General features: G+C 70.0%; 33 protein-coding genes, 1 tRNA gene, 1 other RNA gene and 1 pseudogene (1 of these 36 cut by a window edge). 8 read left to right on the top strand and 28 right to left on the bottom strand.

What is annotated here, in order from left to right:
- Positions 1-1521, bottom strand: a pseudogene (locus tag JUB10_RS05045) (hypothetical protein); the annotation flags it as partial.
- A gap of 556 nt (positions 1522-2077) precedes the next feature.
- Here JUB10_RS05045 and JUB10_RS05040 point away from each other — a divergent pair.
- Entirely contained in the window at positions 2078-2527 is a 450-nt protein-coding gene (locus JUB10_RS05040; RefSeq protein ID WP_207454587.1) for a VanZ family protein, read from the top strand.
- 1 nt (position 2528) lies between these two features.
- Here JUB10_RS05040 and JUB10_RS05035 read toward each other — a convergent pair whose 3' ends face one another.
- The 3 genes from JUB10_RS05035 to JUB10_RS05025 form a co-directional block, all read right to left on the bottom strand.
- Entirely contained in the window at positions 2529-4049 is a 1521-nt protein-coding gene (locus tag JUB10_RS05035) for a sugar transferase (protein WP_207454586.1), read from the bottom strand.
- A gap of 86 nt (positions 4050-4135) precedes the next feature.
- Positions 4136-5605, bottom strand: coding sequence for a malate:quinone oxidoreductase (locus tag JUB10_RS05030; RefSeq protein ID WP_207454585.1), 1470 nt, complete (start codon positions 5603-5605; stop codon positions 4136-4138).
- Positions 5606-5628: 23 nt separating this feature from the next.
- Complete coding sequence (locus tag JUB10_RS05025; protein ID WP_207454584.1) at positions 5629-6678, bottom strand: aspartate-semialdehyde dehydrogenase; 1050 nt, start codon at positions 6676-6678, stop codon at positions 5629-5631.
- A 105-nt stretch (positions 6679-6783) separates the two neighbouring features.
- Between JUB10_RS05025 and JUB10_RS05020 the strand changes: the two genes are divergently transcribed.
- Positions 6784-8085: a UDP-glucose dehydrogenase family protein gene (locus JUB10_RS05020; protein WP_207454583.1), complete on the top strand. Its 1302-nt coding sequence runs from the start codon at positions 6784-6786 to the stop codon at positions 8083-8085.
- 336 nt (positions 8086-8421) lie between these two features.
- Here the strand turns inward: JUB10_RS05020 and JUB10_RS05015 are convergent, their stop codons facing one another.
- The 7 genes from JUB10_RS05015 to JUB10_RS04985 all read right to left on the bottom strand — a co-directional run bounded on the left by JUB10_RS05015 (position 8422) and on the right by JUB10_RS04985 (position 17713).
- Positions 8422-9687, bottom strand: a complete 1266-nt coding sequence (locus tag JUB10_RS05015) for an aspartate kinase (protein WP_207454582.1) — start codon at positions 9685-9687, stop codon at positions 8422-8424.
- A 364-nt stretch (positions 9688-10051) separates the two neighbouring features.
- Complete coding sequence (locus JUB10_RS05010; RefSeq protein WP_207454581.1) at positions 10052-11620, bottom strand: hypothetical protein; 1569 nt, start codon at positions 11618-11620, stop codon at positions 10052-10054.
- A 115-nt stretch (positions 11621-11735) separates the two neighbouring features.
- Entirely contained in the window at positions 11736-12833 is a 1098-nt protein-coding gene (locus tag JUB10_RS05005; protein ID WP_207454580.1) for a hypothetical protein, read from the bottom strand.
- A gap of 178 nt (positions 12834-13011) precedes the next feature.
- Positions 13012-13725, bottom strand: coding sequence for an SGNH/GDSL hydrolase family protein (locus tag JUB10_RS05000; RefSeq protein WP_207454579.1), 714 nt, complete (start codon positions 13723-13725; stop codon positions 13012-13014).
- 122 nt (positions 13726-13847) lie between these two features.
- A complete protein-coding gene (locus JUB10_RS04995) occupies positions 13848-14597 on the bottom strand; it encodes an SGNH/GDSL hydrolase family protein (protein ID WP_207454578.1) in 750 nt (249 codons plus the stop codon).
- An 11-nt stretch (positions 14598-14608) separates the two neighbouring features.
- Positions 14609-15208, bottom strand: coding sequence for a recombination mediator RecR (gene recR / locus JUB10_RS04990; protein ID WP_207454577.1), 600 nt, complete (start codon positions 15206-15208; stop codon positions 14609-14611).
- A 3-nt stretch (positions 15209-15211) separates the two neighbouring features.
- On the bottom strand, positions 15212-17713 hold the full coding sequence (locus JUB10_RS04985) for a DNA polymerase III subunit gamma and tau (RefSeq protein ID WP_207454576.1): 2502 nt from the start codon (positions 17711-17713) through the stop codon (positions 15212-15214).
- A 144-nt stretch (positions 17714-17857) separates the two neighbouring features.
- On the opposite strand from JUB10_RS04985, the gene JUB10_RS04980 reads away from it, so the two are divergent.
- Entirely contained in the window at positions 17858-18058 is a 201-nt protein-coding gene (locus tag JUB10_RS04980) for a hypothetical protein (protein ID WP_207454575.1), read from the top strand.
- A 152-nt stretch (positions 18059-18210) separates the two neighbouring features.
- On the opposite strand, the gene JUB10_RS04975 is transcribed toward JUB10_RS04980, so the two are convergent.
- From JUB10_RS04975 to JUB10_RS04960, 4 genes are all read right to left on the bottom strand, one after another.
- Entirely contained in the window at positions 18211-19410 is a 1200-nt protein-coding gene (locus JUB10_RS04975; protein ID WP_207454574.1) for an acetate/propionate family kinase, read from the bottom strand.
- The gene (gene pta / locus JUB10_RS04970) at positions 19407-21497 is read right to left on the bottom strand and encodes a phosphate acetyltransferase (protein WP_207454573.1); all 2091 of its coding nucleotides are present in this window, start codon (positions 21495-21497) and stop codon (positions 19407-19409) included. Before pta ends, JUB10_RS04975 begins: the two co-directional genes overlap by 4 nt.
- A gap of 175 nt (positions 21498-21672) precedes the next feature.
- Positions 21673-21769, bottom strand: an RNA gene (gene ffs / locus JUB10_RS04965) — signal recognition particle sRNA small type.
- A 2-nt stretch (positions 21770-21771) separates the two neighbouring features.
- Complete coding sequence (locus JUB10_RS04960; RefSeq protein WP_207454913.1) at positions 21772-22140, bottom strand: MerR family transcriptional regulator; 369 nt, start codon at positions 22138-22140, stop codon at positions 21772-21774.
- Between the two features lie 124 nt (positions 22141-22264).
- Between JUB10_RS04960 and JUB10_RS04955 the strand changes: the two genes are divergently transcribed.
- Together JUB10_RS04955 and JUB10_RS04950 are read left to right on the top strand one after the other, a co-directional pair.
- A complete protein-coding gene (locus JUB10_RS04955; RefSeq protein WP_207454572.1) occupies positions 22265-23743 on the top strand; it encodes a SulP family inorganic anion transporter in 1479 nt (492 codons plus the stop codon).
- Between the two features lie 147 nt (positions 23744-23890).
- Positions 23891-23975: transfer RNA gene (locus JUB10_RS04950), tRNA-Ser, on the top strand.
- A gap of 188 nt (positions 23976-24163) precedes the next feature.
- On the opposite strand, the gene JUB10_RS04945 is transcribed toward JUB10_RS04950, so the two are convergent.
- A complete protein-coding gene (locus tag JUB10_RS04945; RefSeq protein ID WP_207454571.1) occupies positions 24164-24328 on the bottom strand; it encodes a hypothetical protein in 165 nt (54 codons plus the stop codon).
- A gap of 50 nt (positions 24329-24378) precedes the next feature.
- Here JUB10_RS04945 and nagA point away from each other — a divergent pair, with 50 nt between their 5' ends.
- On the top strand, positions 24379-25506 hold the full coding sequence (gene nagA / locus JUB10_RS04940) for an N-acetylglucosamine-6-phosphate deacetylase (RefSeq protein WP_307859099.1): 1128 nt from the start codon (positions 24379-24381) through the stop codon (positions 25504-25506).
- A gap of 121 nt (positions 25507-25627) precedes the next feature.
- Here the strand turns inward: nagA and JUB10_RS04935 are convergent, their stop codons facing one another.
- The 8 genes from JUB10_RS04935 to JUB10_RS04900 form a co-directional block, all read right to left on the bottom strand.
- Positions 25628-26230 carry a nitroreductase family protein gene (locus tag JUB10_RS04935; protein WP_307859098.1) on the bottom strand — a complete coding sequence of 201 codons (603 nt, stop codon included), beginning with the start codon at positions 26228-26230 and terminating at the stop codon, positions 25628-25630.
- Positions 26231-26245: 15 nt separating this feature from the next.
- Positions 26246-27541: a saccharopine dehydrogenase C-terminal domain-containing protein gene (locus tag JUB10_RS04930; RefSeq protein ID WP_207454570.1), complete on the bottom strand. Its 1296-nt coding sequence runs from the start codon at positions 27539-27541 to the stop codon at positions 26246-26248.
- 101 nt (positions 27542-27642) lie between these two features.
- Complete coding sequence (locus JUB10_RS04925; RefSeq protein ID WP_207454569.1) at positions 27643-28323, bottom strand: phosphatase PAP2 family protein; 681 nt, start codon at positions 28321-28323, stop codon at positions 27643-27645.
- A 52-nt stretch (positions 28324-28375) separates the two neighbouring features.
- Positions 28376-29605: a multidrug effflux MFS transporter gene (locus JUB10_RS04920; protein ID WP_207454568.1), complete on the bottom strand. Its 1230-nt coding sequence runs from the start codon at positions 29603-29605 to the stop codon at positions 28376-28378.
- A gap of 158 nt (positions 29606-29763) precedes the next feature.
- The gene (locus tag JUB10_RS04915) at positions 29764-31197 is read right to left on the bottom strand and encodes a GH1 family beta-glucosidase (protein ID WP_207454567.1); all 1434 of its coding nucleotides are present in this window, start codon (positions 31195-31197) and stop codon (positions 29764-29766) included.
- Between the two features lie 52 nt (positions 31198-31249).
- The gene (locus JUB10_RS04910) at positions 31250-32218 is read right to left on the bottom strand and encodes an acetylxylan esterase (RefSeq protein WP_207454566.1); all 969 of its coding nucleotides are present in this window, start codon (positions 32216-32218) and stop codon (positions 31250-31252) included.
- Positions 32218-33621, bottom strand: coding sequence for a GH1 family beta-glucosidase (locus JUB10_RS04905; RefSeq protein ID WP_207454565.1), 1404 nt, complete (start codon positions 33619-33621; stop codon positions 32218-32220). Before JUB10_RS04905 ends, JUB10_RS04910 begins: the two co-directional genes overlap by 1 nt.
- 149 nt (positions 33622-33770) lie before the next feature.
- Positions 33771-34988 carry an ROK family protein gene (locus tag JUB10_RS04900; RefSeq protein WP_207454910.1) on the bottom strand — a complete coding sequence of 406 codons (1218 nt, stop codon included), beginning with the start codon at positions 34986-34988 and terminating at the stop codon, positions 33771-33773.
- A gap of 145 nt (positions 34989-35133) precedes the next feature.
- On the opposite strand from JUB10_RS04900, the gene xylA reads away from it, so the two are divergent.
- Together xylA and JUB10_RS04890 are read left to right on the top strand one after the other, a co-directional pair.
- Positions 35134-36327 (top strand): xylose isomerase, encoded by a 1194-nt coding sequence (xylA, locus tag JUB10_RS04895; protein ID WP_207454564.1) that lies wholly within the window; start codon positions 35134-35136, stop codon positions 36325-36327.
- A gap of 2 nt (positions 36328-36329) precedes the next feature.
- A complete protein-coding gene (locus JUB10_RS04890; protein WP_207454563.1) occupies positions 36330-37736 on the top strand; it encodes an FGGY family carbohydrate kinase in 1407 nt (468 codons plus the stop codon).
- Positions 37737-38273: 537 nt separating this feature from the next.
- Here the strand turns inward: JUB10_RS04890 and JUB10_RS04885 are convergent.
- The 4 genes from JUB10_RS04885 to JUB10_RS04870 all read right to left on the bottom strand — a co-directional run.
- Positions 38274-38927, bottom strand: a complete 654-nt coding sequence (locus tag JUB10_RS04885) for a hypothetical protein (protein ID WP_242682160.1) — start codon at positions 38925-38927, stop codon at positions 38274-38276.
- Positions 38928-38929: 2 nt separating this feature from the next.
- A complete protein-coding gene (locus tag JUB10_RS04880) occupies positions 38930-39856 on the bottom strand; it encodes a carbohydrate ABC transporter permease (RefSeq protein WP_207454562.1) in 927 nt (308 codons plus the stop codon).
- Positions 39853-40758 carry a carbohydrate ABC transporter permease gene (locus JUB10_RS04875; protein WP_207454908.1) on the bottom strand — a complete coding sequence of 302 codons (906 nt, stop codon included), beginning with the start codon at positions 40756-40758 and terminating at the stop codon, positions 39853-39855. Before JUB10_RS04875 ends, JUB10_RS04880 begins: the two co-directional genes overlap by 4 nt.
- A 157-nt stretch (positions 40759-40915) precedes the next feature.
- Positions 40916-42128, bottom strand: partial view of an ABC transporter substrate-binding protein gene (locus tag JUB10_RS04870; RefSeq protein WP_207454561.1) — the 3' portion only. It continues 98 nt past the right edge of the window; the window shows 1213 of its 1311 coding nt (coding positions 99-1311); its start codon lies beyond the right edge, outside the window — the gene reads right to left on this strand; the stop codon is at positions 40916-40918.

The raw sequence follows: 42128 nt of genomic DNA, 5'->3' as shown, positions 1-42128 counted from the left end.
CTCCACCGGAGCCGGACCCCACGCCCCCGGCACCACCGTCAACGTGCTCCCCACAGTCCCCGACCCCGACACCGACGGAACCGGAACCGACGACAACACCTGCTTGGCCACCACCACCGGCGCACTCGCCTTGGTCGCGGACTCGTACCCGGCCTTCGACCCGGTCACCTCCACCGTGACCGACGTACCAGCATCAGCGGCCACCAACTTGTAAGACGAACCCGTCGCCCCCTCGATCACCGCACCGTTGCGCTTCCACTGATACGCCAACTCCACCGGAGCCGGACCCCACGCCCCCGGCACCACCGTCAACGTGCTCCCCACAGTCCCCGACCCCGACACCGACGGAACCGGAACCGAGGACAGCGCCGGCGGACCGTAGGTCAGGTTGACGACGGCTAGCGTCCGGAAACCGCTGCCCCGATTACCTAGGACGTCGTCCACCGGGTACAGCGTCACTCTCCACTCGCCCGCCGCAGACCCCTGTGGGATTTCGACAGTCCGCTCCCACACTCCTGCCCGCGAGCTCCCTTCCACCAGCGACAGGCGCCCAAACCCGTGCGACTGACCAGACTGATGACTCATCGTCACGGTCGGAGCCACCACACCCGACGCATCCGACACCGCGACCCGCACCGTCACCAGCACCGGACCAGCACTGATATCCCCCCCAAGCGGCGTTACCGACGTCTCCCCAACCACAGGAGCAGCCGTGTCGGAAGCAAGGCCAGTGAGGTTGACGCCGGCTAGCGTCCGGAAACCGCTGCCCCGATTACCTAGGACGTCGTCCACCGGGTACAGCGTCACTCTCCACTCGCCCGCCGCAGACCCCTGTGGGATTTCGACAGTCCGCTCCCACACTCCTGCCCGCGAGCTCCCTTCCACCAGCGACAGGCGCCCAAACCCGTGCGACTGACCAGACTGATGACTCATCGTCACGGTCGGAGCCACCACACCCGACGCATCCGACACCGCGACCCGCACCGTCACCAGCACCGGACCAGCACTGATATCCCCCTCAAGCGGCGTTACCGACGTCTCCCCAACCACAGGAGCAGCCGTGTCGGAAGCAAGGCCAGTGAGGTTGACGACGGCTAGCGTCCGGAAACCGCTGCCCCGATTACCTAGGACGTCGTCCACCGGGTACAGCGTCACTTTCCACTCGCCCGCCGCAGACCCCTGTGGGATTTCGACATTCCGCTCCCACACTCCTGCCCGCGAGCTCCCTTCCACCAGCGACAGGCGCCCAAACCCGTGCGACTGACCAGACTGATGACTCATCGTCACGGTCGGAGCCACCACACCCGACGCATCCGACACCGCGACCCGCACCGTCACCAGCACCGGACCAGCACTGATATCCCCCTCAAGCGGCGTTACCGACGTCTCCCCAACCACAGGAGCAGCCGTGTCGCTTGTTTGCCCTGCCGCCTGAGCGCCTATCGGCAGAAGCAAGATCAGAGACGCGGCGAGCGACATAACACCGAGGACAGCACGCAAAATGGATTCCTCCGACTGCATCAGAATAGAATGCGCCAGACGGAGCAATCGTGCGTGATCATATAGGCATCCACGAGGTGCGACGAACGCAGCAGCTGCTCCGGGAGATTTGGATCCAGGGACCCGCGAAATCTGTCAGCGGTCCGGCCGTTCATCCTCAAGCAGGTCTTCGGCAGGGGAAGGCTCACACGCAAGCGCCGATCCCGGCAACTACAACCGGCGCGTGTTTCGTCGCCAGCCGTGCATCCCGCCGAAATGTCCGCTGCAAACTCTTCGTCATGCTGGTCGTCAATGAGAACGCAACCCGTCTCGAGACACCTGCACCTCGCTGCTAACGCCCTCTACGACGTCAGCTCACGAGACTCCTCTGGCAGTAGATCAAGGAGGGAGATCACCGAGACCCGCTAGCCGCCGGGATCTGCCCCGGGAGCTTGTGGCGAGCCGTACTCGTCGCCACTCCGCCGAAATTCGTTCTGTCGTCGCTCGGCACGGCGGCCAGAACCAGGTAGCTCAGGTGAGAGGAGGGGGGCCGCGGCGACCAGCGGGGAACTCTCGGTCCGTCCGGAAGAATGGCGAGATGCTTCGCCGCGCAGTGCTGACCGGCCTGGTGGCGTATTGCCTCCTGGTGGTCGTCGTGCTGCTCTGGCCGACTCCCGTCGACGCGCCCCTCGCCGGGCCCCTGGACCGGGTCATCGCGGCGCTGCAGCGGCGGGGGCTCGGCTGGGTGACGTACGAGCGCATCGAGTTCGCGGCGAACGTCGCGCTCTTCGCCCCGATCGGGCTCCTGGGCGGGATGCTGGTGCCACGGCGCGCGTTCGTCCTGCCGATCCTGCTCGCCGCCGCGACCAGCGCGCTGTTCGAGTTCACGCAGGGGGCGCTGCTCGCCGACCGGACGGCGTCCGCGCTCGACGTAGCCGCGAACACGATTGGCGCGACCATCGGCGTACTGACCGCAATGCTGCCCGTGCTGCGTCGGCGGCCGCGTCACCCGAAGTGGAGGCGACAGCAACTGGACGGCTACCGCTGACTCAGTACGCGCCTTCGTGTCGAACGACCGCGCGAACCGTGCGCCACAGGATGATCAGATCGGTGGCGAGAGACCAGTTCTCGACGTAGTAGAGATCTAGGCGAACACTGTCGTCCCACGACAGGTTCGAGCGACCACTCACCTGCCACAAACCGGTCAGCCCTGGCTTGACGAAGAACTTCCGGTGCACGCGCTCGTCGTATTGCTCGACCTCGCGCTCGAGCGGTGGGCGGGGACCGACCAGCGACATCTCACCCTTCAGCACATTGAGCAACTGAGGGAGCTCATCCAGGCTGAATCGACGGAGAGTCCGGCCGACGCGAGTGACGCGCGGATCGTCCACCATCTTGAACAGCACCTCGTTGACGCGCTCTTCGGCGTGATGCTCGAGGTCCACGAGCTTCTCCTCGGCATTCACCACCATCGACCGGAACTTGTACATGTGGAACGGCACACCCTTGTAGCCGACGCGCTCCTGCCGGAAGAAGACAGGTCCGCCGTCCGTCCGCACCAAGAGGGCGAGTACCAGAAACACAGGAGCGAGGATCACGAGGGCCGCCGCGCTGACCACCAGATCGACGGAGCGCTTGATCAGACGCCGTGAGTTGGTGAAGTGAGGGGTCTCCACGTTCAGCAGAGGCAGGCCAGCCACCGGGTGCACGCTGATGCGAGGTCCGCCGATGTCGATGAGGCTTGGCGCGACCAGAAGGTTATGCGCGGTGGGGTCGAGTGCCCAACTGATGTCCCGCACCGCGTCGAGCGCCAGCTCGTCGCTGCTCGTCACGATCACCGTCCGGGCACCGGTCTGACGCAGCGCGCGCAGCACGACGTGCGGAGTGCCGAGCACGGGGAGTCCCTTCTCCGCAAGGGCGGCGGAGTGATGACCATCGGGCGTCAACAACCCCACCACGTCGTACGCGGAGGCTGGGTTGCGGCGCAACTCCTCGGCGAGCCGCTCGGCGCTGTGGCGGCTGCCGATCAGGATCGTTCGCTCCTCCAGCTTCCCGATGCTTCTCTGCCAGATCAGCCACTGGCGCCACAGCCACCGTGACGCGAGCAGCAGCAGCAGTCCGGTGGGGAAGGCGACCAGGAGGTAGGCGCGTGCCAGCTCCGCTTGCAGGAACAGGGAGACGATCGCCGCCAGAGCGAGCAGGAGGAGGGTCGCGTCGATGACGCGTTTGTACTCCGCAGACCCGGAACCGACGATCGAGCGATCGCGGCTGCCATACGCCCACAGCAGTCCCGCCCACACGACGAACAAGAGCGCGGACACCACGCCGTATTCGACGTTGAGAGCCGAGTGACGGGCCGTCAGCGCTCCGCCGGCCAGACCGAAACGGGCGAGCTGCGCGACGGACACTGCCACTGCGAGCGACAGAAGATCGGTCAGCAGCAGTCGGCGGCCGTACGCTCGCGCCCACGAGGGGGAGGGGCCCGTGTCGGCGACTGCCGCCTTCGTCTCTTGACGTCCTTGGATGAAGACCGGCCCGGTGATTGGGGCGCTAACTACTCGCTCAGGCATTAGACGTGAATGCTAACCAAAAGCGGCGACATGATGCGCACGCATCGTCGACGTGAACGGAACGTCACGCGGGCGTTACTCGCCGTTCACACGAGGGCGAGGGCGTCGGCGGTGCTGTTGACGGTTCGTGAGGCGAGTGCTCTGTCATCACTGAGATGCTTACCCCGGCTTGGGATCATGCGAACGAGCGCAGGCTCCCACCGCGACATCCGCTCCGGGAAACACCGCTGCAGCACGTCGAGCATGATCGGCACGGCTGTCGAGGCGCCGGGCGAGGCCCCGAGTAGACCGGCGATGGAGCCATCCTCGGCCGCGACGACCTCGGTGCCGAACTGCAGGACGCCGCCCTTCTCAGGATGCCGCTTGATCACCTGCACGCGCTGACCCGCCGTGATGAAGTACCAGTCCTTCGGATCGGCCTCGGGGAAGAACTCCTGCAGCGCCTCGAACTTCTTGCGCTTGCTCGCGGTCAGCTGCGCGATCAGGTACTTGACGAGATCGAAGTTGTCGCGGGCGACGGCGAGCATGGGCCAGAGATTGTGCGGACGAACGGAGAAGGGCAGGTCGAAGATCGAGCCCTTCTTGAGGAACTTCGGACTGAAGCCGGCGTACGGGCCGAACATCAGGCTCGCCTTGCCGTCGACGACGCGGGTGTCGAGGTGTGGCACGGACATGGGCGGGGAGCCGACGGCGGCCTTGCCGTAGACCTTCGCCAGGTGCCGCGCGACCACGTCCGGGTTGTCGGTGCGGAGGAACTGTCCGCTCACCGGGAAGCCGCCGAAGCCGCGGATCTCCTTGATGCCGGACTTCTGGAGGAGGCTCAAAGCGCCACCTCCGGCCCCGACGAACACGAAGCGTGCCTGGATCGTGGAGGGGGTGAGACCCACTTCGTTGTTGACGGAGAGACGCCAGGTGCCGTCCTTCATCTTCTTGATGTTGCGGACGGCGTGATTCTTGTTGATGCCGACGCCATTAGCCTTCAAATAGGCGAACAACTCGCGGGTGAGTGCGCCGAAGTCGACGTCCGTGCCGGCTGTGGTGCGCGTCGCCGCGATCGGCTGGCTCTTCTTGCGGCCGGGAATCATGACGGGCGCCCAGGAGCGGATGACGCGGGCGTCCTCGCTGTACTCCATGCCCGCGAACAGCGGGTGGTCCTTGAGCGCCTCGTACCGCTTCCGCAGATACTCGACGTTCTTCTCGCCCCACACGAAGCTCATGTGCGGGGTCGGGTTGATGAACGACTGAGGCTCGGGCAGGACACCCTCGGACACGAGGAACGACCAGAACTGGCGCGAGATCTGGAACTGCTCGTTGACCTTGACGGCGCTCGTGATGTCGATCGAACCGTCGGGCTTCTCGGGCGTGTAGTTGAGTTCGCACAGAGCAGCGTGGCCGGTGCCCGCGTTGTTCCACGGGTTCGAGCTCTCCTGACCCAGTTCACCGAGCCGTTCGTAGACCTCGATGCGCCAATCGGGCTCGAGCTGCTTGAGAAGCGCGCCGAGCGTGGCGCTCATGATGCCACCGCCGATCAGCGCGACGTCGATCGGAGGATTCACGCCCCGATTCTACCCGCGCCGAATCAGGCGGGCTGCGTCAGAGAGGCCGCCGCGAGCTCCGCGATCTGCACGGCGTTGAGCGCCGCGCCCTTGCGGAGATTGTCGTTGCTGATGAACAGAGCGAGGCCACGTCCTCCCGGCACTCCCTCATCCTGCCGGATGCGACCGACGAAGCTCGGGTCGGCGCCCGCAGCCTCGAGCGGGGTCGGCACTTCAGACAGCGCCACGCCCCTGGCATCCGACAGCAGCTCCGTCGCCCGCTCGGGCGTGATCGGCCGTTCGAACTCCGCGTTCACTGAGAGTGAGTGTCCGGTGAAAACCGGAACCCGAACGCAAGTGCCACTGACCAGCAGTTCGGGGAGGTCGAGGATCTTGCGGCTCTCGTTGCGGAGCTTCTTCTCCTCGTCGGTCTCGTTGAGGCCGTCGTCGACGAGATTGCCGGCGAACGGGATCACGTCGAACGCGATGGGGGCCACGTACTTCTGCGGCTCGGGGAAATCGACGGCGCGCCCGTCGTGCACGAGTCCGAGCACGTCCTGGTCGGCGGTCGCCTGAATCTGACCGAGCAACTCCTCGGCACCGGCGAGCCCGGAGCCGGACACCGCTTGATAGGTGCTCACGATCAGTCGCTGGAGGCCCGCCTCTTCGTGCAGCACCTTCAGCACCGGCATCGCGGCCATCGTGGTGCAGTTGGGGTTGGCGATGATGCCCTTGCGGGCATCCTTCATCGCGTCGGGGTTGACCTCGCTGACCACCAGCGGAACGTCGGGGTCCATGCGCCAGGCACTCGAGTTGTCGATGACGAGCACGCCCGCCTCGGCGAAGCGCGGCGCGTGAGCGCGTGAACCGGTCGCACCGGCTGAGAACAGAGCCATGTCGAGCCCTGACGGATCAGCCGTGGCTACATCCTCGACGACGATCTCTTCGCCGCGGAAGGCCAGGGTGGTCCCGGCGCTGCGAGCGGTCGCGAAGAAGCGGATCTGCCCGACGGGGAACTCGCGCTCCTCGAGCAGGCGCCGCATGACGGCACCGACCTGTCCGGTCGCACCGACGACACCGACGTTGACAGCCATGAAAACCCTCCTCGCGTCCCCGCACAGGATAGCCGTGCCGTGAAGAGGGGTGTTCGTCGCACCGTCTCGCGTTCTATACGCTTGCACGCGGTTAGAGGAGCGACATTGCGAATTTCCGTCATCGGGTGCGGCTATCTAGGTGCCGTCCACGCGGCTTCCATGGCGAAGCTGGGGCACGAAGTCGTCGGCATCGACGTCGACGAAACGAAGATCGAATTGCTGGCGGCAGGCCGTCCCCCCTTCTTCGAGCCCGGGCTTCCCGAGCTCCTGACCGAGGCGGGGGCAACCGGCCGGCTGCGCTTTTCGACCGACGCGGGCGAGGCCGCCGGCGCGAAGGTGCACTTCATCGCTGTGGGGACTCCTCAAAAGCCTGGAAGTTATGCCGCCGACCTCACTTACGTCGACGCAGCCGTCGACGGTCTGCTTCCTCACCTTCGTCCGGGTGATCTGGTCGTCGGCAAGTCGACGGTGCCCGTCGGCACGGCGGCGCGGCTCGCGGAGCGCATCGAGGCAGCGGGCGCGCGCCTGGCGTGGAACCCCGAGTTCCTCCGAGAGGGCTTCGCGATCATGGACACCCTGACGCCCGATCGCTTCGTGTACGGAGTCACCGACGGCGACGAAACGGCAGCGCCGCTGCTCGACGAGGTCTACGCGGAAGCCCTGAGCGCGGGGACACCCCGGATCGTGACCGACCTTGCGACGGCGGAATTGGTGAAGGTCGCGGCGAACGCATTCCTTGCCACCAAGATCTCGTTCATCAACGCCATGGCAGAGGTGGCCGAGGTGACCGGCGCCGACGTGACTCAGTTGGCCGACGCCATCGGGCACGACGCTCGGATCGGGCGCCGATTCCTCAACTCGGGCCTCGGGTTCGGCGGCGGATGCCTCCCGAAGGACATCCGGGGCTTCATGGCGAGGGCCGAAGAACTAGGTGTGGATCAGGCACTCAAGTTCCTCAGCGACGTGGACTCCATCAATCTTCGGCGGCGGGCCCGGATGGTCGATCTGGCGGTCGAGGTGCTGGACGGGAACGTGGAGGGGAAGCGCATTGCCGTGCTCGGTCTCGCGTTCAAGCCGGACTCCGACGATGTCCGAGAGTCGCCGGCGCTCGACGTCGCCGCGCGCCTTTCGGAGCTGGGAGCTGACGTCGTCGCCACCGACCCGGAGGCGATCGAGACGTCGCGTAAGAAGCACCCGGAGTTGGTCTACGTCCAGGACACCGAGGAAGCGCTGCGCGGCGCAGACGCAGTCGTCGTTCTGACGGAATGGAAGCAGTACAGGCAGCTCGATCCGAGTCACGTGAAGACCCTGGTTTCGGGCGCCCATGTTCTGGACGGGCGCAACTGTCTGGACCGGGAAGCGTGGCGAGCGGCGGGTTGGCATTACCGCGCCCTCGGCCGTCCCTGATCACGTACGCTCAGCCCGGAGCAGCAACCGACGCGGGTAGCTCACGCGCGCTTTCCAAGCGGACCGCAGTTGTCACCGTGAAGGCCGAACGCCGGGGGCACTACGCGGACCGCCTGCCTGATGCGTCATAGCGAGTGGCGACGCGGGCGAAGCTCCTTGGTCGATCACCTCGTCGGCAGGTGGCGTCGCGGAAGGGGCGACGGTTTCGCCAGCGGGGATTTCGCTTGCAATGGCTGGAGCGCGTCGAGCGCCACCACACGAAGTGCCGCTTCGTAATGCGGGAACGGGCGGGTGCTCGCCGACAGAACTCCGGCGGCTTGTCGCGTTGACCGCGCTCTAGCGCCCGGTTCCCGCGTAGACCTTCGCCTCGTCCTCGCCGTCGAGGTCGAACGCGCGGTGCACGACGCGAACAGCCTCATTGACAGTGTCGGCGCGGGTCACGACCGAGATACGGATCTCGCTCGTCGAGATCATCTCGATGTTGATGCCAGCCTCGCTGAGCGCGCGGAACAGGCGGGCAGACACGCCCGCGTTCGTCCGCATGCCGGCGCCGACTACCGCGAGCTTCCCGATCTGGTCGTCGTGCTGCAGCGAGTCGAACTTCACGCTCGCCTTCTCGGCGTTGAGCGCCGTCATCGCGGTCTGCGCCTCGGACTTCGGCAGGGTGAAGGAGATGTCGGTCTTGCCGGTCGCCGCGGCGGACACGTTCTGCACGATCATGTCGATGTTGGCGCCGGTCTTCGCGACGATCGTGAAGATCTCTGCCGCCTTCCCCGGAACGTCGGGAACGCCGACGACGGTGATCTTCGCCTCGCTGAGGTCCGCGGCGACGCCGGAGATGATGGGCTCTTCCACGTTCTGCTCCTCGTTGGAGGTCACGACGTACGTGCCCTCGCTGTTATTGAACGACGACCGCACGTGCAGGGTCACCCCGTGCCGGCGGGCGTACTCGACCGCGCGGATGTACAGCACCTTCGCACCGGCCGCCGCGAGCTCGAGCATCTCCTCGCTCGAGATGCGGTCGATCTTGCGGGCCTTGGGCACGACGCGGGGGTCGGCCGTGAAAACGCCGTCGACGTCGGTGTAGATCTCGCAGATGTCGGCGCCGAGAGCCGCGGCGAGCGCGACGGCGGTCGTATCCGAGCCGCCTCGGCCAAGAGTGGTGATGTCGCCGGTGCCGCGGTTGAAGCCCTGGAAGCCGGCGACGATTGCGATGGCACCGGCGTCGAGCGCGTCGCGCACGCGCCCCGGGGTCACGTCGACGATGCGAGCGCTGCCGTACTGGGCGTCCGTGATGAGGCCGGCCTGGCTGCCGGTGTACGACCGGGCCTCCATGCCGAGGCTGCGGATGGCCATCGCGAGCAGCGCCATCGAGATTCGCTCACCCGCGGTGAGCAGCATGTCGAGCTCGCGCCCGGCGGGGATGGGAACGATCTCCTTGGCGAGATCGAGCAGCTCGTCCGTGGTGTCACCCATCGCGGAGACCACGACGACGACCTCGTGACCCGCCTTGCGGGTCTCGACGACCCGCTTGGCGACGCGCTTGATGCTCTCGGCGTCGGCAACCGATGAGCCGCCGAACTTCTGCACGATCAGGCTCACGCACGACTCCTGCTGGTACACGGGGATGGAGGCCCCCTGAGGGCCCCGTCAAGTGTAGACCGCGAGGCGGATGCCTCCGCGACCCGTCTCCTTGTATTACGGATGCCGCTGCGGCATCCGTTCCCATGGCACCTCTCCCGGCCTCGGGCGCTGAGTCTCGATACGCCGCTGCGCGGCTACTCGGCCGCCGGTCGCCGGGCAGGCCGACGGCCCGGAGCGCCCCCCATGGTCGCTCCGGGCTCATCGGGGTCTCGCGCCTGGCGGTGCGGAGCCGACCCGAACGGCTCCGCGCCTCAGCTGATGCTGCGAGACACCGGGTGGAGCGGAACCGACCCGAACGGCTCCGCTCCCCCGCCGTGTTCCCCTACTCGATGCGCACTCCGCGGCGGCGAAGCGCCAGCCCGAGTGCGAGCAGGAGACCTGCGAAGACCGCCCAGCCGGTGGCATCCGTGCCGGTGTAGGCGAGACGCTCACCTCCGGTGGTGCCGCGGCCGGTCCAGTCGTCGTCCGAGCCGAGCGCCGCCACGGTGCCGGCAGCGACCGTGGTGTCGGTGCCGTCGGTGTGGTTGCCGTCCGTGCCAGGGGCCGTGCCCGAGTCGGTACCGGGGTCAGTGCCCGGGTCGGTACCGGGAACGGTGCCGGGGTTCGTACCAGGGTCAGTTCCGGGATCGGTGCCCGGGTCAGTACCAGGATCCGTGCCGGGGTCAGTGCCAGGATCCGTACCCGGGTCAGTACCGGGGTCAGTGCCGGGGTCAGTGCCGGGGTCAGTGCCGGGGCCGTTGTCACCGTCGGTGCAGCTGCCACCGATCACGAGGCAGATGTCGCCGTCCACGATCGGGCCGTTCCCGTCGCCGTCGCCGATACCGAGGTCGATGTCACCGTCGAGAATCGGGGTCTCGGCGTCGCCGCCGACACCGAGGTCGATGTCACCGTCGATGATTCCACCGCCGGTGTTGCCGCCGGTCTCGGTAGTGCACTCGCCCAGGATCTCGAGGCAGACGTCACCGTCGACGAGCGAGCCGTCGCCGCCGACCCCGAGGTCGACCTCGCCATCCAAGATCGGGGTCTCGCCCGCGCCGCCGCCGCCGATACCGAGGTCGACGTCACCGTCGAGGATGCCGTCGCCGGCACCACCCGTCGTGCCATCGCCGCAGGTGCCGAGCAGCACGAGGCAGACGTCACCGTCAACGAGCGAGCCGTCGCGGCCGATCACAGCGTCGACGTCGGTGTCGACCACGGGAGTGGCGCCGCCACCGACCACGACGTCGATCACGCCGTCGACGAGGCCGCCATCGGTGCCCGTCCCCGCGCCCTGACAGGTCGCGCCGATCACCAGGCAGACGTCCGCGTCCACGAGCGGAGCGTCCTCGCCTCCGACACCGAGGTCGAGCTCGGTGTCGAGCAGCGGGTCACCGACCACACCGTCGACCTGGCCGGAGTCGCCCTCGCCGCCGATCGTCACGTCGGCGTCCGCGTCGACCAGCGGAGCATCGCTCGCGCCGCCGACCGTGACATCGAGATCCGCGACGGTGTCGTCCAGCGCGCTGCCCTCGCCGAGCAGGTCGTCGACGACGACGTCGGCGTCGACCTCGGCGAGCGTGTCCTCGCCACCGACGGTGACGTTCTCGTCGACGACGGTGTCGTCGACGAGCTGGCCGTCACCCAGCAGGTCGTCCACGAACACGTCGGCCTCGACATCCGCGAGCGTGTCGTCGCCGCCCACGGTGACGTCCACGTCGGCGACGACGTCGGCTGCCTCCCCGGCACCTCCGAGGTCGAGCACCGCGTCGGCGGTGACGTCGACCGTGTCGTCGACCGAGACGACGGCTTCCACGACGGCACCGGCGTCTCCGAGGAGATCCAGCCCGTCTCCCTCGGCGGCACTCGCCGCCGTGGTTCCGAGGAACATCAGTCCCCCGGTCGCAAGGGTCACGAAAAGACCCCGCGTGAAGAATCTGTTCACAGTCCTACTCCTGATCGTTCGAGTCGTCCCACCGCCGGACGGCGGTGGTCAGCGCATGCCGCGTGGGAACGCGGCCGCGCCGGACTCAGTCAGGAGTGGCGACGGATTCGAAAGTAGGAACGGTCGGCAGCTCGTCGTCCGCGAGGACGGGGCTGAAGTCGATGAGCAGCCGCAGCGAGGCCCAGGCGCCGGTCACGGCCACAGGAGCACCGGATGCCGCGGTCGAGCCCGCCGAGGCATCCGTGACGTCGCCGCCGGCGACACCGTCGGAGGCGAATCCGGCGGGCGCTTGCACCGCCCGGTCCGAAAGCGTCGCGACCGAGTGCTGCGCCGACGAGCTCAGCGGAACGGCGATGGCGGTTGCGATGCGGAAGGGTGCCGCAGAGCCCAGCGGCGCCTGCGCGGGTGCCGGAACGGCGAGCATCGGAGCTGCCACGTCGAGTCCCGTCGCCGGGCTGGAACCGGGGCGGGTGACCGCGTTCGTTCCGTCGCGGCCGGGAACGACGGCGCCCGGCAGGGGCTCGCCGTCGGGGCCGTCGACGATCACGCCCGGCTGGTCGCCGATCGTGCCGGGCACGTCAACGACGCCGCCCGGCAGGTCGATGACCCTGCCCGGCAGTTCCACGACCTCGCCGGGCAGCTCGGCCACGACGTCGCCGGTCTCGTCGAGCACGCCGTCGAGCACCCCGCCGAGATCGGCGGGCAGCTCGGCCACCGGATCGGTGAGCCGGTCGAGCGGCAGGACGTCGTCGAGCAGGTCGGAGGTGCCGTCCGTCACGCCGATGACGAGGTCGCCGGTGCCGTCGACGGTGCGGTCCACGACGTCCGCGACAGGCTTCACGACCTCGCGGACGACGGGCTTCGCAACGGGCTCGACGACCTCGGTGACGACCGGCCTGGCCACGGGCTGGACTACCTCGGTGACGACGGGCTTCGTCACCGCCTGAACTGGCGCGGTCACTGCCTGCGCGGGCTTCGTCACGTTCTCGACGACCGGCTTCACCGGCTCGACGACAGGGGCCACGACCGCGTCGACGGCTCCGCGGGTCTCCTCAGCCGTGTCCTCAAGCGTGTCGGTGACGTCCCCCAGCAGTCCCGACCGGGGCTCGGTGGCGGATGCCGGCGAGGCGGAGAGCACGAGGGACAGCGCGACCCAGAAAAGGCCGATCACGAGCGCGATCAACGCGACTCGTACCACTGCGCACGTGCTGCGGGATGCAGCGTCCCCCATGCGCCTCACCTCCCCCCGAAGGCATTGCGTCCGTTTCGAGCATTGCACGGGGTACAAGTTTTTGTCTAGGCGCACCCTTCAATCGATGTTGGCCCCCGTTCGGGGGACACTCGGTCACGAACGCGGTGGGTCAGTGCTCCTCCGCGATCGCCTCGGCGATCAACGGACCCAACTGCTCGGCGATCCGCGCGTGTCCGGTGTTGTTGGGATGGATGCCGTCGTTCAGCACGTAGCGCCCGACCTCGGGCACCTGGAACAGGGGCCGCGTGTCGATGAAATGCAGCTCGTGCTGCACGGCGAGGGCATGAAGCATGTCGGTCTGCTCCTGCATCACGTCAGCGAGTTCACGTCCGTCCGGGCGGTTGCCGTGGACGTACTTCGGCTGCAGGAACCCGCTCAACAGGATGATCTGCGTTTCGGGTAGCTCGGATCGAAGCGTGGCGATCATGCCCGCCGCCGCCGCCTGCAGCCGGCTCTGCGAATACCAGACGTCGTTGGTGCCTCCGGCGAGTACGACGACGTCGGGGCGCGCTGCCACGATGGCAGGGATCCTGCTGGCAAAGATATCGGTCTCCCCCACCGCGACGTAGCCGGTGCCTCCCGAGCTGAACTGCTGGAACTCCCAGCCGTACTGGGCGCAGACCCGCGCCGGCCAGATTCGGTCGTAGTCGATGAAGCCGAAGCCCTCGGTGATGCTGTCGCCGACGAACGCGACGGAGAGCGACCGCTCGGGCACGGTCCGTGCGACCGGCGCCGGGGACGACACCGGCTGAGCGGTGACCGAGGCCGCCATCGGCATCTCCGTCGAGCATCCCGCGATCAGCAGCGCAGCGACGAGTGGCATCGCCACGCGTGCTGAACGGGCTCGCATCGGGCTCCGGTCGGGTCGATCGTCGGGCGCCGGGTGCCCGCGGTACGCGTCAGCGTATTGGACCCGTGGTGGCCGAACCTGAACCGGCGCTCCGGCTACTGCTCGACCGCGATCGCCTCCGCCAATAGCGGCCCGAGGTACTCGGCGATGAGCTCGTGGCCGGCGTTGTTCGGGTGCACCCCGTCGGGCAGGATCAGGCCCGAGGTGTCGCGCCCCTCGAACAGCGGGCGGGTGTCGATGAAGCGGATGTCGCGCTCTTCCGCTAGCTGCTCCAGCATTGACGTCTGCTCGTCGACCACGTCGGCGATGGGCCTGCCGTCGGGCAGGGAACCCTCGATGAGCGCGGGCTGGAAGAAGGCGCTCATCAGCACTATCTGCGCGTCGGGCAGGCCCTCGCGCAGCGTGTCGAGCACGTCGGCGGCGGCCGTCTTTACCTGCTCCTGCGGGTAGAACACGTCGTTCGTCCCGCCCGCGATCACTACGACGTCGGGCTCCGCCTCGAGGATCGCCGGCACCCGCGAGGCGAAGTCGTTGGACTCGTTGACGGCGACGTAGCCGGTGCCCGCGACGCTGAACTGCTCGAACTGGAAGCCGTACTCGCGGCTGACGATGAGCGGCCAGATGTTGCCGTAGTCGATGTCACCGAAGCCCGACGTGATGCTGTCACCGAGGAAGGCGACGGCGATCGTCTGCTCGCTGCCCGGCGAGGCATCCGTCGTCGGCGCGGGCGATCCCGCGGGCGGCACGGTGGCGGTGCCGTCGTCGGGGAGGTCCGTGGTGCAGGAGGTCAGCGACATCAGGGCTAGGGCGGGGATCAGCAGGGCGGCGGCGAGTCGGGTTCTCATCGGGCTCCGGGTCAGGCTTCGACGACCCGGCGCCCTTCGAACGCCCGGCCGAGGGTCACCTCGTCAGCGTATTCCAGGTCGCCGCCGACCGGCAGGCCGCTCGCGAGCCGCGTGACGCGCACGCCGAGCGTGGAGAGCAGCCGTGTCAGGTAGGTCGCGGTCGCCTCGCCCTCGAGGTTGGGGTCGGTCGCGATGATGACCTCGGTCACCGAGGCATCCGCGAGTCGCGTCATCAGCTGACGGATGCGGAGGTCGTCGGGGCCGACGCCGTCGATCGGGCTGATCGCTCCGCCGAGCACGTGGTACAGCCCGCGGAACTCGCGGGTGCGCTCGATGGCGACGACGTCCTTCGCCTCCTCGACGACGCAGATCGTCGTGTGGTTGCGGCGCGGATCGCGGCAGATCGCACAGGTCTCCTCCTGCGCGACGTTGCCGCAGATCTCGCAGAACCGCACCTTGTCGCGCACCTCGAGCAGCACCTCGGCGAGACGCTTCACGTCGAAGCTCTCGGTCTGCAGGATGTGGAACGCGATGCGCTGGGCGGACTTCGGTCCGATGCCGGGCAGCCGACCGAGTTCGTCGATCAGCTCCTGAATGATGCCTTCGTACATGCCTTACTCGGCCGCCGGCGAGGGTACGACCGACGGGGTCAGCCGCTGCTCCTCGATGAAGTTCGCGCTGAGGATCTCGCGCACGACGGCTTCGCCGTAACGGTTGCGTTCCATGGCGGGGCGGGCCGGACGTTCCTGGGGCGGTGCGGTGCGCTCGGCGGCCGCCGCCCTGCTCTCGACGGCGGGGGCGGATGCCTGCGGGCGCGCCGCGACCGGGGGCGCGGCGACCGTCGTCGGCGCCGCGAACTCGGGGGCGGCCGGCACGGGCTCGTCCGCTCCCGGGATCGCGACGACCGCCCAGTCGTCGTCGGTCGGCGGGGCGTCGTCGTCGGTCGGCGGCGGGACGTCGTCGACCGGGCGGCTCTGCGTGCGCTGCTGAGGTCCTCGGGTGCCGGAGCGGGAGCCGTGCGAGGTACCGGGTCGCGATGCGCCGGCGTCGCCGGCTACGCGACCGCCGGAGGAGGCGGCGTCACCGGATGCGCGACCGCCGGACGAGGCCGGAGCGGCCGGAGCGCGGTCCGCGGCGGGCGCTGCCGCGCGCTCGGGCGCTGCAGGCCGATCCACCGCGGGGCGGGTCTGAGCAGGAGCGCCCTGCTGCGGAGCGCGCGCGCCGGGGCCGTCTGCGCGGGCGATGAAGCGCACGCGCAGTCCGAGCACCTCGATGATCGCGCGGCGGACGTACTCGCTGACGCTCTCGCCTGCGCCCTGGGGCTTCTTGAACTCCTCGACGTCGCGGTCGCTCGGGAACGTCAGCGTGAGGACGTCTTCCTTGAGGTCGCGGACGGTCGCAGTGACGGCGACGAGCCACGCCGTGCGCCTGGCGCGCTCGATCGACTCGAGCACCTGCGGCCACGAGTCCTTCATCTGCTGCAGCGTGACGGGCGCGCCGGCCGGAACGTCGCCCACGCGAAGGTCGGTCGGCCGCGCCTGCGGGGTCGCCTGCACCTCGGGGGCGACGCCCTGGTCGGTGCGGTGCGCGCCGCTCGGGGCGGGCTCGGTCTCCGGCTCGGGGATCGGGTCGCGTCCGGGCGGCGTCGGGTTCGGCTCGGCCGGGGTCGGCATCGGCTGCGGGGCCGGGATCGGGTCCGGCGCCGGGAAGGGCGAAGGCTCGCTCGGGCCCGGGTACGACGGCTCCGGAGCGCCGGGGATGCCGGGTTCGGACGGGGCCGTCGGGAAGGGGGCGGTGGCGGCGGGGCGGCTGGTCGCGGGGGTGCCGGGCCTCGATACGCCGGCGTCGCCGGCTGCTCGACCGCCGGAGGGGGCGTCGCCGGCCACTCGACCGCCGGGCGCGGAGGTCGCACCACCCAGCGAAGCAGCCCCCGACGGAGCGCCGCCGACACCCTCGACGCCGACGCGGCGCTCGAGGCGCTCGACGCGGGCGAGGGCACCGCGCTCGGTCTCGTCGCTAGCGGGCACGAGCATGCGCGCGACCATGAGCTCGAGGTGCAGGCGGGGGCTCGTGGCGCCGGTCATCTCGGTGAGCGCGGTGTTGGCGACATCCGCCGCCCTGCTGAGCTCGGCCGAGCCGAAGTTCGCCGCCTGCGTCTGCATGCGGTCGAGCTCGTCCTGCGGGATGCCGCGGAGCACGGATGCCGCGCTCGAGCCGGTCGCGGCCACGATGATGAGGTCGCGCAGCCGCTCGAGGAGGTCCTCGACGAAGCGGCGCGGGTCCTGTCCAGTCTGGATGACGCGGTCGACCGCGCCGAAGACACCGGCGGCGTCGCGGGAGCCGAGCGCGTCGACGACCTCGTCGAGCAGGGCGCCGTGCGTGTAGCCGAGCAGGGCGACGGCCCGCTCGTACGAGACGGTGGTGCCCTCCGACCCGGCGATGAGCTGGTCGAGCAGGGAGAGGGTGTCGCGCACCGAGCCCCCGCCCGCGCGGACGACGAGCGGCAGCACGCCGGCGTCGACGGTGATGCCCTCGGAGTCGCAGAGCTCCTGCGTGTACGCCAGCATCTGCGCCGGCGGCACGAGGCGGAACGGGTAGTGATGGGTGCGGGAGCGGATCGTGCCGATGACCTTCTCGGGCTCGGTCGTCGCGAAGATGAACTTCACGTGCTCCGGCGGCTCCTCGACGATCTTCAGCAGCGCGTTGAACCCCTGCGGCGTGACCATGTGGGCCTCGTCGAGGATGAAGATCTTGTAGCGGTCGCGGGCCGGCGCGAACACCGCGCGCTCGCGCAGGTCGCGGGCGTCGTCGACACCGTTGTGGCTCGCGGCGTCGATCTCGACGACGTCGAGCGAGCCGCCGCCGGCGCGGGAGAGCTCCACGCAGCTCGGGCACGTGCCGCACGGGGTGTCGGTGGGGCCCTCCGCGCAGTTGAGGCAGCGCGCGAGGATGCGCGCGGACGTCGTCTTGCCGCACCCGCGCGGCCCGCTGAAGAGATAGGCGTGGTTCACCCGGTCGGACTTCAGCGCCGTGCGCAGCGGGTCCGTGACCTGGGACTGACCGATGAGCTCGGAGAACGTCTCCGGACGGTATCGGCGATAGAGGGCGGTGACCACGCAGCAAGGATAAGCGCCGGGGGCGACATCGGCTCGGGTTGCGGGAAACCCGTGCATACGGGCTCCGCGCGTCCGCTGCCACCCCGCTCTTTGGGGGTCTTCGGCTCCCGGATGACGGGGGCGCGCCGCCCTAGCATCGCGATCGTGACCACCACGGTGCAGCCCCGCAAGCTCCCCGCGCTCCTCGCCCCCGGCCTGTCGCTGGGCTTCTCGGCGGGCGCCGTCGCAGGCTGGGCCGCGGGAAACCCGGCGCTCGGCATCACCCTCGGGCTCTGCCTCGGCAGCTCCGCGGGCATGATGGCCGACCGGCTGTTCTGGCGGGTCGTGGAGCGCCGCAAGCGCTGACCGTTCGACTTACGGGAGGGGCGGATGCCGCGAGGCATCCGCCCCTCAGTCGTTCCAAGGGCTACAGCACGCGCTGCTCGCGCCGCCGCCCGACCAGGGGTTCGAGCTCGGCGAGCTCCTCTTCGGTGGCCCGGCGAGAGGCCGGCGCAGACTCAGGACGCGGTGACGCCGACCACCTGACGCGCGATCTCGAGCTCCTCGTTCGTGGGGATGACGAGCACGGAGACGGGCGAGCCGTCCGGGGAGATCGCGCGCGGCTGCTTGGCCGCGAGCTCGTTGCGGTCGTTGTCGACGTGGATGCCGAGGAACTCGAGCCCCGCGAGCGTGCGACGCCGCAGCAGGGCGTTGTTCTCGCCGACGCCCGCGGTGAAGACGAGCGCGTCGAGGCCGCCGAGGTGTGCGACATAGGAGCCGATGTAGCCGCGCAGCCGGTGGCGATAGACGTCGAGGGCGGCCTCGGCCACCTCGTCGCCGCGCGACGCGGCATCCTGCACGTCGCGCATGTCGCCCTTGCCGGTGAGCCCGAGCAGGCCGCTGCGCCGGTTGAGCAGGGTGTCGAGCTCGTCGAAGTCCATGCCGGCGACGCGGTGCAGGTGGAACAGCACGGCGGGGTCGACGTCGCCGGAGCGGGTGCCCATGACGAGGCCCTCGAGCGGCGTGAGCCCCATCGACGTATCGATCGACTGGCCGCCCCTGATGGCGGTGGCGGATGCCCCGTTGCCGAGGTGCAGCACGATGATGCGCAGCTCCTCGAGCGGCCGCTCGAGGAACGCCGCGGCCTGCTCCGACACATACTTGTGACTCGTACCGTGGAAGCCGTAGCGGCGCACCGAGTACTGCTCGGCGAGCTTCGCGTCGATCGCGTACGTGTACGCCCGCGGCGGCAGGGTCTGGTGGAACGCGGTGTCGAAGACGGCGACGTGCGGCGCGTCGGGGAAGGCGGTGCGCGCCGCGCGGATGCCCTCGAGGTTCGCCGGGTTGTGCAGCGGCGCGAGCGCCGAGAGCTCCTCGATGCGGTCTTCCACGGAGGCGTCGACGATCGTGGCATCCGAAAAGACGGAGCCGCCGTGCACGACGCGATGGCCGACGCCGACCGGCGGGTGCTCGGCGAGCGACGGGCCCTGCTCGGCGAACGCGTCGAGCATCACCCGGAACCCGGTCGTGTGGTCGGGCACCGCGACGCCGTCGCGGGAGCGGGTCTCCCCCGTCACCGCGTTGGTGTGCTTCGCGGCGCCGCGCTCCTCGCCGATGCGCTCGACGAGCCCGGATGCCAGCACCGTCTCGGTCTCGACCTCGATCAGCTGGTACTTGAAGGAGCTCGACCCGGAGTTGACGACGAGGACCGCGCTCACGCGGTGGGTCCCTGCGCCTGGATCGCGGTGATGGCCACGGTGTTCACGATGTCGCGCACGAGCGCCCCTCTCGAGAGGTCGTTGATCGGCTTGTTGAGGCCCTGCAGCACCGGCCCGATCGCGACGGCGCCGGCGGAACGCTGCACCGCCTTGTACGTGTTGTTTCCGGTGTTGAGGTCGGGGAAGACGAACACCGTGGCGCGGCCCGCGACCTGGGAGTCGGGCATCTTGGTGCGCGCGACCGCGGCATCCGCGGCGGCGTCGTACTGGATCGGCCCCTCGACGAGCAGCTGCGGCTGCCGCTCCCGCACGAGCGCGGTGGCGGCGCGCACCTTCTCGACCTCGGCGCCCGAGCCGGACTCGCCGGTCGAGTACGACAGCATCGCCACGCGGGGGTCGATGCCGAACTGCCCCGCGGTGCCCGCGGAGGAGATCGCGATGTCGGCGAGCTGGGCGCTGTCGGGGTCGGGCACGACGGCGCAGTCGCCGTAGACGAGCACCCGGTCGGCGAGCGCCATGAAGAAGACGCTCGACACGACGCTCACGCCGGGCTTGGTCTTGATGACCTCGAAGCCCGGGCGGATGGTGTGCGCGGTCGTGTGAGCGGCGCCCGAGACCATTCCGTCGGCGAGGCCGAGGTGCACCATCATCGTGCCGAAGTACGAGACATCCGTCACGACGTCGCGGGCGAAGTCGACGGTGACACCCTTGTGGGCGCGGAGGCGGGCGTACTCGACGGCGAAGCGCTCGCGCAGCTCGGGATCGAACGGGCTCAGCACCTGGGCGCCGGAGATGTCGATGCCGAGCCCGGTCGCGCGGGCGCGGATCTCGGTCTCGTCGCCGAGGATCACGAGGTCGGCGACCTGACGGCTGAGCAGGGTCGACGCGGCGCGGAGGATGCGGTCGTCGCTGCCTTCGGGCAGCACGATGCGCTTGCGGTCGGCCCGGGCGCGCTCGAGCAGCTCGTACTCGAACATCAGCGGCGTGACGACGGTCGAGGTGCCGGCGCCGACGGCCTCGACGAGGGCGCGGCGGTCGACGTGCTTCTCGAACAGAGCGAGCGCCGTGTCGAGCTTGCGCTGCGAGTCGGCGGCGAGCCGTCCGCGGGTCTGGGTGATCTTCGTAGCCGTCTGGTAGGTGCCGAGGTCGGTCGAGATGATCGGCACGTCGGCGCCGAGACCCTCGATCAGGCGCGAGATCGTGGGCGAGAGCTCGAAGCCGCCGTTGAGCACGATGCCCGCGACGGTCGGGAACGTGCCCGACGAATTCGCCAGCAGCACCGCGACGAGCACCTCGCTGCGGTCGCCCGGGATGACGACGACGGCGCCCTCGGTGAGCCGGACGAGCACGTTCTCCATGCTCATGGCCGAGACGACGACGCCGAGCGCCTCGCGCTGCAGCAGCTCCTCGTCGCCCTTCACGAGGTGGCCGTCGGTGGCCTGCATGATCGCGCGCATCGTCGGCGCGACGAGGTACGGGTCCTCGGGCACGGCCCAGACGGGGAGCCCGCCCACCGCCTGCGTGGTCGCGGCGACGATCTCGTCGAGGTGCTCCGGGTCGGCGCGGTTGACCACCACGGCGAGCGCCTGCGCGTGCTCGTTCGCGAGCTCGGGGAACGACAGCTCGGCGATCTGCCGCATCTCGTCGGCGGTGCGCCCGCCGGTCTCGTCGACCTTGCGTCCCGTCAGCACGAGCAGCACGGGGGCGGCGAGGTTCGCGGCGATGCGCGCGTTGTAGGAGAGCTCGGTGGGGCTGCCGACGTCGGTGTAGTCGCTGCCCACGATGACGACCGTGTCGACCTTGCGCTCGACGGCCTTGAACCGTTCGACGATGCGGCTGAGCGCGGCATCCGGGTCGTCGTGCACGTCTTCGTAGCTGACGCCGACGGCCTCGTCGTAGTCGAGGTCGACCGCCGGATGCTGCAGCAGCAGCTCGAGCACGTAGTCGCGCTCCTGGGTCGACCGGGCGATCGGGCGGAAGACGCCGATGCGCGGCACGTCGCGGCTCAGGGTGTCGAGCACGCCGAGTGCGATCGAGGACTTGCCCGAGTGCCCCTCGGCGGACGTGATGTAGACGCTCGTAGCCATCGCAGCCAGCCTATTGAGCGGCGGCTGGATGCCAGCGGGGCATTTTCGGAGAGACGGGAACCCCTCTCCCGGGCCCGGCCCGCATCTGCCGGCGCAGCAACTGTCGATTCCGCGGACGCAGGTCAGCAGTTACTGCACATTCACGTCGGGCACGAGGCATCCGGGGCAGGGCAAAAGAAAAGACCCCTCACGCACCCGCCAGAGCCCGGTTACCCTTGCTGCGTTTCCGCCCTGGGGGAGTTGGCCTGGATGGCGCCACGTGAGGAGCCGCTGATCAGTGTAATGGCTCGTCGAGGCGGCTTCTGAGCAGAGCTAGGAACTCGTCCGCCATCTCGAGCTGCCGCTGGAGCTTCGCCCGGCGTTCGACGGTCTGGTCGATGAAGTGCTCGATCGCCGCGGCATCCGCGCCGGTGTCGATCACGCGAAGTAGGTCGGCCATCTCCTCGAGCGAGAAGCCGAGGGGCTTCATGCGCCGGATGAGCATGAGCCGGTCGAAGTCGTCCTCGGTGTAGAGACGGAACCCGCCCTCGGTGCGGCCCGCCGGCTTCAGCAGACCGACCTCGTCGTAGTGCCGGATGCTGCGGAGCGACAACTCGGTGCGCTCGGCGAGTTCACCGATGTGCATGAGCCCGGCCTGCGGCATCCGTCTCTCCTTCATCTCTACCCTTACGTCAGGGTAGAGTTGGACCACCCCCCTCATTCTCTCGCGCGATGACGCGCGCCCGATTCCCTCGGGCGCCGACGGCGCCCCTCATCCAGGAGGCGTCGTGCCCACCACCACTTCCCCGACCGTCGCGTCGGCGCTGCGCTCGCCGCGCATCCTCACCCGCGAGGTGCTCGCCGGGCTCGTCGTCGCGCTCGCGCTGATCCCTGAAGCGATCTCGTTCTCGATCATCGCCGGGGTCGACCCGCGCGTCGGGCTCTTCTCCTCCTTCGTCATGGCGGTGACGATCGCCGTGCTCGGCGGGCGCCCCGCGATGATCAGCGCCGCGACCGGCGCGGTCGCGCTCGTCATCGCCCCCGTCGCGCGCGAGTACGGGATGGACTACTTCCTCGCGACCGTGATCCTCGCCGGGGTGTTCCAGCTCGCGCTCGGTGCGCTCGGCGTCGCGCGGCTCATGCGCTTCATCCCGCGCAGTGTCATGGTCGGCTTCGTCAACTCGCTCGCGATCCTGATCTTCCTCGCCCAGTTGCCGCACCTCTTCGGGGTGCCGTGGGCGGTGTATCCGCTCGTCGCCGTCGGGCTCGTCGTGCTCGTCGCGCTCCCCCGGCTGACGAAGGTCGTTCCGGCTCCGCTCGTCACCATCGTGCTGCTGACCGCGGCCGTGCTCGTCGCCGGCATCGCAGTGCCGAACGTCGGCGACCAGGGCGAGCTGCCCCGCACGCTCCCGGAGTTCTTCCTGCCGTCGGTGCCGCTGACCCTCGAGACGTTCTCGATCATCGCGCCGTACGCCCTCGCGATGGCGCTCGTCGGACTGCTCGAGTCGCTGATGACCGCAAAGCTCGTCGACGACATCACCGACACCGGCTCGAACAAGACGCGGGAGTCGCTCGGCCAGGGCACCGCGAACGTGCTGTCGGGGCTCTTCGGCGGCATGGGCGGCTGCGCGATGATCGGCCAGACGATGATCAACGTGAAGGCGTCCGGCGCGCGAACGCGCATCTCGACCTTCCTCGCGGGCGTGTTCCTGCTGATCCTCGTCGTCGCGCTCGGCGACGTCGTGGCCCTGATCCCGATGGCGGCGCTCGTCGCGGTCATGGTCATGGTGTCGGTCGCGACCTTCGACTGGCACAGCATCCGTCCGTCGACTCTGAAGCGGATGCCGCTCGGCGAGACCCTCGTCATGCTCGCGACGGTCGCCGTGGTCGTCGCGACCCACAACCTGGCGATCGGCGTGCTCGTCGGCGTCGTCGCCGCGATGGTGGTGTTCGCGCGTCGCGTCGCGCACTTCACGCGCGTGACCCGCGTCGTCGACGGCGACACGGCCCGCTACTTCGTCGACGGGGAGCTCTTCTTCGCCTCGAGCAACGACCTGACCCACCAGTTCTCGTACACCGAGGACCCCGACCGGGTCGAGATCGACCTCTCCCGCTCGCACGTCTGGGACGCCTCGACCGTCGCCGCCCTCGACGCGATCACGACCAAGTACGAGCGGCTCGGCAAGAGCGTCACCGTGACGGGGATGAACGACGCGAGCAGCAGTTTCCACGGGCGGCTGGCGGGGCAGCTCGGCGGCGGCGAGTGAGCCGTATCGGAGGAGAATCGGGCGTTTCCGGTCGACAAGCGACCGGAACGGTCGGAATCTCCTCCGTTGGGCACCGCCGTTGCTCGCGGCGACCGGCGCGGTCGGCAGCACGCCTGACAGACGGTAGGCTGTAGGTCGCTCCAACCAGGAGGATTCGCCTAGTGGCCTATGGCGCACGCTTGGAAAGCGTGTTGGGTGAAAGCCCTCGGGGGTTCGAATCCCCCATCCTCCGCAGTTAGTACTGATGGCGCGCAGGGCGAAAGCGCTGTGCCGTCATCGGGGGTTCGAATCCCCCAACCTCCGCAGTTAGCACTGATGGCGCGCAGGGTGAAAGCGCTGTGCCGTCATCCGGGGTGCGAATCCCCCATCCTCCGCAGTTAGAGAGACGTACTCGTCTCTTGTCTCACCAGTGCAGCCACCCTAGCGGCCGGCTGCGCGCGGCTTCCGCTTGAGCCAGCCCCAGATCGCGGTCACTGCGAACAGCACGAGAGCGATCGTCGCGAGCCACAGCAGCCCCTCGATAAGGAAGCCCACGATCGTGAGCACGAGCCAGACGACGAGCAGGGCGACGATGAGACGGAGCATGCCTCCACGCTAGGCGCCCCTCCTGCACGCCCACCGGTAGCGTTCACCGCGTGAGCACGCTCTTCCACGGCGCCCGCAAGCTCGACGCCGACGGCATCGTCGACGACTTCTGGATGCTCGTCGACCGCGGCACGATCACCGCCACGGGCAGCGGCGACGAGCGGCCGGATGCCTCCGAGCGCGTCGACCTCGCCGGCGACACCCTGACCCCGGGCTTCGTCGACCTGCACGGGCACGGCGGGGCCGGCGCCTCCGTCGACGACGGGACGGACGCGATCCGCGCGGGACTCGCCGTCCACCGCTCGCACGGCACCACCCGCAGCGTGATCAGCCTCGTGACGAACCCGCTCCCCGACCTCGAGCGCTCGCTGGCCGCCGTCGCGGAGTTCGCCGCCGAGGACCCCCTCGTGCTCGGCTCGCACCTCGAGGGCCCCTGGCTCGCGCCCGCCAGGAAGGGCGCCCACTCCCCCGAGCATCTGGTGCCGCCGACGACGGGTGCCGCGGAGGCGCTGCTCGCGGCCGCCCGCGGCACCCTCCGCCAGGTGACCGTCGCGCCGGAGCTGCCCGGCGCGCTCGACGTCATCCGGCTGCTCGTCGACGCGGGCGTCGCCGTCGCGGTCGGGCACACCGAGGCCGACGCCGCGACCGCCCGCTCCGCCTTCGACGCCGGCGCCACCCTGCTGACGCACGCGTACAACGCCATGCCGGGCATCCATCACCGAGCACCGGGTCCCGTGGTCGCCGCCCTGCGCGACGAGCGCGTGACCCTCGAGCTCGTGCTCGACGGCATCCACGTCGACCCGGAGCTCGCCGCCGTCACCCTCGCCGCGGCGCCGGGTCGCGTCGCGCTCATCACGGACGCAATGGCCGCCGCGGGCGCCCACGACGGGCGGTACCGGCTCGGCTCGGCCGACGTCGTGGTCGACAGCGGCCGCGCGACGATCGCCGGCACCGACACCATCGCCGGATCGACGCTGACGCAGGACGCGGCGCTCCGCCTCGCGCTCGCGTCGGGCATCGACCCGGTCGCGGCGGTGACCGCGCTCACGCTCACCCCGGCCCGCGCGCTGGGCGAGAAGCTCGGGCTGCTCGCCGTCGACTACCCCGCGGATGCCGTGCGGCTCGACACCGACTGGACGGTGCGGGCGGTGTGGGGCGCGGGCGAGCGCCTCGCCTGACCAACTGCGCGGGCGCCCCCCTATCGCCGCCGCCCGAGCGCCTCGGTGGACCGGACGAGAACGGCGACCCCCGAGCAGATCCGCTCGGGAGTCGCCGCGAAGATCGGGACTCAGCCGCCCGTCAGGCCGCCGACTCCTCGGCGCGCGCGTCGACGCCGAGCAGCAGCTCCTCGACGGGGCGACGGGTGCGGGCCGCGAGCTCGCGCGAGAGGAACGGCTCCGCGAGTCCGTCCGCCGTGGCGCGGCGGCCGATCGCGAGCACGACGAGCGGGGTGACGGCGGCGGGGGCGTCGAGCAGGTCGGCGAGCGCGTCGCGGTCGAAGCCGCCCATCTGGTGCACGGCGAGACCCTCGTACTCGGCCTGCACGCTCAGGTGCGCGGCCGCCTGCCCGGTGTCGTAGGTCGCCCAGGGGCGCGGCGAGCCGTCGGGCCCCGCGGTCTCGGCAGCGACGACGACGAGCGCCGACGCGGCATCCGCCCACGCCCGGTTGCCCGCGGCGAGGGTCTCGACGATCGCGTCGAACTCCGCGCTGCCGCGAAGGGTGAGGGCGAACCGCCACGGCTGCGAGTTGTTGGCGCTCGGCGACCAGCGGGCAGCCTCGAGCAGCGGCAGCAGCTCACGCTCGGTCAGCGGGTACTGGCGGTCGAAGGAACGCGGGCTCCAGCGCTCGGCGAGCAGCGGGTGGAGCGGAACGGAGGTGGCGGCGGTCTTCGCGTGATTCACGCGCAGATCAACGGCTCAAACCCGAGCGGTATTCCTCTTCGGCGTGCGCTCCTCGAGTCCGAACGGCTGACCGTAGCCGCCGTCGGCGACGGGGCGGGCCATGAGCTCGAGGAACACGTCGGCCGGGAACGCCTCGGGGCCGAGCACGCCCGTGCCCGCCCACTGCCCGGTCGCGAGCAGCTCGAGGGCGACGACCGGGTTGAGCGCGGTCTGCCACACGACGCACTGGGCCTCGTACTCGGCCATCGTCCACTCGTTGTCGCTCACGTGGTAGAGGTACACCTCGCGCGGCTCGCCGTCCTTGCCGGTGCCGGTGACCCAGACGCCGGCGCAGGTCTTGCCCGTCATCCGCGGTCCGATCGTAGCGGGGTCGGGCAGCGCCGCCGCCACGACGTCGCGCGGCGCGACCTCGACCGGGCCGTTCGCGCTGCGTACCCGGATCGGCGTCGTCGAGTCGAGGTGCAACTGGTGCAGCGTCTTCAGCACGCCGATGAACTCGGCGCCGAGCCCGTACTTGAACGTGACCCGCTTCGCGTCGAGGAAGCGGGGCATGAGCAGCACCTCCTCGTGCTCGACGTTGACGCACTCGACGGGGCCGATGCCCTCGGGGAAGTCGAACACCTCCGGCTCGCTGAACGGCTCGGTCGTGAACCAGCCTCGGCCCTTCTCCCACACGACGGGCGGGTTGAGGCACTCCTCGATCGTGGTCCAGATGCTGAAAGACGGCGCGAAGATCTCGTTGCCCTCCTCGTCGCGCACGACGAGATTTGCGCCGTCACGGGTGCCGAGCTCGTCGATCTCGCTGAACAGATGGTCGGCCGCGTACCGCGCGAAGACGTCGCTCAGCCCGGGCTCGACGCCCATGCCGACAAGGGCGAGCCGGCCCTGCGCCTTCCACTCCGCGGCCGCGGCGAACTGCTCGTCGCCGAGCTTCAGCCCGGGCTCCTCGTACGGCCGCTCGGGGTGCGGGGTGGACAGACTCATCGCCATGTCGAGGTAGTCGGCGCCCGCCGCGAGCGCGCCGGCGAAGATCGTCTGCACGAACTTGGGCTCGACCGCGTTCATGACGTGCGTCGCACTGAACTCGCGGGCGACGGATGCCACCGCGTCGGCGTCCGACGCGTCGATCCGAGCGGTCGCGAACCGGGCGGCCACCTCCTCGCCGTGCCGCTCACGGACCCAGTCGAGGGTGCGCACCGCCCGCGTCTCGTCGTAGTCGCTGATCACGAGGAGTTCGAAGAAGTCGCGGCGGGCGGCGATCTTGGCGATCGCGTCACCCACGCCGCCGGCACCGACGAGGAGGATTCGCATGAGCCCGACTGTAGCGACCGTGGCATCCGCTGCGCTACTGATTCCGCAGCGTTGACGGCCCTTCTGCTACTGCTTCGATTGCGGAATGAGCAGAACTCGGGTCATTCCGTCGCCGGACGGAAGCCGTAGCCTCGCCTCGCCCTGTTCTCCTTCAGCAGCCGGTGCGCGAACGGCGCCCACACGATGAGCGCGACGCAGACGCCGACGAGTGCACCGCCGATCGTGTCGCTCAGCCAGTGGGCGCCGAGGTAGGTGCGGCTCAGCGCCATGGCGACCGTGTAGAGGGCGCCGGCGATCCACACCCAGGCGCGGGCGAAGACGATGCCGAGCACGACGGCGGTCGTCGCCGCGTTCGCGGTGTGCCCGGAGGGGAACGAGCCGAAGTCGCTCGTCACGAGGATGTCGTCGGGGCGGGCGCGACCGAACGTGTGCTTGAGCACCTGCACGAGCGCGGCGCTCGAGGCGACCGAGATCAGGAAGTACAGCGCGGCCGTCCTGCGGCGGAGCGCCACCAGCAACGCGATGATCGCGATCGGAAGCACGAAGACCCCGAACCATCCGGCGCCGAGGAAGTCCATGAGGCGCGAGGGCACCTCCCAGGCGGGGTTGCGGTGCTCGACGATCTCCTCGAGGAACGCGTTGTCGACGCCGATCTCGCCCTGCCGCAGCGTGATGACGACGCCGAGCACGATCACGGCGACGAGGGCGACGCCCGCGCTGACGAGCGGCCACCGCCGGGAGACGTCCTTGGCAGCCTGCTCGCGCTGGCGGAGATCGGTCATCCCCTCACGCTAACCCGGAGGACGAGCGCGGTAGCTGGGCGATCGCCGGATGCTACTTGGCCAGCGGCGGCACGGTCTTCGGCTGCACGATGAACCAGAGCGCGGCGATCGCGACCGCCGCGGCGACGGCCATGACGCCGCCCATCGGGACCGCGCTCGTGATGCCGAAGAACCCGACGATCGGCGAGACGAGCCCGGCGAGACCGAAGTTCATCGCGCCGAGGAGCGACGCGGCGGTGCCGGCCTCGCGGCCGTGGTTGACGAGGGCGAGCACCTGCGTGGCGGGGAAGCTGAAGCCGCACGACATGATGAAGAAGAACAGCGGCACGAGGATGGCACCGAGCGGCGCTCCCGCCTGGTCGAGCGCCACGATCGCGAGCGACGCCACGAGCTGGGTGGCGGTGGTGGCGGCGAGGATCCACTGCGGGCCGATGAACTTCTGCAGGCGCGCGCTCGTCTGGGTGCCGATGAGCACGCCCACCGAGTTGATCGCGAAGAGCATGCCGTACTGCTGCGCGTCGAGGCCGTAGATCTCCTGGAACAGGAACGACGACGAGCTGAGGTAGGCGAACAGCCCGGAGAAGACCATGCCCGCGACGATCGCGACACCGACGAAGACGCGGTCGCCCAGGATGTGCTTGTAGCGGTCGAGCGTCGTGGCCCCCTCGGCGCCGTGGCGCCGCTCGGCGGGCAGGGTCTCGACGATGAGGAAGAACGCGGCGATGATCATCGCGAGCGCGTAGCCGGCGAGCACGACGAAGAGGCCGCGCCAGTCGGTGACGACGAGCAACTGCGAGCCGATCACGGGCGCGAGCACCGGGGCGAGCCCCACCACGAGGGCGAGGCGCGAGAGCATCCGCACGAGCGGGTAGCCGCCGAAGAGGTCGCGCACGGTCGCCATCGCGACCACGCCGCCGCCCGCGGCACCGGCACCCTGCAGGACGCGGAAGATCATGACCCAGGTGAGGTCGGGGCTGAGGGCGATGCCGAGGCTCGCGACCACGTGCACGCTCGTCGCGACGATGAGCGGCGTGCGGCGGCCGACCTTGTCGCTCCAGGGACCGACGAGCAGCTGACCGAGCGCGAAGCCGATGATCGTCGCGCTCAGGGTGAGCTGGATCTGCGCCTCCTGAGCGTTCAGGTCGGCGGCGATCTGCGGGAACGCCGGCAGATACATGTCGATCGTGAAGGGACCGAGCGCGGTCAGGGCACCGAGAACGATGACGTATGTCGCGCGCTCGCGCACGGACAGAGCGTCGCCCGGGTGGACAACAGTTGACACAGATTCCTCTGGCGGAGAGAAGGGGAGGTCGGGCGGCGGAAGCCCGAAGAGGCGCGGAGCGCTTGCTCATCGTAACGCTGGACGGCGGTACAGGAAGCGGATTTTGTGCATTCTGGGAACAAATCCGCCGACCGGCTTGCCGCCGCCCGACCCTCCTGCTACTCGGGAAGGCGCCGCGTGCGGATGAGCTCCTGGTAGAAGCGGCCGCTGTCCTTCACCGTGCGCACCTGGGTGTCGTAGTCGACGTGCACGATCCCGAACCGCTTGGTGTAGCCGTAGCCCCACTCGAAGTTGTCGAGCAGCGACCACACGAAGTAGCCGCGGAGGTCGACGCCGCGCTGCTTCGCGCGGTGCGCCGCCGTGAAGTGGCGACGCAGGTAGTCGAGCCGCTCGGGGTCGTGCACGCGCCCGTCCTCGACGACGTCGTCGAACGCTGCGCCGTTCTCGGTGATCATGAGCGGCTGCTCGGGGAACTGCTCCGACAGCGAGACGAGCAGCTCCTCGAGCCCGTCGGGCGCGATGTTCCAGCCCATCGCCGTGTACGGCCCCTCCTGCACGAGGAACTCGACGTCCGTGCTGCCCGGCCAGGGCGAGCCGCCGACGTCCTTGTGCCCGTCGGCGTTCTGCCGCGGGCTCTCGCCGTCCCACATCTTGACCGTGACGGTCGAGTAGTAGTTGACGCCGAGCACGTCGATCGGCTGCCGGATGACGTCGAGGTCGCCCGGCTGCACGAACGACCAGTCGGTGATCGCGGCGGTGTCCTCGAGCAGGTCCGCGGGGTACTCCCCGCGGAGCATCGGCCCGGTGAAGGCGCGGTTGGCGAGCGCGTCGATGCGGCGGATCGCCTCGGGCGAGGAGTCGTCGTGGCCGCGGATGACATGGAAGTTGAGCGTGACCGAGTACTCGGCGTCGGCCTTCGTGACGACGCGGCGCAGCTCCTGCAGCGCGAGACCGTGCGCGAGGTTGAGGTGGTGCACCGCCTGCAGCGCCGCGAGCGGCTCGGTGCGCCCGGGGGCGTGCGCGCCGGAACCGTACCCGAGGTACGCAGAGCACCAGGGCTCGTTGAGGGTCGTCCATGTGTGCACGCGGTCGCCGAGGGCCTCGCCGACGACGGCCGCGTACTCGGCGAAGCGGTACGCGGTCTCGCGGTTGGTCCAGCCCCCCGCGTCCTCGAGCGCCTGGGGCAGGTCCCAGTGGTAGAGCGTCGCGACGGGACGGATGCCGCGCTCGAGCAGCCCGTCGACGAGCCGGGAGTAGAAGGCGAGCCCGGCCTCGTTCACGCGCCCCGAGCCATCCGGCTGGATGCGCGGCCAGGCGATGGAGAAGCGGTACGCCTCGAGCCCGAGCTCCTTCATGAGGTCGAGGTCCGACTCCCACCGGTGGTAGTGGTCGTCGGCGACGTCGCCGGTGTCGCCATTGACGATCTTGCCCGGCGTGTGGCTGAAGGTGTCCCAGATCGACGGCCCGCGGCCGTCCTCGGTCGCCGCCCCCTCGATCTGGTACGACGCGGTCGCCGAGCCGAAGAGGAAGTCGGCGGGGAATTCGAGGCCGCTGTCGCGGTAGTCCTTCGAGCCGGTGGTGGTCTCGGTCACGGCGGAGGCCTGCCCTTCTGTCGGGGCGTCTGCGCCCCTGGTTCGGTGTTCGTCAGGAACCGAACAACTCGCGCAGGAAGTGCACGCCCGCCAGCTCGTCCTCGATCGACCCGCCCTCGTGGCCGTTGAACGGCCACACCTTGATGCGCTTGTCGCCGGCGTACCGGTTGTACGCCGCGAACACGGTCGAGGGCGGGCAGGTCGAGTCCATCAGAGCGGCCGAGAACAGCGCGGGAGCGCTCCCACGGCGCGCGAAGTTGGTCCCGTCGAAGTATTGCAGGGTGCTCTCGACCGAGTCGACCGCGTCGCGGTGCGCGGCGAGGAAGCGCACGATCTCGTGGTACGGATCGCGGTCCGTCATCCGGATGGCGCGGGGGAAGTCGCAGAGGAACGGCACGAAGGTCACGAGCGCCGCGAGGTCGTCGCGGAGCCCCGCCACGGCGAGCGCCGTGCCGCCGCCCTGGCTGCCGCCCCACGCCACGAGCCGGGCGGGCTCGACCTCCGGGAACGTCTTCGCGGCGTCGACCGCGCGGACGGCGTCGGTGAAGAAGCGGCGGTAGTAGTAGCCGTGCGGGTCGAGGATGCCGCGGGTCATGACGCCCTGGTGCTGCGGCCCGGGCGACGCGCTGTCGCCGGTCGCGCCGCGCGACCAGCCCGAGCCCTGACCGCGGGTGTCCATCTGCAGGTGCGCGAAGCCGGATGACGCGAGCAGCAGGTTCTCGGCGTGATGGCCGCGCCCTCCCCCGTAGCCGACGTACTGCACGACGGTCGGCAGCGGGCCGGTGGCGCCGGCCGGCAGGCGCAGCCACGCCTTGATCGGCTCGCCGCCGAATCCCGCGAAGGTCACGTCGTAGACGTCGACCTGCGCGAGCGGGGACTCGACCGGCACGCGTTCGACCGCGAGGTCGTGCCGGGCCGCGTCGGCGAGCGTCTCGCCCCAGAACTCGTCGAAGTCCTCGGGCTCGCGCTGCACGCCCTGGTACTGCCGGAGCTGCTCCTCCGGCCAGTCGAAGAGCGCCATCAGGCGGGGATCCGGTGCGTGCGCACCAGCTCCTGGTAGAACCGGGCGCTGTCCTTCAGCGTGCGCTCCTGCGTCTCGTAGTCGACGTAGGTGATGCCGAAGCGCTTCGAGTAGCCGAAGGCCCACTCGAAGTTGTCCATGAGCGACCACACGAAGTAGCCCTGCACGTCGGCGCCGCGCTGGACCGCGCGGTGCACCGCGGTGAGGTGCCGGCGCAGGTAGTCGATGCGGGCCTTGTCGTGGACGCGCCCATCCTCGAGACGGTCGGGATAGGCGGCGCCGTTCTCGGTGATCATGAGCGGCAGGCCGGGGAAGTCGCGCTGGTAGTCGAGGAGCAGCTGCTCGAAGGCATCCGGGGCGATGTTCCAGCCCATGTCGGTGAACGGGCCGTCCTGCGGCAGGAACTCGACGACCTGCTCGCTGCCGGGGATGAGCGTGCCCTCCTGCGAGATCGGCAGATCGCGCTCGGCCATCCGCACGGTGGAGGTCGAGTAGTAGTTGATGCCGAGCACGTCGATCGGCTGATGGATGAGCTCGAGGTCGCCGGGACGCACGAAGGCCCAGTCGGTGACGGCGGCGGTGTCCTCGAGCAGGTCCTTCGGGTACTCGCCGCGCAGCATGGGGCCCGTGAAGATGCGGTTGCCGACGGCGTCGACGCGGCGGATCGCCTCCGGCGAGGTGTCGTGGTCGCCGCGGGCGACCTGCGGGTTGAGCGTGACCGACATGAGCGCGTCGGAGCGCACGGCCTCGCGGAGCGCGGAGACGCCGAGCCCGTGGGCGAGGTTCAGGTGGTGCGCCGCGACGAGCGAGGCCTTGCGGTTGCGGATCCCCGGCGCATGGTGGCCGTTGCCGTAGCCGAGGAAGGCCGAGCACCACGGCTCGTTGAGCGTGGTCCAGGTGTGGATGCGGTCGCCGAGCGCCTCGCCCGCCAGGTGCGCGTACTCGGCGAAGCGGTAGGCGGTGTCGCGGTCGGTCCAGCCGCCGCGGTCCTCGAGCGCCTGCGGCAGGTCCCAGTGGTAGAGCGTCGCGACCGGGCGGATGCCGCGGGCGAGCAGCCCGTCGACGAGCCGGGAGTAGAAGTCGAGGCCCTGCTGGTTGGCGGGCCCCGTGCCATCCGCCTGGATGCGCGGCCAGGCGATGGAGAAGCGGTAGGCGTCGAGACCGAGCTCGGCGATGAGATCGAGGTCACTCTCCCACCGGTGGTAGTGGTCGCACGCGACGTCGCCGGTGTGGCCGCCGTACACACGGCCCGGCGTGTGGCTGAAGGTGTCCCAGATCGACGGCCCGCGGCCGCCCTCGGTCACCCCGCCCTCGATCTGGTACGAGGCGGTGGCCGACCCGAAGACGAAGTCCTCGGGGAATTCGAGCCCTGATTCGCGGTAGTCGTCGGACGGCTGTGTCACGTCTCGCACTCTAGCGCCGCCCGCCGACCCGTCACGAGGCGGCGGTGATGGATCGCCGCTCAGGCGGCCCTGCCGCCCGGCGTGCTGCTCAGGACGCGGCAGTCGCCGGTCGATCGGTCGAGACGCGGCGGCCGCCGCCGTCCGATCGCTCAGGACACGGCGGTCGCCGGAAAGCGGAAGGCCAGCGGGTCGTCGAGCAGCGGCTCGAACGCGAGCTCCGCGGCGCCGACCGCGATGTGCGAGGGCCCGAGCGCGGCCGGCTCGATCGCGAGCGACGCGGCGACCCCGGGCAGCGCGAGTTCGGCGACGCGCTCGCGCAGGCGGTCGCCCGCGACCACGACGAGGGCGGAGAGGAAGCCGCCGAGCACGACGAGCCGCGGGTTCAGCACGTTGGCCGTGTTGGCGATCGCGACCGCGACGAGCTCGAGGTCGCGGTCGACGAGCTCGGCGAGCTCGGCGGAGGGGCCGTGCTCGTACGCCTCGCGCAGCGCCTCGTCGATGCGGTCGCCCTCGGCATCCGAGAGCCCGAGCGCGGCGAAGAGCTCCTCGCGGCGCACCTCCGCGTCGAGATGACCGGACGCCCCGCAGTCGCAGCGCCGGCCGGAGCCGACGACGAGCGTGTGGCCGATCTCGCCCGCGAACCCGTCGACGCCGCCGAGCGGCGCGTTGCCGAGCACCAGGCCGCCACCGATACCGCTCGGGCCGCCGTGCAGGTAGACCATGTTGGGCACGTCGCGCCCGGCGCCGAAGCGCGACTCGGCGAGCGCGCCGAGCGACGCGTCGTTGGAGACGACGACGGAGAGCCCGGTCGCGGCGCCGAGGCGCTGCCCGATCGGCTCGTCGCTCCAGCCGAGGTGCGGGGCGAGCACGACGAGGCCTTCGCGCTCGCGCACGAGACCGGGCACGGCGAGCCCGATGCCCGCGACGAGCCGGCCGCGGAGCGCATGGTCGAGCTCCTCGAGGATCGACACCGTGACCTCGACGGTCTCCTCGGGCGTGGGCACGGATGCCACCTCGCGGCGCACCCGCGCGAGCCGGCGGCCGCCGAGCGAGACGACCTCCGCGGTCACGGCGTCGAGCTCGGGAGTGACGGCGATCGCGACGACCCGGTCGCCGGGGGCGACGAGCGGCGAGGGCCGGCCGACCTGCCCCGTGACGCTCGGCGCCTGCTCCTCGACGAGCGAGGCGGCCTCGAGCTCGGCGACGAGGGCGGCGATGGTCGAGCGGTTGAGGCCGGTCTCGTGGGTGAGCACCGCGCGGGAGACTCCGCCGGTGGCATGCACGAGCCGAAGCACGCGGCCGAGGTTCAGCCGTCGCACGCCTTCGATCGTGGGGCGGCGCACCTCGCCGGGCTGCGGGATGTCCATGCTCACGCCCCCACTATGGTCCGTCCACAGCGGAATGCCACCTCCCACTTCGGGAGATTCCGCTTCCGGACTCGACTTGTGACCGATTCCTGCTATATGTTGCTTTCGCAAACATACTCGTCCTCCAACGACGCAGGAGAACCTCATGGCGCTCACGCCCACCCCTGAAGACAAGTTCACTTTCGGCCTCTGGACCCTCGGCTGGCCCGCGAACGACCCGTTCGGCCCCGCCACCCGCCCGGCCCTCGACACCGTGGAGGCCGTCGAAGGCCTCGCCGAGCGCGGCGCCTACGGCGTCACGCTGCACGACGACGACCTGTTCGCGTTCGGCTCGACCGACGAGGAGCGTCGTCACGAGATCGACCGCCTGAAGAAGGCGACCGAGGAGACCGGCCTCAAGGTCCCGATGGTCACCACCAACCTCTTCAGCCACCCCGTCTTCAAGGACGGCGGCTTCACCTCCAACGACCGCGAGGTGCGCCGCTTCGCGCTCCGCAAGGTGCTGCGCAACATCGACCTCGCCGCCGAGCTCGGCGCCGAGACCTTCGTCATGTGGGGCGGCCGCGAGGGCGCCGAGTACGACGTGGCCAAGGACGTGCGCGGTGCGCTCGAGCGCTACCGCGAGGCGGTCAACCTCCTCGGTCAGTACGTGACCGACAAGGGCTACAACATCCGCTTCGCCATCGAGCCGAAGCCGAACGAGCCCCGCGGCGACATCCTGCTGCCCACGATCGGACACGCCCTCGGCTTCATCGCCACCCTCGAGCGTCCCGAACTCGTCGGCCTCAACCCCGAGACCGGTCACGAGCAGATGGCTGGCCTCAACTTCACCGCCGGCATCGCGCAGGCGCTCGACGCGGGCAAGCTCTTCCACATCGACCTCAACGGTCAGCGCGGCATCAAGTACGACCAGGACCTCGTCTTCGGTCACGGCGACCTGCAGAACGCGTTCTCGCTCGTCGACCTGCTCGAGAACGGCGGCCCGAACGGCGGCCAGGCCTACACCGGCCCCCGTCACTTCGACTACAAGCCGAGCCGCACCGAGGACATCAACGGTGTCTGGGCGTCGGTCGAGGCCAACATGCGGATGTACCTGCTGCTCAAGGAGCGCGCGGCCTCGTTCCGCGCCGACCCCGAGGTGCAGGAAGCGCTCGCCGCCGCCCGCGTGCCCGAGATCAAGACCCCGACGCTGGGCGAGGGCGAGTCGTACGACGACCTGCTCGCGGACCGTTCGGCCTACGAGGACTTCGACCCCGAGGCCTACTTCGGCGGCAAGGGCTTCAACTTCGTGCGCCTCAACCAGCTCGCGCTCGAGCACCTGCTCGGCGCCCGCGGCTGACGGTGACCCTCGTCGCCGGCGTCGACTCGTCGACGCAGAGCTGCAAGGTCGTCATCGTCGACCTCGAGTCAGGGCGACAGGTCCGTGCCGGCCGGGCATCCCACCCGGCCGGCACCGCCGTCGACCCCGCCCACTGGTGGGACGCGCTGCAGAGTGCGCTCGCCGAGGCCGGCGGGCTCGAGGACGTCGCGGCGATCGCCATCGGCGGTCAGCAGCACGGCATGGTCGCGCTCGACTCGGACGGGCGGGTGATCCGTGACGCGCTGCTGTGGAACGACACCCGCTCCGCTCAGGCCGCGAGCGACCTGACCGCGGAGATCGGTGCGTCGGTGCTCGCCGACCGCACCGGCTCCGTGCCCGTCGCCTCGTTCACCGTGACGAAGCTGCGATGGCTCGCCGACGCGGAGCCCGACAACGCGGCCCGCGTGGCCGCCGTCGCGCTCCCCCACGACTGGCTGACGTGGCGCCTACGCGGCTACGGCCCCGCGGGCGAGAGCGAGCACGGCCCCGTGCTCGAGGAGCTCGTGACCGACCGCTCCGACGCGAGCGGCACGCTGTACTTCGACCCGGTGTCGGGCGAGTACCTGCGCGACATCCTGGGGACCGCGCTCCGGCGCGATGCCTCAGACGTCGTGCTGCCGCGCGTGCTCGGCCCCGCCGAGTCGGTGCCCGGCCCCGGCGACCTCGTCGTCGGCGCGGGCGCGGGCGATAACGCCGGCGCCGCCCTCGGGCTCGGCGCCTCGGTCGGCGACGTCGTCGTGTCGATCGGCACGAGCGGCACCGTGTTCGCGGTCACCGAGACCTCGACGCACGACGCCACCGGCACGGTCGCCGGCTTCGCGGACGCGAGCGGCAACTTCCTGCCCCTCGTCGCGACGCTCAACGCCGCCCGGGTGCTCGACAGCATCGCGGGACTCCTCGGCGTCGACCACGACGCGCTCGGCGCCCTCGCGCTCGAGGCCGAGCCCGGGTCATCCGGACTCGTGCTGCAGCCCTACTTCGAGGGCGAGCGCACGCCGAACCTGCCGGATGCCACGGCGACGCTGTTCGGCATGACCCTCGCCTCGACGACGCGGCCCGCTCTCGCGCGCGCCGCGATCGAGGGGCTGCTGTGCGGTCTCGCAGACGGCCTCGACGCCATCCGTTCCCTCGGGGTCGGCGCGGAGCGGCTGCTGCTCATCGGCGGCGCCGCGCTCAACCCGGCGGTGCAGGCCGTCGCGGCGCAGGTGTTCGCGGAGCCGGTCGTCGTGCCGAACCCGGGCGAGTACGTGGCCCGCGGCGCCGCCGCGCAGGCGGCGTGGGCACTGACGGGCTCGCGCCCGGAGTGGCCGCTCGACATCGCGGCCTCCCCCGCGGTCGACCACCGGCCGATCATCCGAGAGCAGTACGCGCGCCACAGCGCGGTCTGACTCCGTGGCCGGGCGTCGGTGAGCGCGCGCCCGGCCACGGTCCTCCCGCCTCCTCCCGCCCCTCGGCGGTCGAGTAGCGGTGCACGGCGCCGCATATCGAGACCCTCCACCGGCGTCGGCTTGCGATCCCGCAATCGAGCTGCACCCCCGCATGCTCCTGGTGGCGGGGTTGCAGCTTCGATGCGGGGTCGGTCCCCCGCGGCGCCCGCCGAATTCCCGATACGCCGCTGCGCGGCTACTCGACTGACGGGTGGGCTGCTTAGATCACGCCATCGGAAGTGCAAACCGGCATGCGGTTGCATACCGCTCCGGCGTTCGGATGCCGGGTGCGGCCCTCGCCACCCGGCTGGCTCTCGATACACCGCTGCGTGGCCAGCCAACGGACGGGCGGGCCGCCCGAGCACGGCATCGGAAGTGCAAACCGGCATGCGGTTGTATGCCGCTTCGACGTTCGGATGCCGGGTGCGGCCCTCGCCACCCGGCTGGCTCTCGATACGCCGCTGCGCGGCCCAGTCGGGTCGCGCGGCGAGAGGCCCGTCAGCGCTGGCGGCTCGGGCGCTCCGGCACCGCGACCGCGGCGAAGCACGCGAGCCCCAGCGCCGGCACCACGAGCGGAAACAGCTGCCACGTCGCGAGCACCACGAAGCCGGCCGCGACCGCGAGCAGCAGCGCGCCGACCGGGTCGCGCCACAGGTAGGACGGTGTCGCCTTGATGGCCGAGCGCCAACCGTCCTCCGGCGACCACAGCGACGCGGCGGCGAGCAGTCCGGCCGCGAGGAGCACGAGCAGCACGACGCCGACCGCGCCGACGACCTCTCCCCAGGGCAGGGCGCCGGAGCGGGCGAGGTCCACGTCGATCAGCAGGATCAGCACGAGCACGAGCGCGGCCACGCCGACGCCGAGGCCGGGCAGCAGCCCGCGGCGCAGGTCGTGCCAGAAGAGCACAGGGCGCGAGTCATCCGCCCTCAGGTAGCGGCGGAGCTGACGGATGCCTGCGGCGACCGCCAGTGGGAGCGTCACGATCAGGATGCCGGCGAGCGACACCAGAAGACCGACGAGGAGCACCTCGCCGAACAGGGAGAACCCTCCCGTCGCACCGGGCAGACGGGAGGGTTCCTGCTGAGTGGGGCCGCTGCCGCTGCGCGCCGCCCGGTCGGCGGCGCGCAGTCTGGCGCGGTCCTTGCGGCTCAAGGTCAGCCCTTGAGCCCCTGCGTGGCGACGCCGTCGACCAGGAAGCGCTGGAAGACGAGGAAGAACAGCAGCACCGGCAGCAGCGCGAGGAACGAGACCGCGACGGTGGCGCCGTAGTCGGACACCGAGGTCTGGTCGTTGTAGAGGCGCAGCGCGATCGGCAGCGGGTAGTTCTCGGGCGAGTTCAGGTACAGCAGCGGGCCGAGGAAGTCGTTCCAGGTCCAGATGAACGTGAAGATCGCGCTCGTGATCAGGGCCGGCTTGATCAGCGGCAGGATCACCGAGAAGAAGGTGCGCAGGTGCCCCGCCCCGTCGATGCGCGCCGCCTCGTCCATGTCCCTCGGGATGTTACGGATGAACTGCACGATGAGGAACACGAAGAACGCCTCGGTCGCGAGGAACTTCGGGATGATCAGCGGCCAGAACGTGTCGACCAGATCGAGCCGCTGGAACAGCACGTACTGCGGGATGATGATCACGTGGAACGGCAGCAGCAGCGTGCCGATCATCGCCGCGAAGAAAATCCCGGCACCGCGGAAGCGGATTCGCGCGAAGGCGTAGGCCGCGAGCGACGACGACGCGAGCGTTCCCACCACGGCGGCGACCGCGAGCAGCAGGGAGTTCGCGAAGAACTTCCAGAGCGGGATGCCGCCGATGCCCTCGAGCACCTTGAAGTAGTTGTCGATCGTGCCGTTCTCGGGCAGCAGGCCCGGGTTCTGGCCGAACTCGCTCGACGGCTTGAACGTCGAGATGAAGAGCCAGATCATCGGGTAGAGCACGATCGCGGTGAGCAGGGCGAGCAGCACGTACTGCGCGACCCGGCCGGGCGTGAGCTTGCGGCGTCCGGAGCGTGCCTCGCGGGGCGGCGGGGCGACGAGAGGGGCCTCGAGCTGAGACGGGCTGCTGATGGCGGAGCTGGAGGTGCTCATCGGTTGTCCCCCGCGTAGTGGACCCACGACTTCGAGGTCTTGAACAGGATGAAGGCGATGACCGCCACGACGAGCAGCAGCACCCAAGCCATGGCCGAGGCGTAGCCCATCTGGCCGTCGCGGAACGCGCGTCCGTAGAGGTACAGCGTGTAGAAGTTCGTCTGGCCGGCGGGGCCGCCGCTGCCGTTGGAGATGATGTACGCGCTGGCGAAGACCTGGAACGCGTTGATCGTCTCGAGCAGCAGGTTGAAGAAGATGACCGACGACAGCATCGGCATCGTGACGCTGCGGAACTGACGGAACTTGCCGGCGCCGTCCATCTCGGCGGCCTCGTAGAGCTCGCGCGGAACCTGCTTGAGGCCGGCGAGGAAGATGACCATCGGGGCGCCGAACTGCCAGACGGCGAGGAGGATCATCATCGGGAGGACGAGGTCTACGTTGCCGACCCAGCCACCGATGTCGATACCCACCGAGCTGAGGCCGGTGTCGACGGGGCCGTCGGTGTTGAACATGGCGCGCCAGACGATGGCGACACTGACGCTCGCGCCGATGAGCGACGGGGCGTAGAAGGCGGAGCGGAAGAATCCGCTGCCACGGGTGACGGCGTTGAGCAGCATTGCGACGCCGAGAGCCGCAGCGAGCTTGATCGGGGTTCCGACCAGCACGTAGATGAGGGTGACCTGGACGGACTGCAGGAACTGCGGGTCCTGCGTGAACATCCGGGTGAAGTTGTCGAAACCGATCCACTGCGGGTCGGTGAAGAGGTTGTACCGCGTGAAGGCGAGGTACAGGGAGAAGGCCATCGGGCCAACGGTGAGGCCGAAGAAGCCGATCAGCCAGGGCAGGAGGAACCCGTACCCGGCTCGCGTCTCGCGGGCGGCCTGCTTCGAGCCACGCCTGATCCCCTTGCCGCCGGGCCGAGGCTGGCTCGGCTTGGCGGAGGTCGGCAGGTCGGGCGCGACCGTCTTCGGTCGCGGCTCCAACTGGGTGGTCACTGTCTGTCTCCTGACGTTGTGGGAGCGGGGTGGGGGCTCCGAGGAACCCCCACCCCGCCGGATGTCAGCTGTTGAGGATGACTTCCATCTCGGTGAAGAAGCGCTCCGCGGCGGCCTCCGGGGTGATGGTGCCGAGGCCGAGCTCGGTACCGATCTGGCGCCACTCCTCCTCGATCGCGCCGTAGCCGACGATCGGGACGGGCGGGGCGTCGCCGAGGCGGTCCTCGATGGACTGCTCGTACTCGCGGATCTGGGCGTCGAGGCCCTCGAGTGAGAGCGACTCGAGCTGGGTCTCAGACGCGGGGATGCCGCGGTTGGTGCCGAAGATCTGCGAGACCTGCGGGTCGTTGATGAGGAAGTTCACCAGCGTCGCGGCGGCCTCGGGGTGGTCGGTGTTCGCGGAGATCGCGTGGAGCATCGACGGCTTGAGGTAGAGGTCCTGCGAGCCCTCCTCAGCGGTGGGCGGCTCGACGAGGCCGAGCTCGGTGTAGGGCTCGCCCAGGTTGCCGAGGTAGCCGGCGCCGAAGTTGTCCCAGGTCAGCTCGGAGAGCGAGCGGGCCGAGTCGAAGGCCGAGACGGGGTAGAGCTCCTCGAGCAGCTGGCCGGGGACGACCCCGCCCTGCTCGCGGACCTCGGTGCCGAGGTCGAAGAACTCGGCGACGTCCTCCTGCGTGAAGTTCGGCTCGCCCTCCTCGGTGAAGAGGTTCTCGCCCTGCGCGCGGAGGTGGAGCTCGAAGTTCTGAATGCGACCGGTCCAGTCGGTGCCGCCGTAGACGCCGGAGTCACCGGCGGCCTGCGTGGCCTCGATCATGTAGTCGTTGTAGTCCTCCCAGCTGCCGCCGCCCTCGTAGACCGAGGCGCCGACCTCCTGCGCGAGGATCGGGTTGGTGTAGAGGCCCCACGCGTTGGTGCTCGTCGCGATCGCGGTGGTCTGGTCGTTCACGACGCCGATGTCGAGGATGTTCTGCGCCAGGCCGTCGGTCTCGATGATGCCGCCCATGTAGTCGTCGAGCGGCAGCAGCAGGCCGTTCTCGGAGTACTGACGCAGGTACGAGTAGTCGAACTGCATGACATCCGGCAGGTTGCCGCCGGCGGCCTCGACCTGGCGGGCCTCCCAGAACTCGGGGAAGGCGAGGAACGAGGTGTTCACCGTGATGTTCGGGTACTCCTCGTTGAACGCCGCGATGGCCTGGTTGTAGAAGTCGGCACGCACGTCGTTGCCCCAGAAGGCCAGGTCGAGGGTGACCTCCTCCTCCGGGTCGAAGGTCGCGGCGGGC

Source organism: Desertivibrio insolitus, from assembly GCF_017355965.1.
Lineage (GTDB): Bacteria > Actinomycetota > Actinomycetes > Actinomycetales > Microbacteriaceae > JAFIQW01.
The sequence above is the reverse complement of the archived record's forward strand: the minus strand, read 5'-3'. Positions and strand labels throughout refer to the sequence as shown.

Coding starts and splice junctions, on each gene's coding strand:
- JUB10_RS05040 (WP_207454587.1), top strand. CDS start 2,078: ATGCTTCGCCGCGCAGTGCTGACCGGCCTGGTGGCGTATTGCCTCCTG.
- JUB10_RS05035 (WP_207454586.1), bottom strand. CDS start 4,049: ATGCCTGAGCGAGTAGTTAGCGCCCCAATCACCGGGCCGGTCTTCATC.
- JUB10_RS05025 (WP_207454584.1), bottom strand. CDS start 6,678: ATGGCTGTCAACGTCGGTGTCGTCGGTGCGACCGGACAGGTCGGTGCC.
- JUB10_RS05000 (WP_207454579.1), bottom strand. CDS start 13,725: ATGCCACTCGTCGCTGCGCTGCTGATCGCGGGATGCTCGACGGAGATG.
- JUB10_RS04995 (WP_207454578.1), bottom strand. CDS start 14,597: ATGAGAACCCGACTCGCCGCCGCCCTGCTGATCCCCGCCCTAGCCCTG.
- recR (WP_207454577.1), bottom strand. CDS start 15,208: ATGTACGAAGGCATCATTCAGGAGCTGATCGACGAACTCGGTCGGCTG.
- pta (WP_207454573.1), bottom strand. CDS start 21,497: ATGGCTACGAGCGTCTACATCACGTCCGCCGAGGGGCACTCGGGCAAG.
- JUB10_RS04960 (WP_207454913.1), bottom strand. CDS start 22,140: ATGCCGCAGGCCGGGCTCATGCACATCGGTGAACTCGCCGAGCGCACC.
- JUB10_RS04945 (WP_207454571.1), bottom strand. CDS start 24,328: ATGCTCCGTCTCATCGTCGCCCTGCTCGTCGTCTGGCTCGTGCTCACG.
- JUB10_RS04930 (WP_207454570.1), bottom strand. CDS start 27,541: ATGCGAATCCTCCTCGTCGGTGCCGGCGGCGTGGGTGACGCGATCGCC.
- JUB10_RS04925 (WP_207454569.1), bottom strand. CDS start 28,323: ATGACCGATCTCCGCCAGCGCGAGCAGGCTGCCAAGGACGTCTCCCGG.
- JUB10_RS04910 (WP_207454566.1), bottom strand. CDS start 32,218: ATGGCGCTCTTCGACTGGCCGGAGGAGCAGCTCCGGCAGTACCAGGGC.
- JUB10_RS04900 (WP_207454910.1), bottom strand. CDS start 34,988: ATGGACATCCCGCAGCCCGGCGAGGTGCGCCGCCCCACGATCGAAGGC.
- xylA (WP_207454564.1), top strand. CDS start 35,134: ATGGCGCTCACGCCCACCCCTGAAGACAAGTTCACTTTCGGCCTCTGG.
- JUB10_RS04880 (WP_207454562.1), bottom strand. CDS start 39,856: ATGAGCACCTCCAGCTCCGCCATCAGCAGCCCGTCTCAGCTCGAGGCC.